The organism is Sorangium sp. So ce117 (assembly GCF_051524395.1).
Taxonomy (GTDB): Bacteria; Myxococcota_A; Polyangia; order Polyangiales; family Polyangiaceae; genus Sorangium; species Sorangium cellulosum_B.
Map to the genome: position 1 here is coordinate 6,843,069 of NZ_CP150309.1, position 55,692 is coordinate 6,898,760.

Here is a 55,692-nt window from a genome sequence, read left to right on the forward strand (position 1 = left end):
CGCTCTCGTGGGTCGACCGCAGCGCGCTCGCCGAGCTCCGGCCGCTGCTCCGGATCGGCGACGGGGCGCCACCGGCCGAGAGCGCATGGCATGAGGCGCCGGTGCTCGAGCTGATCGGCCGGGGCGAGCGCGTCGCAACGCTGACGCTGCATCACGGGCTCGCGGTCGGCTATCCCGGCTGGAACGCAGCCGCCCCGCTCGCGCGCCCGGAGAAACTCGCGCGCTGGCTGGCCGAGCGGGGGTGTCTCGCGCCGCCGGGTGGGACGCCGGGCGCCGGGCCCGAGAGCGCGGCGGAAGGGCCCCGCTGGCCGGAGGGCGCTCCGCCAGACCTCGCGCCGCTCCGCGGGGCGCTCGCAGCCCCGGCAGGGAGCCGCCTCGGGGGAGCGGTCGAGGCGTTGTCGGTGCTGGGGCAAGCGCGTCCGGCGCCTCTGGATCAGGCCACGGTACTGCTGGAATGGCTCGGTCATGACGCGGGCGCCTGGACGGCCGCCCCGCACAGCGATCCCGTACCGCTGGCGCTGCTCCGCGTGCTCGGGGATGCCGTGGTGGACGACGCCATCCGCGCCGGGCTGAGCTCGGTCGCAGCGCGGCGCGGAGCGGCTCGCTTCGTCGCAGGGACAATCGCGACCCGCGCGGATCAGAAGCGGCGACGCGAGCGGCTCGCGGGAACCCTGGTGGCCCTGCGGGAGGCCGCGCGGACTTCGGGGGTCGAGGGGAGCAGCCGCGCTCTCGAGGCAGCGCTCGCTCCCGCTCCGCTGGCCGCTCCCGAGGGCACCCGGCTCCTCGCGGCGGCGCAGCACGGTCGCCTCTCTCGGATTTGCCGAGACGGCGAACACGTCGATGCGCTGGACGGGCTCTCCATCACCCAGTTCAGCGCCGGCGCGCCCGAGGGGCAAATCCTGTTCGAGCTCCCGGGCGTGCACACTCCCCTCTTCGCACGCAACGGGCGGGCATTCTTCCTGCTAAACGGCCGCGTCTGCGAGGTATCGACTCCAGGGGGACCGCTCGTCGCAACCGAGCCCAGCCTCTGGTCCCGCATCGTGCGCTCGCCGCTTTCCTACGGCGTCGCGCGCGCGCGCTGGGAGCGCGCGCGGCGACGCTGCGCAGAGCGGGCGGAAGCGCAGGAGCCAATGCCCATCTTCCTCGAGATTGACGAAGAGGAGGAGGAAGCGTACGCGAAGCTCGGCGCGACCGGGGCGCCACTACCGCGCGCTGTAGCGACACGCGCGCTCGCGTGGTTCGCGCCGGGGCTCAACCTCGTCGCCTGGGAGGGTGCGCGCTCCGGATCCGCCAAGCTCGAAGGTCGACCCATCCACCTCGCAGCCGGCGATGACGGGCTCTACGTGCTCGTCGAGCACGCGCCGGGAGAGCACGCCGTCCTCCGGATCGATGGCGGGGCGATCACGACGTCGGCGCGCTTCCAGGTGGAGCCTCGCGCCATCGTACACTGGAGGCCGGCAGGAGATAGCGTGCACCTGCTCCTGGAAGCGCCGCTCGGCGACATGCTCGTCGACGTGGCGCTCGGCCAGAAGGCGTGAGCAGTGCTGGCCGTTCGGGAAGGCGAGCGCCGACGCCCCGCGCTCGCCGCGCACGGCCTCGTCGCGCGGCGTCGCTGAGGGGGCCGAGCCCCGCTGACGGGCGGCCCGGGGCTGGGTTACGCTGCGACGACCCCCATGAACGCCCGAGACCGCATCCCCCTCCTCCTCGAGCAGCTGCGCCAGGAGTACCCCGACGCGCGTTACGAGCTCGACTGGAAGACGCCGCTCGATCTGCTCGTCGCGACCATCCTGGCCGCGCAGTGCACGGACGAGCGCGTCAACCGGGTGACCGCCACGCTCTTCCCGAAGTACCCGACGGCGCAGGCGTACGCCGACGCGCCCACGGCGGAGCTCGAGGAAGAGCTCAAGCCGACCGGCTTCTACCGCCAGAAGACGAAGACGGTGCAGGCCGCGTGCAAGGAGCTCGTCGCGCGCTTCGGCGGCGAGGTGCCCACGACCATGGCCGGGCTCACCTCGCTGCCGGGCGTGGCCAGGAAGACGGCGAACGTCGTGCTCAACACGGCGTTCGACATCCCCTCGGGGATCATCGTCGACACCCACGTCGCCCGCCTCAGCGGGCGCATCGGCCTCTCGAAGCGCGAGAAGCCGGAGCAGATCGAGGAGGATCTGATGAAGATCGTGCCGAAGGACCAATGGACGTTCTTCGGCCCTGCGCTGGTGCTGCACGGCCGCTACACCTGCGTCGCCAGGAAGCCGAAGTGTGGGGAGTGCCGGATGAGCGAGTTCTGTCCGAAGGAAGGGGTCTGAACGAGAGATGAAGATCGATCTACCTGCCTCGTGGGAGCACGTGCTCGCCGGAGAGCTCGAGCAGCCGTACTTCAAGAAGCTGGCGCGCTTCGTCGAGGACGAGCGGAAGGCGCACCAGGTGTTTCCGGCGGAGGAGGACGTCTTCGCCGCGTTCAAGCTCACGCCGTACGAGAGCGTGCGCGTGCTGCTCCTCGGCCAGGATCCGTACCACGACGACGGGCAGGCCCACGGGCTGTGCTTCTCCGTGCGCCCGGGCATCACGCCGCCGCCGTCGCTGGCCAACATGTACAAGGAGGCGGTCTCGGATCTGCCGGGCTTCACGATCCCGAGGCACGGCTGCCTCACCACGTGGGCGACCCAGGGGGTGCTGCTGCTGAACACCGTGCTCACCGTCCGGGCGCACACGCCGAACTCCCACAAGAACCAGGGCTGGGAGTCGTTCACCGACGCGGTCATCAAGAAGGTCAACGACAGGCCCGACGGGGTGGTGTTCGTGCTCTGGGGCGGCTACGCGCAGAAGAAGGCGAAGCTCATCGACGCGAAGCGCCACACGGTCATCAAGACGGCGCATCCCTCGCCGCTGTCGGCGAGGAACGGCTTCTTCGGCAGCAAGCCGTTCTCGACCATCAACAGCGCCCTCCGCGCCCGCGGCACCGACGAGATCGACTGGCGGCTCCCGGAGACGGCGTAGCGCCGCGATGACGCGGCGGAAGCGCTCCCTGCCGCTCGCCCCCGGGACGCGGTACACCCCCGCCGTCCTCGAGGGGATCGCCGACGGGGAGCGCGCCGCGCTCGCGCTGTCGCTCGCCGCGCGCACCGAGGCCGGCGCGGTGTCGGCCGCGGCCTCGGCGCTCGCGCGGGCGGAGGCGCTGCAGGGGGCGTCGGTCGCCGCCGAGCCGCCCGATCGGCCCATCGCCTGCAGGGCCGGCTGCGCGACCTGCTGCGTCAGCAAGGTGCTCGTGCTGGCGCCGGAGGTGCTCCGCATCGCGGCCCACCTGCGCGCCACGCGGAGCCAGGCGGAGCTCGCCGCGCTGGAGGAGCGCGTCCGCGCCGCCGACGCGGCGACGCGCGGGCTCTCCCGCCTGGAACGCGCCGAGGCCGGCGTCCCCTGCCCGCTGCTCGACGAGCGCGGCGCCTGCTCGATCCACGCTGTCCGCCCGATCGTGTGCGCGGCCTGGGGCTCCCTCGACGCCGCCGCGTGCGAGCGCCACTTCGCCGCGCCCGCGTCCGTGCCCACGGCGCCGATGCACCGCCCGGGATACGAGGTCGCCAACGCCGTCCTCGCCGGCCTGGGCTGGGCTGCGAAGGAGCAGGGCCTCGACGCCGCGCCGCTCGAGCTGATCGCGGCCCTGCGCATCGCGCTCGAGCGCCCGAACGCCGGCGAGCGGTGGCTCGCGCGCCTCCCCGTCTTCGCCGCGGCCCGCGACGCCGAGTGGCAGGAGGATCGGCGGCGCGAGGGCTGATCGCGCGCCGCGGTCGGCCCGCGTCATCTGGGCGATCGCGGTCCGAGGAATCCGTTTAGGCTAGCGCGCCGTGGAGGCCGCCGCCGGTCGGCGCCTCGCGACGGAACACATGTCTAAGGAGACGCGATGAAGATCTACGGACATCCCATGAGCACGTGTACGCGCAAGGTCCTGACGGTGCTCGCCGAGAAGGGCCAGGAGGCGCAGTTCGTGCTCGTCGACCTGACGAAGGGCGCGCACAAGCAGCCCGAGCACCTCGCGCGCCACCCGTTCGGCGTGATCCCTGTACTCGAGGACGAGGACTTCACGCTCTACGAGTCGAGGGCGATCATGCGTTACCTCGATCACAAGCTTCCGGGAGCTTCGCTGACGCCGACCGAGCTCAGGGCCAGGGCGCTCATGGATCAGTGGCTGAGCGTGGAGCAATCGTACTTCGCCACCCCGGCGGTCAAGATCGTCTTCCAGCGGGTCTTCCTGCCGATGCAGGGCAAGCCGGGCGACGAGGCGATCGTCGATGCGTCCAAGGCCGAGGTCTCGAAGGCGCTCGACGTGGTCGAGAAGGCGCTGGCCGGCCACGAGTACCTCGCGGGCTCGAGCTACTCGCTGGCCGACATCTCGTGGATGCCGTACCTCCAGTGTCTCGTTGTGTCGAAGCTCGGGGAGCTCATCACCGATCGGCCGAACGTCGCGGCGTGGTGGAAGCGGATCAGCGAGCGGCCCGCTTGGGTGAAGGTGTCGTCCTGACGCCTGCCGGCCTGCCCTGAACGGGCGTCTTCTGCGCAGAAAGCGACGGGGTGCTCGGCGACGCCCGGAACGCCGGTGCATCGCTGCCGCCCCTGCGCGGCCGCGCTGCCGGACGGCCAGGCGCGGCGGGCCCTCCTGGGCCCTTCAGCTCGGGGCGCCGAGCACCTCGTCGAGCGTCCGCGCGGCGAGCACCCGCTCGCCCCACCGCTCGAGCTCGGCCACGTCGGCTGCATCGATGCGAGCGACGACGGCGGCTGGCAGCTCGCCGAAGCGGGCCCGGAGCTGCCGCAGCAGGAGGTTGCGCCCCCCTTCCTTCAGCCCCTCGTTGCGCAGCTTTTGCTGGTAATCCTCGAACCACGCCCGGATCTCTGCGCTCACGTCGTCCTCCTCGCTCGTCGCCTGCTCATCGAGCCCGAGCTGGAAATGTACCAGGAGAGGCGTGGCGACGCTCCTCTCCCAGGCGTCATCCGGCATCGCCGCCAGATCGGCGAGCGCCTCGCGCAGCACGCGCCCGGATCCGAGCAGGCGCAAGAGCAACGTCTCCTGCGTCCGGGGCAGCTCGGACAGCACGACGATGCGAAGCGCGAGCCCCGGCGCCGCGTGGGACACGCCGGGCTTCGCCTTGCGGCACTCGTACGCTGCAAGCGCGCTCTCCGGCCGGCCCGAGCTGATGACAACGAGCGCAGGGAAAGCCACGGCCGGTTGGGTCGATGCGTCGGGTTCCGCATCGTTCGACGAGGCGCCGACTGGAGACGCTTGCGCGCGGGCCCGGCGTTCGAGCTCGTGATACCAGGTGAGCTGCTTGCGCAGACACGAGCGGACCTGCCGCAGGCCGGGCGTGCGGTGAAATGGCTCGAACAGACTCGGCTCCGCGGAGAGCTCGCCCAGCAAGCCCATCTCGGCGCGCTCAGCGTCCCGCGCCGGATCGGGCACGCTGTAGACATCGATCTTCTGCGTCGCCGCGAGCACCTCCACCTCCGTCTCCGGAGACGAGGCTCGGCTCAGCGCCTCGCGCAGAATGTTCTTCGCGAACTGGTCAGCGCCGTTGTGCATCGGCGGCGCACCCTAACCGCATCACGGAGAACTGCCCACAAGATAGAGCAGAAGAGGAGCGACAAACATGCTTACGCGAGGAGCTCCGCGCTCATCACGAAAACGACTCTCCAAGCTGCGGCGCTCGTCAATGAAGGCTGCCAGCCATCTGAATTGGACGTCTTCAAGCCACCTCAGCGCTCGCTGCCCCCTGTGGTCTGAAGGATGCGGCCACAGACATCGATCGCCCGGCGCGTCTCTGGCTCCACCCCGTCGAGGAGCCCCACCAGGTTGAACAGATCGAACGCCGCGGCCCAGCGCTCGAACCCCTCGGGAAGCGGCGCGCTCTCGCGGTAAGCGCCCGCGAACGCCGCGACGAACTCGGGCCCCGGGCTCCAGCGCAGGATCTGGCCGACGTCCATCAGGCTCGGTCCCGCGTACGCGAACTCCCAGTCGAGCACGAGGAGCTCGCCCGACGACAGCCAGTGCAGGTTCGACGCCTTGAAATCGCCGTGGAGGAGCACGGGCGCCGACGCCAGCGCGCGAAGCGCCTCCGTGTTCGCGTCGAGGAACGCGCGCACGCGCTCGCCCAGCTCGCCGCGCAGAGCAGGAGCCAGCCTGTCGAGGACCGCGTCCACATGGCCTCGCAGCGCACCGATGCAGTCGGCGAACGGCACGGAGACGGCGAGCTCCGGCCCCAGGAAACCCGCGCTGTCGTAGCCGACACCGTGAATCTCCGCGAGCGCGCGCCCGACCGCAGCGCCGCACGTCGCGGTGTCCTGGAGCGGAACGTGCGGGACGTGCTCGAGGACGAGGAAATCCTCACCCGCCGACAGGACCGCCGGGACGCGGAACGACCTCCAGCCCCGCGCGAGCAGGCTGGCCTCCTTCGGCGCCGCCGCCGCGTCTCGGCGGTACACCCGCAGCACGCGCTCGGCGCCGAGGCGCACGTTCACGTTGGCGTGCCCGCCGGAGAGCACCTCCGCTTCGCCCGTGAACGGCGGGATCCGCCGCTCGATCTCGGCGCGCGCGAGGGTCTGGACGTGCGCGGCGCGCTCCCACGCGCGCTCGGGGTCGGGAAGCAGCCTCATGCGGTCTCTCTTCATTTCAGGCACGAGGCGCGCTGCGCGTCGAGCGCCCTCCCTCGGGCAGCGCCCCCGCGGTACGATGCGCGCATGCCCGTGTACCGCAAGTCCCCCGTCGAACACGCCGCGGCGATCGCCGTGGCGGTCCGGACCGACGTGGGCCTCAGCCGCGAGCACAACGAGGATACCTTCCTGATCAGCGATCTCGCGCGCGGGCTCGCCCATGGGCCCGCGGCCGCCCAGGCGTCCGCCGCCCAGGCGTCCGTCGCGCCGCCGCTCGCCCTGTCGCTCGGCGTCTACGACGGCTCCGGCGGCGCGTCGTCCCCCGACGCGGCGAGCCGGCTCGCGGCGCGCATGGTCCACGCCATCCTCACCCGCTCCGCGCCCCGATCGAGCGACGCCCTCGAGCGGAGCCTCCTCGAGGCGATCGGCGAGGCCGGGCGCGCCGTCCGCGACAACGCCCGCCGGAGCTCACCGCACCGGAACAGCGGCACCACGGCGACCGTGGCCGCGCTCTGCGATGAGCGCCTCCTGCTCGCGCAGGTCGGCGACAGCCGCGCCTACCTCCTCCGCAGCGGCGTCCTCACCCAGCTCACCCGCGACCAGACCCTCCTCCAGTCGCTGCTCGACAGGGGCACGCTGCGGCCCGAAGAGGCCGCCACCTTCCAGCACGGGGGCGCGATGCTCCAGGCGCTCGGGCTCCGCGAACACCTCAGGATCGCGCTCTCCGCCGTCGAGCTCCGCCGCGAGGACACCCTGCTGCTCTGCACCGACGGGCTGAGCGACCTCGTCGACGATCGGCACATCGCCGCCGCGCTCGACGCCCATCCCGACCCCGCGGCAGCCGCCAGCGCCCTGATCGACGCCGCCCTCGCCGCCGGAGGCCGCGACAACGTGACCGCGCTGGTCACGCGGTTCGACGGCCCCTGGTTCGCCCCGCCGGCCAGCGACCGCGCCGCGGAGATCATCGAGATCGCCAGGTTCTCCGAAGGGCCGACGCGCCGCTCCTGACGGCGCGCCGGCCCCGCGATCACGAGCGCCGCGACCCGCGACCGGCAGCGTCCTGCCGCGGCGCCAGCCGGCCTCGCCTCCGCCCGCGCGCCGCGAGCGCGAGGGCGGCGAGCGCGCCGAGCCCCGCCGAGATCGGAGCCCCGCCCGCCGCGCCGCCGAAGCTGCACCCGCCGTCGTCCTCCGCCGCGCCAGAGCCCTCGTCAACGCCAGCGCCCGTCGTTGCGCCCCCGCCCGTGCCCGCGCCCGCCCCTGTCGTCGCGCCCCCGCCCGTGCCCGCGCCCGTCGTCGCGTCTCCGCCTGCGCCCGCCGCGGCGCTGCTGCTCGCGCTCGTCGCCGCGTCCCCGCCCGCGCCCGTCGCGCCGCCGCCCGTGCCGGCGCCGGAGCTCGCGGCGCTCGTCGCGGCGCCAGGGTCGGAGGACTTGAGCACCAGATCCGCACAACGGTAGTACAGGGTGGCTGGCCTCCTGTCCGTCATGACCTGGATGAGCTGAAGCGTGCAGTTGTCACACTCCACGTCCGGGAGCGTGACCTCCGCCGAATACGACCCTCCTTTCTTGTCGGCGATGCCGTCGAGCAGGCAGCCCTTGTCCACCCCCGGCTCGCAGAGATCGTTCTCATTGGCCGGCTCCGGGAAATCGTCGAAGCCGTCGTCGTCGAACATGATCCGGAAATGCCCGGGGTGATCGATCGTCTCGTTCCACGTCACCGCGATGGTCTCCCCCGGCTCGAACACGGTGACCGTCTCGCCCCGCGCGTCGCCGCGAGCACCGCAAGGCGCCACCTTCTGCTGGTCGTCCGCGTGCCTCGGCGCAGGGGACGTGAGGTCGATGTGCGCGCGGCTCACGCCAGCGAACGACATCACGGCGGCCAGCACGAACGATCCCATCAGCATGCAACGCATCGATCCACCTCCTCGGAGCCCGCGGGCAGCGCAATCTACACAGCGGCGCATCGTCTGTCTGCGACGTCCTCAAGCAAGGAATTTTCCACGGATATAGCGCCAGCGACCGACGTCGCGAACCGCCGGGCTCAGCCCGGTAAAGGAGCTCGGGGTTGCTTTTCGTGGTAATTCAGCGATCCCACCCGGGGCGGAGGGGCGCCTCTGGAACGCCGATCAGGTAGAAAACGCTGTGTCCATGCGGCTCTCCGTGAAGGGAGGCCAGCACGGACCGCGTGGGGGCGGGGCCCCGCCGGCTCTGCCGGCGGGCGGGGGGGCGGCGCGTGCCGCCCCCGGTGACAAAAGCGGAGGTTCATCATCATGGAGCAACGCGCACTCGGTTCTACCGGCGTCGAGATCCCGGTCGTCGGACAGGGCACCTGGCAGATGGAGATGGACGATGAGGCGGCCTGCATCGACGCCATCCGGCGGGGGATCGACGCGGGCATGACGCACATCGACACGGCGGAGATGTACGGCTCGGGCGCGGTCGAGGCGCTCGTCGGCAAGGCGATCACCGGCCGCCGCGACGAGGTGTTCCTTGTCTCCAAGGTGCTGCCCAGCAACGCGAGCTACGCCGGCACGATCGCGGCGTGCGAGCGCAGCCTGGAGCAGCTCCGCACCGACCGGCTCGACCTCTACCTCCTCCACTGGCCCGGGTCGCACCCCCTCGAGGAGACGTTCCGCGCCTTCAAGGACCTGAGGGACCGGGGCAAGATCCGGTATTTCGGCGTCAGCAACTTCGACCAGGCGGAGCTGTCGAAGGCGATCGCCATCGCCGGAGCGCGCGAGATCGCCTGCAACCAGGTGCTCTATCACCTGCTCGAGCGGTCGATCGAGCACCGGGTGCTGCCGCTCTGCGAGCGGCACGGCATCGCGGTCGTCGCCTACAGCCCGTTCGGCTCGGGCCGGTTCCCGGCGCCGGAGAGCGCGGCGGGCAGGGTGCTCGCGTCCGTCGCCGCCGCCCACCGCGCGACGCCGTGGCAGGTCGCGCTGCGCTTCCTGCTCCGCCGCCAGCCGGTCTTCGTGATCCCCAAGGCCGCGAGCGCCGCGCACGCGCTCGACAACGCGGCCGCGGGCGATCTGCGCCTCAGCAGCGAGGACATCGCCCGCCTCGAGACGGCCTTCCCGCTCGGCCGGGATCGCGGCGTGCTGCCAACGCTGTAAAGCGGACGGTACGTCGATGGAACCGTGAGAACGCCAGAAGACACCAAGGTTGGAATTCCACCTTGGCGTCTTCTGGAACCTGGGCCGTTTCTCCTTCAGGAGCTTCGCGGGCCACGCTCGGCTTTGCCGAACGGCATGGCTGCTCTTGGCGGGCCGGCGCGCATGCCATACTGCGCGTATGAGTCACGCGCGCCTATCCTCACTTCTCTTCGGGCTTCTTCTCGCCGCCTGCGACGGCGCGGTCGAGATACCCTCCATCAGCGGCAGCACCGGTGACAGCGGCAGCACCGGCGACAGCGGCAGCACCGGCAACGGCGGCAGCACCGGCAACGGAGGCAGCACCGGTGACAGCGGCAGCACCGGCAAGGGCGGCAGCACCGGTGACAGCGGCAGCACCGGCAACGGCGGTAGCACCGGCAACGGCGGTAGCACCGGCAGTGCTGGGGGCTCCGTCAGCTCGACCTCGAGCGGCGCGACACCGCTCGCATGCGGCGGGCGAAGCGGCGGGATCTGCGGCAAGGAGGACTTCTGCGACTTCCCCGACGACTCGTGCGGAACGTTCGACACCACAGGCCGGTGCACCCCCCGGCCCGGGGGGTGCCCGGAGGACTGCCCGGGCGTCTGCGGGTGCGACAACCAGTTCTACTGCAATGCGTGCGCTGCGCAGCAGGCCGGGGTGGATGTCTCGGCGAATGCCTCCTGCATCGAGCCCGAGGTCGGCCGCTACACCGCCTCTTACTGGCCTGGCGGGCTCGATCACCTCACCGTCTACAGGGCCCGGCCAGAGGCGGACCTCTGCGTGGTGCTCTACGCCGAGGCGCCGAGCAGGCAGTCACCTGTGGGGTTCGACATCGTCACGGTCCCGGAGGAGTGGCGTGTGTCGCGCATCCTGATGCGCAAGGGGGCGGCCAACTGCGCGCCGGACGCCCAGGGCTCAGCTGACGCCGCCGTGAGCGCGACCAGCGCGACCGGGAGCCTGACGGTGCAAACCTTGGGGAGCACCTCCATGCCCTCCACCATCGACATGGACATCACCGTGATCTTCCCGGAGGAGCACGCGAGCGACCGCCTCCGCGTGACGGGCCTGGTCGTAGGCACCGAGGGGACGTAGCGGGCGCCGGAAGCCACGGGCGGCGCTCCTCCGCGCCGCGCTGGACCTTCTCCGCCTCGGCGCGCCGCCGTCAGCGCTTCTTCACACCGCCGCCGCGCTGGGCCTTCTCCGCCTCGGCGAGCCGCCGCCGCGCGTCGTCCAGGGCCGCCTGGCTGGCGTGGCCCTTCGGCAGCGCCTCGTAGCCGGCCACCTCCTCGCGCAGCGTGGCGATCTGCTCCGCGCCCCGCCCGAGCCGCTGCTGGATCTCCGCGCGGAGCTTCAGGTAGCGCAGCCGGCGCGGGCCATAGGCGCGGCCGATGGCGCGCTCCACCGCGGCGAGCGCCTCCGCCTCGCGGCCCATCGCGTGGAGCACCTGCGCGAGCCGCGCGGGCGGCTCGTACGAGGCGGGCATCTGCGCCTCGCGCTCCGAGAGCATCGCGACCGCCTCCTCGCCGCGGCCGAGCGCGATATACGCCATGGCGCGCCCGTAGTCGTACGCGGCGGCCGCCTCGGGCGTCTTCGCCTCCTTCGCGGCCCGCTCCAGCACGGCCAGCTTCGACTCGCTCGCAGCGCGCGCCCCGCCCGCGTCGCCAAGCGCCTCGAGCCCCTCGGCGAGCAGGCCCCACGCGTCGGCCCTGTCGTCCGCGCTCGCGTCCGCGGGCGGGCTCGCGACGATCGACCGCAGCCGGGCGACCGCCGCCTCGCGCGCGGCCCGCTGGGCCTTGCCGCCGGGGAGCGCCGCCGCGCAGGAGAGCAGGACGCTCGCGAAATCGGCGGGCAGCGCCGCGCCCTTCACCTCGCCGACGTGCGCGCTGCCGAGCTCCGCGCACGCCGCGGCGTCCTTCTTGCGGTAGAGCGCCGCCAGGAGGCCGAGCAGCGCCTCGCTGCGCCGCGGCCAGGCCTCTCCACCCCGGGCCAGGGCGCGCCGGTAGGCGGACACCGCCGCGGCGTGGTCCCCGGCGCTGTGGGCCCGCTTCGCCTCGACAAGCAGGCGGTTCGGATCGTCCGCGGGCAGCGCCGACGCAGCCTTGGAATCCATCGCGAGCAGCGCCTCGCGGATCAGCTCGCGCAGCTCCTCGACCGAGGCGGCGCCCCGCCAGAGCCCAATCACCTCGCCGCCCGCCGGCTCGAGGACGAAGAACGTCGGCCACACAGTCACCTCGTGCCGCTCCAGGAACGGCGCGCTCTCCGGTCGATCCGTGTCGACGTCCGCGAACACCACCCGATCGGCGAACGGGCGCAGCGACGGATCGGTCAGCACGTAGTGCTTCATGCTCAGGCAGGTGTGGCACCACGGCGCCCACGCATCGACGAACAGCGCCTTGCCCTCGGTCCGGGCCTCCTCGCGCGCCCGCGGCACGTCGTCGTGGATGAACTCGAGCGGCGGCTGCGCGGCCGCCGGCTCCGGCCCGGCAGCGGGCGAGGGCGAGGGCGCCACAGCGGGCGGCGACGGCGCGGCGGACGGAGGCGCCGGCGCGCGTGGCGGCGGCTCGGCGGCGCAGGCAGCGAGGGCGGCGGCGGAGACGAGGACGGGGAGCAGGGCCGGGGCACGCACGGCCAGACATGGTAGCCGAACCGCGGCGGGCTCGCCCTCGCTGCGACAGGCGAGCGCGGCATCGAACCGAGCGCGGCACCGGGACCGGATCGCGGCGTCGCAGGCGCCTCGGTGCGTCGATAAGGCGCTCCCCGACAGCCGCAAAGCTGATACAGTCCCGCCGCAGTGAACGATTACGCGGGTCGGTGCGGCAGTTGCGCGGCATTCACCCGGGCGCACGACGATCCAGCGCGCGGCCGCATCGGCGAGTGCGCCCTCGAGGTGTACCCGCCGCCGATCAAGGCGACAGCGACGTGCGCCCGTTACCGTGCCAAGGGCGCGCCTCCGCCGCCACCGCCACCCCGGGCGGCGGGCCAGCCGCGCGGCACTGGCGTCAGGCCGCGGGCGCCCGAGCGCGCCCCGTTGCCGGAGCGCCGGCCGAGCGCGGCGCCGCAGCCCTTCCGTTCGCCGCTGCCAAGGGAGATCGACATCGACATGGATATCGACGAGTTCCGCCGTGTGCTGCGCGAGGTGCTGTCCGAGGAGCTGGGCGTCGGCCGCGCGGAGATCGGCGGCCGCTGGGAAGGCGGGGAGATCGTGCTCCGGCCCGGGAAGGAGGGCACGGCCGAGAAGCGCATCCCGCTCGACGCGTTCTTCCACAAGATCGTGATGCTCCGCGACAAGCTGCGCGTGCTGGAGCAGAAGATCAACGGGCACGAGGGGCTGAGCGACGCGGAGAAGGTCCAGCTCCAGGCGTACATCACGGGCTGTTACGGGACGCTCACGACGTTCAACGTCCTCTTCGCGCGCCGGGAAGACGGGTTCACAGGCAGCGGCCGAGACGGCGACTGATACCCCATCTGACCTGCGCCGGGAGCGCCACGGCTCTCCATCTCGTGCGCGCCACGGGGGCGTGAACGCTCGCTCGGCCCTCCGCTTCGGCCTGCTGGGCCCGGGCGCGGCGCTATACTTGCCCCGTGTTCCGTTCCGATCGAGACGCGCTCGCGGGCAAGCTCGACGACGTTCAGGCCGAGAACGAGCGCCTGCGCCGACAGAACGAGGCCATGCGTCACGCCCTGCTGGCGCAGCGCGTCGGCGGGCAGCCTGTTGCCTCCAACAGCTATCGGGGCGGCGTGGCCGGGCTGGGCGCGGGCGAGCGGGTCGCGCTCGCGCGGCATCAGCTCGAGGCGTTTCCGGTCTGGGCCACGGCGCTGCTGCACGTCGTGACGTTCGGAATCGTGTCGTTCATCCGCTTCAACGCGATGCACGCCCAGCTGCCCCGGGCCGAGCGCGACGATCCCTCCGTGGGGAAGGCCATCGTCCTGCACTTCGCCCCGTACTTCAACTACTACTGGATCTTCTGGAACGGCCTCCGGCTCTGTGATCGCGTCAACCTGCAGTGCCGCCTGCGGGGCATGCCCGACGGCGTGCCGCGGGGCCTGGTCATCGCGGCGTGTGTGGCGAGCGTCATCCCGTACCTCCAGCTCCTGACCGGCCCGATCACCTGGCTGTTCGTCGCCATCGCCATGCAGCGCGCGGTGAACCGGATCGTCGAGTTCGACGCGCGGACCACGAGCGAGCGCGTGGAGCCGGTCGCCGCGGGCGCCGGCGTGTTCGGCGTGCGGTTCCCTGCGGTTCAGGCGCTGCCGGACGACGTCGCCGTCCAGGCGGAGGCCGAGGCGGAGGCCGCCGCGGCGATCGCCGAGCAGCGCCAACGCCGTTAGAGCGCCGCTCTGCGCTATCGGCAGTCGGCCGCATCCTCTGGCTTCGTCGTATCCATCCAGCGAAGCGCCATCGTCGTTGCCATCACGGCGAAGCTCCAGACCAGGGTGAGCAACGCTTCGGGGTTCTCGATCTGCGGGAGGTGGCCAGTGTCGGCGAGGAGCTCGAAGCGGGCGCCGGGGATGGCCGCCGCGTAAGCGCGGCCATAGTCGGGCGTGCTGATGCGGTCACTGTCGCCCCAGACGATGAGGGTGGGAAGGGTGATGGCGGACAGCCGGGAGCGCAGGGTCGGGTCGGTCATGCTGCCGCCGTAGACGCGCAGCGCGGCGAAGTTGCTGGCGATCGAAGCCTCCATTGCGGCGCGCTGCGCCTCGCTCAGGCGGGACACGTCGATGCGGAAGCGCGCCGGGTCGTGGTAGCTACGCTCGGCGAGCTGGCCCTTGGGCAAGCCGAACACGTCGGCGACGGGCTGGTCGGCGACGTGGATGCCGACGGCATCGACGAGGACGATGCCGTGGATTCGGGGGCTGCCAAGCAGCGCGAGCTCGGCGGCGATCCAGCCGCCGATGGAGTTGCCGACGACGGTGACCTCGGTGAGGTCGAGCTGATCGAGCAGGGCGCGGTAGAGCCGGGCGAGGGCGGGGACGCTGTCCAGCCATTCCGGTCGGGGGGTGCCGCGGAAGCCTGGGTGGGTGGGCGCGATCACCCGGGCGTGTTCGCGCTTTGCGAGGGTCTGGGCGAAGCGGTCCACCGACTGAGGCCCGGCGCCGCCGTGGAGCAGCAGGATCGGCCGCCCCTCGCCGTGGGCAGCGACGGTCACATCGGCAGGCCCGCAGTCGGGGACGGTGACGGCATGCGTCGTGGTGGTCACGAAGAGGTCCTCCCGGATCGGATGACAGGCGCCGGCTCGAGCCGAGGTTAACACAGCCCGATCCCGCTTGGCGCGGGCGGCTCGACTCGGGTTGGCATAGGCGATGGTGAAGCAGCGAGCCGCGCTCGTGCCCTCACTTCACGCGCGCCGCCTCGCGTTCGATGACGAACGCCTTGAGCGCGCGGGCGGCGGGCGACAGGACGGTGCCTTTCGGGTGGATCAGCGAGAACGGCCGGCTCGCGCCGCGGAACGGCACGAGCACTTGCACCAGCGTGCCGCGCGCGACGTCGTCCTCGACAAGGAAGTCGTACGTCTGCACGAGCCCGACGCCGGCGCGCGCGAGGCCGATGATGCCGAGCACGTCCTCCGAGCACCGGTAGTGGGCGTCGGGGACGAGCGTGGTCGGGCCGGGGTGGAAGACCCACGGGAGCGCCCGACCCGAGCGCGGCATCTGGAACGCGATGCACGTGTGCTTCGCGAGATCGGGGGGCGAGCGCGGCGCGCCGTGGCGGGCCAGGTAGCCGCTGCTCGCGTAAACGCCGAGCGCGAAGTCGCCGAGCTTGCGGGCGACGAGCGTCCTGTCGGCGATCGCTCCCATGCGGATCGCGAGGTGGTGCCCCTCTCGAACGAAGTCGACGTTCTGGTTCGACACGTGGATGTCGACGCGTATGCCGGGGTAGCGCTCGCGAAACACGCCGAGCGCCGGGAGCAAACGGTGGTGCCCATACGTCGTCGGGACGCTGATGCGCACGAGCCCTTCGGGCGAGGCGCGCTCGCTCGCGAGCTCGCGCTCCCCCGCGGACAGGAGCGCGAGCGCCTGGGTGCACAGCTCGTAATAGCGGCGCGCCTCGTCGGTCGGCGCGAGGCTCCGGGTGGTGCGCCGGAAGAGCGTCACGCCGAGCCTGCGCTCGAGCCGCGCGACGCTCCGGCTCGTCGCCTGCGGCGTGACGGCGAGCCTACGCGCCGCGCGGGTGAAGCTCCCCGTCTCGTAGGTGCGGCAGAACGCCTCGACGTTCGGGAGCGTGCCGGCGAGCGAAGGCGCGACCATTCTCAACACCCTAGTACAAATGCTTCGCCCTGTCGTCGTCTACCGGGCTCGCGCCGGAGAGCCTAGGTGTTGGGTATGACCGTTCCGGATCGTCACAGCGGGCGCCGCGCGGCGTTGACCACGCTGCTCGCCGCCCTGTTCGCCGTCTCATCCGGGTGCGCGGGCGGCACAACGCCCGACAGCGCTCACCCGACCCAAACGCAAGCCGAGGAGAACGAGATGAATCAGCGAGTGCTCATCGCCATGACCAGCCATGACAAGAAGGGCGCCACCGGGGAGAGCACCGGCGCCTACCTGCCCGAGATCGCGCACCCGTACGCGGAGTTCACGAAGGCGGGGATCGCCGTCGATTTCGCCTCGACGCGCGGCGGCCGCGTGCCGCTCGACGGCATCGACAAGCCCGAACCGGCCAGCGCTCCGTTCCTCGACGGCGGCGCGCTCGCGGGGCGCCTCCACGACAGCATGCCGGCGGCCAGCGTCGACCCGTCTCGCTACGCCGCGATCTTCTTCGCTGGCGGGCACGGCACGATGTGGGACTTCCCCGACAACGAGGCGTTCGCGCGTATCGCCGCGAGCATTTACGAGCGCGGCGGCGTCGTCGGCGCCGTGTGCCACGGGCCCGCGGCGCTCGTGAACGTGCGCCTCTCGTCGGGACAGTACCTCGTCGCCGGCAAGCCGGTGAGCGCGTTCACGAACGAAGAGGAACGGGCGGTGAAGCTCGACGCCGTGGTGCCGTTCCTGCTCCAGGATCGGCTCGTCGAGCGCGGCGCGCTCTTCCAACCTGCAGCGCCGTGGCAGGAGCAGGTCGTCGTCGCCGAGCGCCTGGTGACGGGGCAAAACCCCGCGTCGGCCGCGGGCGTCGCCGAGGCGATGGTCCGCCTGCTCCGCCCCGAGGCGCGTTGAGGGGTCGTGCCCCCGATGCGCTCACTGCGCGGCGAGGTCCGAGAGCGGGTATCGGAGCCGGTGCGACGTTGAGGAAGACAGGCGCGCTCCGCGGAGGCGAGGCAGCCTCCGGCCGCGCCCGCGAACGGCGCCGACAGGCGCGAGCCTCGTGACACGGGGCCAGCAATTCCGTCGCAGCATGGGTTCGCCGGGATCGGCGGCGGGGCGCGGGGGCGATGGCGCGAACGGGAAATCGGCGAGATCTGCGCCGTAGGCGCTCGCCGAAGAGATGCGCGGCGCGTCGCCCACCATGGTACAAGGTGCGAGGAGGTCGCCGCGCAATGGCCATCAAACAGCTCACGCCAGAGCAGGTTCACACCATGTCGCTCGAAGAGAAGGACGCATGGTGGCTGAAGAACGTCTACCGCGGCGACATGCCCCAGCTGACGTGGCGCTCGGCGATCACAGGCATGCTCCTCGGCGCGTTCCTGTCGCTCACGAACCTGTACATCGGCGCGCGCACCGGCTGGTCGCTCGGCGTCGGGATCACGAGCGTGATCCTGGCCTTCGGGCTCTTCAAGGTGCTCTCCAGGGTCGGCCTCGGCAGCGACATGACCGTGCTCGAGAACAACGCGATGCAGTCCATCGCGACGTCGGCCGGATACATGAACGCGCCGCTCTTCACGAGCCTCGCGGCCTACTCGATGGTCACGACGACGATCATCCCCATGGGCCAGGCGATGATCTGGATGTTCGTCCTCGCCATCCTGGGCGTGCTCTTCGCCTTCCCGATGAAGAAGCGCTTCATCAACGACGAGCAGCAGCCCTTCCCCGAGGGGATGGCCGCCGGCGTCGTGATGGACGCGCTGCACGAGAGCGACGAGAAGGAGGGCCTCTTCAAGGCGAAGCTCCTCCTCGGCGGCGGCCTCCTGAGCGCCGCGCTCGAGCTCCTCCGCGACGACAAGGTGATGCGCGCGCTCTTCGCGCTCAAGAACATCCCGCATTACTACGACGAGTTCCTCTATGGCGGAGGCTTCGCCGATCTGCTCAAGCGCTGGGGCCTCTCGCCGGCCATCCGCGGCACCCCCCTGAACGAGCTCACCATCCGGTTCGACACGAGCATCATCTTCGTCGCCACGGGCGGCCTGATGGGCATCCGGACCGGCGTGTCGCTCCTCCTCGGCGGGGTCCTCAACTACTGGATCCTCGCCCCGCTGCTGATCGAGCGCGGGATCATCCTGCCGAAGAACGGGCATTTCGGGTTCGGGGCGATCACCCTCTGGGCGCTGTGGGGCGGCGTCGCGTGCATGACGACGTCCTCTCTCTACGCCTTCTTCTCCAAGCCCAAGGTGATCATCGACGCGTTCAAGGGCCTCACCAAGAAGGGCGGAGCCACCGACGTGCTCGCGGACATCGAGCTTCCGGTGAAGCTGTCGATCATCGGCATACCCGTCGTCGGCGCGGTGATCGTGGTGCTCGGACAGCTCTGGTTCGGGATCTCCTGGTGGCTCGGGGCGCTCGCGATCCCGCTCGTCTTCATCTTCTCGCTCATCGCGGTCAACTCGACGGGCATCACGGCGATCACCCCGACCGGGGCGCTCGGCAAGCTGACGCAGCTCACCTACGGCGCGCTCGCGCCGAAGAACATCACGACGAACCTGATGACGGCCGGGATCACCGCCGAGGTCGCGAGCAACACGGCGAACCTGCTGATGGATATCAAGCCGGGCTACATGCTCGGCGGCAAGCCGCGCCACCAGGCGATGGGGCACGTGCTCGGGACGGTCGCGGGGCTCGTGCTCTCGGTGCCCGTCTGGTACTTCGTGCTCATCCAGGGCGACATCGGCCGCTACGGGACGGAGCGGCTGCCGGTCCCGAGCGCGCTCACGTGGAAGGCCGTCGCCGAGGTGCTGATGAAGGGGCTCGATTTCCTCCACCCGACGGCCAAGTCCGCGGTGGTGGTCGGGGCGATCGTCGGGATCCTCGTCGAGATCACGAGGCAGGTCACGAAGAACCGATTCCCCCTCTCCGCGGTCGCCCTGGGGCTCGCGTTCATCCTGAACTTCACCGATATCTGGTCGATGTTCCTCGGCTCGTTCCTCTTCTGGCTGCTCGAGCGGCGCGCCGCGCTCTGGCGCAAGAAGCGCGAGCAGGAGACACGGCTCAGCGAGACGGCGCCGGGCGGACGCTCGGACGCGCCGCCCGCGCGGCCCTGGTACGCGCTCGCCGCGGAGAACACCGAGGCCATCTGCGCGGGCGTGATCGCCGGAGGCTCGCTGATGGGCATCGGCCTCAGCGTGCTCGGCGTGCTTGTGCTGCCCGACGTGCTGGAAGCCGAGAGCCTCACCAAGGCGCTCGGACAGATCCTTCAGTTCCTCCCGAAGTGAAGCGCTGGCGGTCGACGGGCGGGCCCATCCGGCTCGCTCGCGGCCGCCTGCTGAGCCCGATCCGGCGCGCGGGCGTGCTGGGGGCGGCGCCTCGCCGTGCGAGCGCACGCGGAGGTGGAGATGCGTGGGCGGCTCGCCGCGCCGGCCCCAGCCATGCAGCCGCGCCTCACTGTGACAGGAATGCGCGCCGTGGAGGGCCGCGGCGAGCGCGTACCAGGACCGCTCGGGCACAGCACGTCGCGCTGTCGAGCCGCTCCGCTCGGAGGCGCTCGTGGCGCGGTTCATGCAGCCTTGTTTGCACCGCGTCAACACGAGGTCAGCCAAGGACGCGCGAGGAAAGAACCGTCCATGCCGGTGAATGCGCCCCCCTCCCGAGGAACGCCCAACCCCGAGCCCGTCGGCGATCCCGGACGGGGTCCGCCGGTGCAGGATCCGGCGCCGCGCGAGCCCCCGCGGCGCGATCCCGATCCTGGCGAGCCGGCGCGTCGGGACCCCCCCGCCCCCTCCACCAGCGCCCGGAGAACCCTCTCCGGAGATCGAAGACCCGCCGGCGCCGGGACAGCCACCCAAGGAGCCCGGGGTGATCGCGAGGGCCGGCCGCGCTCGGCGCGCGGCGCAACGTCGTCCCCTAACCGTCGAGAGGTTTGCATGAACACGTGTGACTGCTGCGGCAACAGCTACGACAAGGCATTTCAAATCATGGTGAGCGGCACGAGCTACACCTTCGATTGCTTCGAGTGCGCGATTCACAAGCTCGCGCCCGTGTGCGCCCACTGCGCCTGCCGCATCGTGGGGCACGGCATCGAGGCCGGCGGGGCGTTCTACTGCTGTGCGCACTGCTCCAAGCAGGAGGGCGTGGAGGGGGCGATCGATCGGGTGGCCTGAGCCGCCGGGACGCCGGGGGCGCGCGGCCCGTCGTTCGCGCGCCCCCGCGGCTCGATCTGCGCGAGGTCGTACCGCGCGCCCGGCGGGGTCGACCCGCCCTGCGCCGGGGGCGTCGCCGCGAGCCGATCTGCGACCAGGGTGGCGGCCAGGATGAAGAGCAGCAGCGCGACGCCCGTGTGCCCGCGAGCCTGCGTGAGCATGAATGCCTCCTTCGCGGCGAGGCGATCGCCTCGCGCTCCAGGAAACTAGATCTTGGACGCGCGTATGATAATGCTGGCCCGCCGACGAGGATTGCGTCGCGGAAGGAACGAATGGGATGGAGCCGGCGGGCGGTCACCTCGGTGAAATGAGGGCGTTCCTCGAGGTGGCGCGGCGGCAGAGCTTCTCGGCGGCGGCGAGGGCGCTCGGGCTCACGTCGTCGTCGGTCAGCAAGCAGATCGCGCGGCTGGAGGAGCGCCTCGGCGCGCAGCTCCTCCGGCGCACCACGCGCCGCGTGAGCCTCACGGAGGCGGGGAACCTGTACGCCGAGCGCGCGGACCGGATCCTCTCGGACATCGAGGAGGCGCAGCGGGCGGTCGCGGATCTCGACGGCACGCCGCGCGGGACGCTGCGCATCTCGGCGCCCACCGTCCTCGGCTCGATCCGCGTCGCGCCCGCGGTGCTGGCCTGTCGCGCGAGGTACCCGGAGCTCCGCATCGATCTCGACCTCACCGACCGCATCGTCGATCTGGTGGCCGAGCGCATCGACGTGGCGGTGCGCCTGGCCGCCGAGATCTCCCCTGCTTCCCTCGTCGCGCGGCGGCTCGCCGACGACCTGCGCGTGCTCTGCGCGAGCCCGCGGTACCTGCGGCGCCACGGGACGCCGCGCTGCCTCGAGGATCTGGCCGACCACGACTGCATCACGCTCAACCTCGATCCTGTCGCCCGGTGGACGCTCGTGGGCCCCGAGGGCGAGCGCGTCGTCCCGGTGAGCGGCACGTTCCGCTCCAGCGACACGATCACGCTGCGCGACGCCGCGGTCGCCGGCGTCGGCCTGGCGAACCTCCCCGACTACGTCGTCCAGGATCAGCTCGAGAGCGGCGAGCTGCGGCGCGTGCTGCCGGAGTACGGCGCCTCGAAGCGCGCCAGCTTCGCGGTCTACGCCGCGCCCGCGCGCGCCGCGGTCCGCGTCGTCGTCGACGCGCTGGCCAGGGCGATGGGGGCCGCGGAGACGGCGAAGCCGACGCCGCGGAAGCCGTGAGCCAGCGCGGCGGTCGTGAGGGATCGCAGGGGAGCCGAGGGAGCGCCGCGCCGGAGCGGTCGTCCGCGCGGCGCTGTCACAGGGGCCGCGGAGCAGCGCCCTGGAGCGAAGGGTGCGCCGCGCCGGCCGCGCGCTCCTTGCCCATCTGACGGATGCAGTACTGGAGCGCCGCCCGGAGGTTCCCGAGGGTGGTGATGTTGGCCAGATCGAGCCCGAGGCTGACGATGGTCTGGGCGACGGTCGAGCGGATGCCCGCGACGATGCCCTCGGCGCCGAGCAGCCTGATCGCGGCGACGAGATCGAGGAGGTAGCTCGCGGTCTTCGTGTCGACAAGCTCGACGCCGGTGAGATCGAGGATGGCGAAGCGCGAGCCCGTGCGGACGATCGCGTCGAGCAGGGTGTCCATCACCTCCGCTGTCCTGGCGCTGTCGAGCACGCCGATCATCGGCAGGGTGAGCACGCCGTCCCACACCTGGATGATGGGAGTCGACAGGTCGCGGATGACCCGCTGTTGCCGCTCGATGAGCTCCAGCCTGGCCCGGAGCTCCTGCTCTGTGTTCTTTGGCTTGCTGATATCGAGGGTGAAGCCGACGACCGAGGACACCTCGCCCTGCTCGTCGCGCATGGGGACCTCCCAGTTGTCCCAGAACACCCCGTGCGTCAGGGACTCCGAATGGCTCGCTTCGCCCGCGAGCGCCCGCCGCAGCACCTCGCACCCGTGCGGGTTGCTCGCGTAGAGGTCGAACACGTTCTTGCCGATGTGCGCGCCCTGCTGGAGCCCGATGCCCTCGAGCGCCTTGCCCTCGTGGCACGTGAAGATCCCCTCGCGGTCGATGGCCCAGACGATGATCGGGAGCGACTGCGTGATGGCCTGCAGGATCACCTCTCTCTGATGGTGGCGGCGAGCCTGCTCGGTCCGCTCCGTCACGTCCTGCCCGAACACGCCGACGCCGATGCTCTCTCCATGCTCGTCGAGGATGCGCTCGTGGCGCCACTCGACGCTCACCACGGCGCCGTCCTTCCTGACGTGGCTCCACACCCGGGGGGCCGCCCCGTCCTCCGCGAGGAGCTGCCGCCACGCATCGGGGCTGCCGGACGCCGGCAGGAGCTCGTCCACGCGCTGGCCGAGCGCTTCCTTCGGCGCGTGGCCGAGCAGGCGCTCGGCCGCGCCGTTCCAGTCCTCGATCGTGAGCTCCTTGCCGTACTGGACGATCGCGACCGGCGCTCGCTCGAAGAGGCGTGCGCGCTTTCCCGCGAGTTTCTCGGCGTCGACTTCTGCCCATGACGTGGTGGCGGCGGTCATGGGGTGAAATTTACCCGGGGCGTTCGCGCACGTCGAAATAACTGCCATTCGTCTTCGTCGGACAGTCTGCAGAGCGCCCCAGGTTCGTAAGGACGGATCCACTGTTGCTGTAGCAACACTCCGTGAGCAAGCGCCTGCTGCTCCAGCAGCAGGACGCCATCTGTTATAGCGGATTTGCGTCCAGGAAGCCGGCTCACGCTTGGTACGGGGCGTGCTCAACGGCGGTTCGTGAGGGGCTCCCTCGTCAAGGTTCGGGAGCAGGAGGAGCCATGAGCAACAAGATCCAGTTCCACAATGTGAGCAAGACATTCGCCGTCAAGGGGCCGGCGGGCGCCAAGGAGAGCGCGCGGTTCACGGCCATCGAGGACCTCAACCTCGACGTGAGGGCCGGCGAGCTGATGGTCCTCGTCGGGCCGAGCGGGTGCGGCAAGTCGACGCTCATCGATCTGCTCGGCGGCCTGTCGAAGCCGAGCAGCGGCAAGCTCCTGCTCGACGGCAAGCCGATCACGGGCCCGGCCCTCGATCGAGGGATCGTGTTCCAGCAGTACGCGCTGTTCCCGTGGCGGACGGCGCGCGAGAACGTCGAGTTCGGGCTCGAGGCCAAGGGCATCCCGGAGAGCCGGCGCAAGGAGATCGCCCAGGATTACCTGGATCTGGTCAGCCTCTCCGGCTTCGAGGATCGGTATCCGCACGAGCTGTCGGGCGGCATGAAGCAGCGGGTGGCCATCGCGAGGAGCCTCGCCTACGACCCGGAGGTGCTGATGATGGACGAGCCGTTCGCGGCGCTGGACGCGCAGACGCGCGAGTCGCTGCAGGCGGAGCTGCTCCGGATCTGGGAGAAGTCGCGCAAGACGATCCTGTTCATCACGCACAGCATCGACGAGGCGGTGTTCCTCGGGCAGCGGGTCGCGATCATGACGTCCCGGCCCGGCCGGGTGAAGCGGGTCATCGATGTCCCGGAGGAGATCCGGGGCTATGAGGACGCGCGGTCGACGCCGGAGTTCGGCAGGCTGCGGCACGAGATCTGGACGCTGCTGCGCGAGGAGGTGCTGAAGGCCGAGGAGCACGAGCGGAGCAAGCGGCAGAAGCGCGCGGCGGAGAGCCGCCCCGTGGCGGGCGTGGTGGCGGTCAATGGCTAGCCTGGAGCAATCGATTTCGCTGCCCGAGGAGTCGCAGCAAGGGCAGCTCGTGGGCGACGCGGCGCGGTGGCTCGGCCGCGCCATTGCGCGGTCGGGGATCCTCCTCGCGGTCGCCGCACTGTGGGAGACGGCGCCGCGGGTGGGCCTCGTGGAGGGGGCGTTCCTTCCGCCGCTCTCCGAGGTGCTGGGGACAGGGTGGCAGCTGCTCCAGAACGGGCAGCTCCTGAGCCACATCAAGGCGAGCCTGTCGCGCTCTCTCGTCGGCTTCACGCTGGCGATCTCGGTGGGCGTGCCGCTCGGGCTCGCGATCGGGTGGTACAAGGGCGTGGCGGACGCGCTGAACCCGCTGCTCGAGGTGCTGCGCAACACGGCGGCGCTCGCGCTCCTGCCCGTGTTCCTGCTGCTGCTCGGGATCGGGGAGTCCTCGAAGATCGCGCTCGTCATCTACTCGTGCACCTGGCCGATCCTGCTCAACACGATCAGCGGGGTGCGCGGGGTCGATCCGCTGCTCATCAAGTCGGCGCGCACGATGGGGCTGTCGCCGCTCCAGCTGTTCCGCAAGGTCATCCTGCCGGCCGCGGTCCCGACGATCTTCGTGGGTATCCGCCTGGCGGGCGCGTACTCGCTGCTCGTCCTCGTCGCGGCGGAGATGATCGGGGCCAAGGCGGGGCTCGGATACCTGATCATCTACGCGCAATACAATTTCCAGATCCCGAGCATGTATGTCGGCATCTTGACCATCACGGCGCTCGGGCTGACGTTCAATCACCTGCTCATGCGCGTCGAGCGGCGGTTCACGTCGTGGAAGGTCGCCCCGAAGGAGTGAGCCCAGGCCCCGCGTGGGCGCCGTGACGATCACCGTTCATCGAGGGAGAGGACCATCGTGAATCGAATCATCCTGGGCCGGACCGGCCTCGAGGTCAGCGTGCTCGGCCTGGGTGCGGGCGGCGACAGCCGGCTCGGGTCCGGGCGCATCGCGGAGGCCGAGTCGCTCCGGCTCGTCCGTGCGGCCATCGAGCGCGGCGTGAACTTCATCGACACGGCGGAGGCGTACGGGACCGAGGGGCTCATCGGCAAGGCGCTCCGCGAGGTGCCGCGCGACCGCGTGGTGCTCTCGACGAAGAAGACGACGCGCCTCGAGGCGCCGCTGCGGCCGGAAGACGTTGTGTCGTCGCTGCATGCGAGCCTCGAGCGGCTCGGCACGGATCACGTCGACATCTACCATCTGCACGGCGTGCTGCCGGATCAGTACGCCGATCTGCGCGAGCGGATCGTCCCCGTGCTGCTGCGCCTGCGCGAGCAGGGCAAGATCCGCTTCCTCGGCATCACGGAGGCGTTCGCCGCCGATCCGACGCACGCGACGCTCGAGCAGGCGCTCCGCGACGATGTGTGGGACGTCGTGATGGTCGGGTTCAACCTCCTGAACCAGTCGGCGCGGGCGCGGGTGTTCCCGCTGACGCGGGCGAAGGACATCGGGACGCTGATCATGTTCGCGGTCCGGCGGGCGCTGAGCCGGCCCGATCGGCTGCGGGAGCTGCTCGCGGACCTGGCGGCGCGGGGCAAGGTGTCGCCCGAGCTCGGCGAGGAGGGGCTGGACCGGCTGCTGGAAGGAGAGGGCGCCTCGTCGCTCCCGGACGCGGCTTACCGCTTCTGCAGGGACGAGCCCGGGGCGCACGTGATCCTGTCGGGGACGAGCAGCGTGGAGCACCTCCTGGAGAACGTGCGCTCGATCGAGGCGCCGCCGCTGTCGGCGCGGGCGCGCGAGCGCCTCATCCAGGCGTTCGCGCAGGTCGACGACGTGTCGGGGCACTGAGGGGCGCTCGCAGGCGGGAGCGCGGCGCGGTCACGCGACCGGCGCGGCGAGCCCGGGCGGCGCGGGGGGCGGCGCGACGTCGGCGTCGGCGGCGTCACGAGCGGCGTCGCTCCCGAGGAAGCGCGAGATCCGCTCGCAGAGCCGCGCGCGGAAGGCGTCGTCGGTGGGGGGCGAGTGGCGGCACCCCTCGAGCAGCTCGGTTTGGGCGTGCGGCAGGAGCTCCTTCGCGCGCGCGAGCAGCTTCGCGCCGGGGAAGCTCACGTCGTCGTCGGCGCCGAACACGAGCGCGGGCCGCGTGAACCCGGCGAGGGACGCGGGCGTGGCGAGCGGCGGCGGGCGGAAATCGAGCCGGTAGCTGCGCACGGCGTCGCCGAAGTAGGAGCACCACATGTCGTCGTGCGTGGAGAAGAGCCCGGAGACGAGGCGGGCGAGGCGCTCCTCCGAGGGGAAGGCGCGGTAGAGGGCCATCGGGATCGCGATGCGTGTGAGGCCTTGCCACGCCGAGCCCGACACCAGGGCCGCCGGCACGATCAGGACGAGCCGGTCGACGCGGGCGGGCGCGACCTGGGCCATGCGCAGAGCCGCGAAGCCGCCCCAGCTCACGCCGAGGAGGTGGACGCGCGCGAGGCCGAGCGCGTCGAGGACGTCGGTGAGCCACTCGGCGTAGGCGGGCCCGTCGATCGGCAGGCGGACATCGGCGCTCTTGACGGACTGGCCGATGACGTCGACGACGTGGACGCGGTAGCGCGCGAGGAGCGGGCCGAGCTCGGGCATGAGGTGCGCGGAGCTGGCGAGCGCGCCGTGCAGGCAGACGAGCGGCGGGGCGTTCTCGGGGCCGGCGATGAGGACATGCGTGGCGCCGAAGCGGGTGGAGATCTCGCGCGATCGGGTCGGGACCGGGAGCTTCTCGTGGAACCTGTCGAACCACGCCGCGATGCGCGCGCGCGCCTCTGGACTGCGGAACATGATGGATGACGTCATCGAGCCCTCCTGACGTTGGCTGCGGGGCGGAGGCCGCAGAGGTGCTGAGCGACGAGCCGATCGAGCAGGGCGATGGGCGACGGATGCGCGCCCTGGGCCCAGGCGATCAGCGCGAAGTAGTAGAAGGAGAAGAAGGCGACGCCGAAGAGCGCGGGGTCGGCGTCGTCGGCGACCTCCCCCTGCGCGCGGGCGGCGTTGAAGAGCTCGACGACGCGGCCGTGCACGGCGGCGACCTGCTCGGTGAAGCGGGCCTGCCAGGGCGGGTCGGCAAACAGGGCGTCGCGGAGCAGCGTCTTCGAGAGAGCGGGCCGGCGGGCGTAGTACGCGAAGAAGGCGGCCCCGAGCCGGTGGAGCCGCTGCTCGAGGGAGCCGGGCTCCTCGTCGCTGACGGCCTCGGCCGCGGTGGCGGCGAGGTCGTCGAACAGCGCGGCGTGGAGCAGGTCGCGCTTGTCGGCGAAGTGGAGGAGGACCGTGCCGGCGGCCACGCCCGCGTCCGCGGCGATGGCACGGACGTTGGCGGCCTCGAAGCCGTGGCGCTCGAAGTGGTCGCGCGCGGCCTCGAGGATCCGGGCGCGCGTCGCGTCTTTCTGGGCGTCGCGCCGGCCGGGTCTTTGAATGAACTCGTTCACTGAACGAGTTCATTACATGGGAAAGAGCGGCGTACAAGGAGAATTAAGCTCGGCGCGCAACAGCCCGGCGCGCACCGGGGTTAAGGGCGTCCCGTCCAACCGACCGAGGTTGGGCATCCGACCCAGGTTGAGGACCGCTGGGCATCCGACCCAGGTTGAGGACGCTCGCTGGGCATCCGACCCAGGTTGAGGACCGCTGGGCATCCGACCCAGGTTGAGGACCGCTGGGCATCCGACCCAGGTTGAGGGTGTCCGTCTGGGCATCCGACCCAGGTTGAGGGCGAGCGAGAGGCAACGAGGGGCGAGGGCGAGCGAGAGTGCGTCCGACCCAGGTTAAGAGCATCCGCCTAAGTCAAGAGCGTCCGCCCCTACGACGTTCGAGCGGCGCCGCGCCGGACATCTTTTTGCGTCCCCCGCGCAGGCGACGATCGCCGGTAGGGCTCAGCCCGCCGCGGGCGCCTGCTGCGCCTGGGCGCGCGCCCGGAGGCGCTGCTTGGCGGAAGGGCCGCCGGCGTGGCGCACCGAGGCGACGGCGCGATCCATCGCGTCCTGCCAGTAGCGCGCGACGTCCTCGCGCTCGGTGAGGAGGGCGTCGATGGGCCCGTGGTCGGTCTCGATCTCGACAGCGAACCGGTCGTCGCGCGGGAGCACGCGGATATCGCGGACCTCCCCGGCGGAGATGGCCGCCCCCAGCCGGCCCTCGGGGCGCAGGTCGATCGCGCCGGTGCGGCTCACCCAGGGGGCCACCACGAAGCGGCCCGGGCCGAACGACACGACCGGTGCGGAGCGCGCCGCATAACGGGACGAGAACCTGGCGACGCCCAGGAAGGCGTAGCCCGCGAGCGAGAGCAGCGCGGCGGCGCTGCCGACGCCGATGGCGATGCCGCTGTCGCCCGCGGAGACGCTCCGCATGACCTGGATCCAGAGCGCGAGCGCGCCGAGCAGCAGCGCGGCCCCGATGAGCGCGTTGCGGGCCGCCGAGCCGCGTGGGCCGTGGCTCGCGTGGTCCCGCAAGACGAGGATCTCGCCCTCGCTCCGGATCGCGAACCGCGACAGCGCGGCGGCCGGCAGCGCTGGCGGCGGAGTCGGGGCAGGCTCCGGGAGGGGCCGCGGCGCGATGGCGCCGGGCGGCTCGGTCCCCCGCGCCGTTTCCAGCGGGACGCCCAGCGCGGCCGCGAGCGGCGCCGCCACCGCCTCGACGAGCGCCTCCGCCGGCGCGGCCTCGAGATCCTGCGCCTCGGCGACGAGCAGGCGCCGCGCCGCCGTGGCGCGCGCCGCCGTGGCGCGCGCAGGCACGGGCGCGGCGAGCACGAGCCAGGCGGCGACGTAGGTCCGCTCGCGCGTGCACGTGGGGGCGCCGCAGCATGGGCGCCGCTCCGAGATCACCTGAACGCCCACCGCGTCGCGAGGCTCGGCCGTGCCCTCCCCGGCCCCGCCCGCGAGCCTCAGCGGCGCCAGCCGGAGGACGCTCGCGCCGCGCTCGATCCGGAGCCATACGGGGTCCCGCGGCGCCGGGCCGAAGCCTGTACCCTGCTCCCGCCGCAGCGCGCCAAGCTCGGGCGCCACCCGGAGGATCAGCGGCGCGCCGCCGCCCTCCGCCGAGAGGGCGCGCGCCGCGCCGGCCGGATCGCCGAGCGGATCGAGGGCGGAAACGGAGCTGTCGGCCTCAAGGGAGCGGAGGGCACGCGCGACCTCCGCCTCGAACGCTGCGGTGCTCGGCTCGGGCATGGCGGGACGTTTGCCCCGGCTGCGCTGGGTTGTAAAGCGCACCCGTCCGCGCGACAACGCGGGGGGCGCGCTCTCCCACCCCGCCCGATCGCTGCCGCTCGCGCAGGGTCCGGCGCGGCCGCCGGCGCCAGAAGGCCAGCAGCGCGCCGAGCGCCGTCATCGGCAAGCCGGGAGCGATCGGCGGCTGACCAGCGCCCGAGCAGGAGCAGCCGGCGTCGCCCTCGGCCTCGTCCACATTGCCGCTCTTCGGCCTGTCCTCGCCCCCCGACGCCGCGCCGCCCGCTCCGCCCGAGGCCGCCGTCGCGCCCGCGCCGGAGCCGCCGCCGCCCGAGCTCGCGGCGCTCGTCCCGGCGATCGGGTAGAGGGCGCAGACCCCTTCGATGTCGTCGTCCTCGAGCGTGCGCGCCGACGTGCCGCCCGGGTAGAACCCCAGCATCGTCGCGCCGCGCACGTTCGTGTGACCCAGGCCGAGGAAGTGCCCTTCTTCGTGCGTGGCGATCGATCGCACATCGATGCAGTCTCCATCGCCCGTGTCGTTCCAGCAGAAGCCGACGTCGTTGAAGATCATGTCGGCCTCGCCGATGACACCGTCGGCATCCCATACCGGCATCGTGACGGCGATCACCGAGTCGGCTTGCCCGAGCTCGCCAGGCCAGCTGTCGCTGATCCAGAGGAACACGCTCTTGCCGTCGTCGAAGTCGTAGCCGTCGCCCGTGTCGCCGAGGAGCTCGACCTCCCACGCCGTGCATCCGGGGCTCGACCAGGCCGCGAAGCCGGCCTCGATGCTGGCGGCGGCGAAGCTGGAGAGCGGCCCCGGGATCGTCCCCCCGTTGATGTGGTAGCGGGCCGGCAGCGCGCGCCAGCGGGGGACGACATCGAGATCGAGCGGCGCCCACGCGGCGGCATCGCGGGCCCCCGCGAGCTGCGCCAGCGCGGCGGCGAGCGGGGCGACAAGGGGGAGCGCGGCCCTGAAGCCTCTCTTCATCCCTCCATCATCGGCTCATCGGTCCTGCGAGACCACCTCGAGCTCCTCGGGCGCCGCGCTCCCCTCGAGGGGCAGCGTCACCTCCACCCCCTCGTGCACCGGCAGGGTCGCCGCGACGGGCCAGGAGCGCGGCGCGCTGCCCTCGCCCGCCGCGACCTCGCGCAGCGTCACGCCGCGCACGGGATTCACGCCGCCGTTGAAGAGGCACGCGCGCAGCCGCCCCTCGACGACCGCAGCCGAGCACGGGATGACATCGGCCGTCGCGCGCCGGATCCGGCCGAGCATCGCCTCCTCCGCGGGCGCGGCGGGCATGAGCGCCACGAGCGCGTCGCGGGCGCGCGGGTCGCGGAGCCAGGCGAGCATCATCGCCGCGTGGATGCGCACCACGCGGTAGCGCGCGCGCGTCAGCTGGAAGAAGGCGTCGGGCGACGCCACCCCGGTCTCGCCGTCGAGCATGCCCGTCACGCCCGGCTCGATCTTCACCTCCGTCCCGGGCGCCTCGACGTGCCACTTCACCGCGCGCCCCGGCCCGAGCGCGCCTTCCCAGAACAGCCCGCGCTCGGTGATGCCGGCGCGCTCGCCGCGGCGATCGCGCCGCGCGAACGTGAGCAGCACGCGGAAGTCGCTGACGGGCGCGCCGCTGTTGTTCACGACCGCGAGCTCGAAGTCGTAGCGGCCGCGCGCCGGCCGCGTCGCGCCGCCGTCCCGGCCCGCGTCGCCCGGCTCCGCCCCGGCGTCGCCCGGCTCCCCGGCGGCGCCGCCCTGCCCCGCGCCGGCCTCGCTCTCCGCGTCGTCGTCCGCACGGTCCCTCCGCAGAATCGGCGCGATCACGCCGGCGCCGTCGTCCGGCCCGGTCGATCCGAGCAGGCTGAGGATCGGCACCCCCGCCCGCCAGAGCGGCGAGTCGGCGCGATCGCAGAGGCAGTGCGGGAACGACGGCTCGACGCGCTCCCGGACCTCACCCGCGCGGAGCGCGGCGGTGGCTCCGCGGGTCGCCTGCCCGACGCCGCGCGCCGCCTGCCGCTCGGCCGGCCGCTGATCGCGGGGCGCCGCGAACCGCTGCACGAACGCCATCGTCGCCACGATGCCGATCACCGCGAGCGCCGCGGGCACGAGCACGCGGGCCCGGAGCGGGAGCGCGTCGATCCCCTCCTCGACGCCGCGCCTTGGTTCGCGCCCCGGCCGCTCGCCGAGCGGCGTCGGGCGGGGCGCGAACACGGGCGCAGCCGGCGAGCCGGGGGACAGGGCGGCCGCGAGCCGCTCCGACGCGAAGCCCATGCGGCTCGACATCTCCGCCACGAGCGCGTCGCGCAGGCGGTCCGAGGGCGGCCCTCCCCAGGTCGCGAGCCGCGCGACGAAGCGCAGCGCGAGCCAGGTCGCGAGCGCGACCAGGCACGCGAGCGACGCGGTCCCGAGCGGGCCGCTCGCGAGATAGTCGGGGGACAGGGCGGCCGCGAGCACGCCGAGCGGCGCCGGCGCGATCCAGCTCGCCATGCGGGCGTTGAGGCGCGCGCGGTAGGCGCTCTCCATCGCCTCCATCGCCGCCGGCGAGGTCACGCCGGGCACGCCGGGCAGATCGCCCTCGAAGCGCGCGAGGACGAAGCAGTTGTGCGGCGAGCACGCGGACGGATCGAGCGCCACGCAGAGCGCCTTGCCGCGCCGGAAAAGGCCGCGGATCGCGGTGTAGGGCACCCCGAAGCGGACCGGCGCCGCCACGGCGCCCAGGGCGAACCCCTCGGCGTAGCCGGCGACCCGGACCAGCTCGACCTCGAGCTCCGCCTCGGCGCAGGTGAAGCGCACCGCGCCAACGGCATTGGCGCCCCCCTCGGCGATCGCCAGGGCAGCGACGGAGAACGCGCGAGGCAAGGTGGCCGCACCCTAACCGCGCGGGCCGGAGCGCTGCAACGGAAACCCGGACGGCCGGGAAGCCCCCGGGCGCGTCGGGTGACCGTTGATCGCCCAGCGCCGGGTGCGTAAGACGTGGCGCCATGAAGCCCCTCCACATCGTCATCGCCATCTCCTGCGCTGTCCTCCTCGGCCCGGTCGCGGGCTGCGAGGAGAAGGTCCCCGAGCCGGATCTGCCGCCGGGCAGCGCCGTGCCGGTGGTGAAGCCCGCCGAGCCGGAGCCCGCCGATCTCATCAAGGAAGACACCGTCGTGGGCACCGGCCCGGAGGCGAAGGACGGCGATAAAGTCCGCGTCCACTACACGGGGCGCCTGCTGAAGAACAACGCCGAGTTCGACTCCTCCGTCGGCCGCGAGCCGTTCGAGTTCACGCTCGGCGCGTCGGAGGTCATCAAGGGCTGGGACCAGGGCGTTGCCGGGATGAAGGTGGGCGGCAAGCGCAAGCTCACGATCCCCTCCCGCCTCGGCTACGGCGACGCGGGCAGCCCGCCGAAGATCCCGGCCAAGGCGACGCTGGTCTTCGACATCGAGCTGCTCGGCGTCGGCGACGCGGCGAAGGACGCGGCCGGGGACGACAAGGCCGGGAAGACCACGGCCGACAAGGCGGCCAAGCCCGCGGGCGACAAGGCGGCCAAGGGCGACAAGCCCGCCGCGCCGGCCGAGAAGAAGGAGGCGCCCAAGGAGGCGAAGTGAGCCGCAGGCGGCCGCGCCAAGAGAGCCGCGGGCCCCGCGCGAAGTGAGCCGCGCGCCCCGCGCTCAGACGACGCGCGCGAGCGCCTTGAGGAAGATCTCGTAGGCCTCGAGCGGGTACTCGCCCATGTGGAAGATCCGGAACAGCCGGTCCGAGAGCTTCCCCTGGGCGGCGTAGATCTCGAACACGTGCCCATCGACCGGCTCGCTGGCGAGCCGGCTCGCCATCTCGTCGTAGGTCCGCCCGGCCGGGATGTGCAGCGCCGTCCCGATCGACTGGAGCGGCATGTTCTCCCAGCGCGCGATCGTCAGCCCGAGGCGCTCGTAGCCGGGGCGCAGGATCGCGCAGCGCGCCTGGTACACGGCGTGACGCCCGGCGACGCCGCCGGTGGCGGCGAGGTGATCGAGCGCCGCGATCACCTGGCAGAGGCTCATCGGATCGATCGTGTAGGGGTGCGCGCCGCCCTGCTGGGCGCGCCAGATCTTGTGGAGCTCCAGGCTCGGGACGCGCGCGGGGATCCGCTCCATCTCGGCGAGCAGGTCCTTCCGGACCAGCGCCACCGTCAGGTTCGGGTGGCTGTGCAGGCCCTTGTTGCACGAGCCCATGACGGCGGCGATGCCTGAGCCCTCGAGGGCCAGCGGCTCGACGAAGAGCGCGCTGATGCCGTCGACGAGGAGCTTCTTGCCGTACTTCCGGGCGAGCGCGCCCACCTCGGGCAAGGGGTTCAACGTGCACGTCGACGTGCCCCCGTACACCATGGCCACCGCGTCGACCTCGTCCGCCGCCAGGATGGCCTCGATCTTCGCGAGGTCCGGCCGCTCGCCGTAGGGCAGGCACATGTCGACGACCGGCTGGCCGAGCGTGGCGGCGTACTCGAAGATCCGGTCGCCGTAGGCGCCGTTCCGGACGACGAGGAGCCGCTCGTCGCGCCGCAAGCAGGAGCCGAGCACGGCGGCCATGGAGGTCGATCCCGAGCCCGTGAGGAGGATGGCCTCGTAGCTGGGCGCGCCGAGGGCCTCGACGATGCCGTGCCGTGCCCGGTCGAGCAGCGGCCGGAGCCGGGGACCACGCGGGACGATCGGGCTCTCCCCGTAGGTGCGGGAGACCTGGTTCACCGCGTCCGGCAGGTGGAAGACCGCGGGCGTGAGCGAGACGACGCGTGGCGTTTCGGCGGCGATCATGCCGCGACATCTAGCCCGGAACGCGCGCGGGACGCAGCGGAGATTGCGCTACGCCCAGCGGAGCTGGCGCAGATCGTCCCAGACATCGCGCGCGCAGTGGTAGCGGTAGGCGTCGCGGCGGCGCAGCAGCTTGGCGATCACCTGGCTCAGCGGCGTGCCGAGCGCCTCGGCCTTCTGCCGGGGGGTGCCCTCGGCGATCTGCCGCGTGATCTCCTCGTAGGCGACGTTCACGTCGATGGCCGGCTGCCCGGTGTGCATCTGGTACATGAGCAGGCCGAGCTGGTAGAGGTCGCTCTGCGTCGTCGTGTAGCCCGCCGTCACGAGCTCCGGCACGAGGATCTTCGGGTTCGCGACCTGCGGGCGGAACCAGCGGGTGACGCCGTCGAGCTGGTGCGCCACGCCGAAGTCGGTGAGCTTGACGAGCGGCCTGTGGTCGAGCTGGGAGATGAGCACGTTGCCCGCGTGCAGGTCGGCGTGCACGACGCCGTTGTCGTGCAGGTACTGCAGCGTCATCAGCAGCTGACGCGCGAGCTCCAGGAGCAGCGGCGGCTGGAACGGGGCGCCGAGCAGCGCCCGGAGGCTCGTGTCGCACCGCTCGAGCGCCAGGTAGAACAGGTAGTTCACCTCGAACGCGTCGTGGATGTAGACGATGTTGGGGTGGCGGAAGCTCTCCAGGCGGAGCATCTCGCGCGACCACTCTTCCTTGACGACCTGGTAGGGCTTGTTCGCCGGCCGCAGCATCTTCAGGGCGTACACCTGATCGAACGGGCCGCTGCACTCGTACACCGAGCCATACTGCCCGTCGCCGATGAGCGCCCCGATCACGTACGTCCCCCGGGTGGAGGTCAGCGCTGAGCCCGGCACCGGAAACGGGATCAGGAAACTGCCAGTGGAGGACCAGGTCACGGCGAGCCCATCGTAACCGAAAACGCTGGCGCCCGTTCACCCCGCCGCGCGCGGCCCGCGTTCGCGACGCAGGGGGCGCCCCTGTCCCCCCGCACGCGGCGCGCCGAGGGCGGCCGGCCGCTCATGAAGCGGCGAGCTTCCGCACGATCTCCGCGGCCTCGGCCTGATCGAGCTCGAGCGCCGCGGCGACGTCGAGCAAGAGCTCACGCTCGCTGCTCCTGACGATCCCGTCGGCGACCACGACCTGAGCGGCCAGGAAGAAGGCGACCTTCCGGGCCTGCGGGCTGGCGAGCCGCTCCTTGAGCGACGCGAGCCGGGCCGCGCGGCCCTCCTTGTGGAGCTGCTCCACCACGGTCTGGAGGAGCGTGTCCATCGTGCTCTGCGGGATCCGTCGATCCGTGAGCGACTCTACGCTCCGGGCGAAATGGATCTTCTCCTCCGGGCTGAACTCGCCGTCGGCGAACGCCGCAAGGAACATCAGCTCGACGAGCGCCTCGAGGTTCGGCTCATCAAGCGTTTGCAGCGGAGGAGGGCTCATCTGGGGCATCGTCTCCGTGTACACCGAGGCCCGGCGCGGGACCAGCCCTGGAGCGTCCCCTGCACCCCGCGCGCCCGGGGCAAACGCGCGCGCCCGGGGCAAACGCGCCGGGGTTGAATGCGCCCGAGGGGGCGGCATTGGGAGAGCGCTCCCTGTGTGTCATGAGTTCGAGCATGCACGTGCGCGAACTCGCCCAGTCGCTCCTCGGCGCGCTCTTCCTCTGCGGCTGCAGCAGCGCGACCGCGGCGCGGCGCCCTGCCGATCCGGGCCGACCTGCGCCCGAGGGGCGCGCGGCGACGCCGCGAGCCACGGCGAGCGCCGAGGCGGCCCCGCCGCCGCTGCGGCTGCCCTGCGAGGCGGACGATCTCGTCGGCTGTACGAACGGCTGCGCCGACCACCAGATCGAGGACTGCGTGACGCTGGGATCGATGTACCTGGGCGGAGCGATCGTCTCGATCGACGCGGAGCGAGCGATGACGCTGTTCGAGAAGGCGTGCGCGGAGGGGAGCGCGCGCGGCTGCTTGCGGCTCGGCGACGCCTACCACGATCGGCTCGCGCGCGCGGACGGCGCCGCCGGGGCGAGCGAGGCGGACGAGGCGGCGCTCTACTGGCACGCGCGCGCATGCCACGCGGGCGCGAACCTCGGATGCCTCGCGGCAGGCAGGGCCTACCTCCACGGCCAGGGCGCGAGCGCCGATCCCGGGCGCGCGGCCGCGCTGTTCCAGCGCGTCTGCGAGCGCGGGAACGCCCCCGCCTGCGTCGAGCTCGGACATCTCCACGCGGAGGGCGAGGGCGTGAAGCGCGACGACCGGAAGGCGGTCGAGCTGTTCACGAAGGCGTGCAAGCTGGGCCTCGACGAGGGGTGCCTGCGGGCGAGCCGGTCCGGCGACGTCCTCCCGCCGCGCGACTGACGCGCCCTCGACCGCCGCTCTTCGCCGTCAGTCGGTCCGGCGGCGCTGGGCGATGTCCAGCGCCGCCGTGATCATCGCGGTGAGCTGTGTGTCCGACACGTTCTCGGAGGGGAGCACAACGAGCTCGGCGCCGATGCGCCGCGACAGCTCGATGAACCCTTCCGGATCGAACGCCCGCACGTCCTGGGTCATCACGATGGCCAGCGGGTTCAGCCATGCCGCGCTGCCCCGCAGCGACACGAGATCGCACGCGAGCAGGTCGGCGCCTTCGACGAAGACCAGCCGCCGGCAACGCTCCGCGAGCTGCTCGCTGGCGCTCACGATGAGCACCACCGAGGCCGATGCCGTCCGCTTGCTGCGCCCCGCTGGTCGTGTCGGTAGCTCTCGCGTGCTCATGAAGCCCAGGTCAGCGAGCGAGCAGCGGGCGCCCGTACGGGACGGGCCCGGCGCCCGGCGCCCGCGCCTCGTCGGCGAGGGCGAGATCCATGACGAAGGAGCCGAACGGCAACCGGAAATCCCGGTCGTTCGGCTGGGTCGCGTAGAGGGCGAGCAGCGAGAGCACGCTCCCGATCTGCGCCGCGGCCGGATCGTCCTCGCACGCGTTGAAGCGGTCGGCGAGCGTGCACAGCTGCCGGAACAGCGGACCGCCCGGGTGCGGGCCGGCGCTGCACATGGCGAAGGTGCCGCTGCCTCGATATCCGAGCTTCCGGCGCTTCCTGGCGGGGGTACGGGACGGAGGTACCATCGTCATGATTGCTGCCCAAGTCGCCTGTGAGGGGTGAATCGCCCCACGCCGGGGCTGACCTGCCGCGGGACGCTCTCCAACCAGTAATAGAGCAGCCCGAAGAGAGTCAATCGGAGAGGACGCCGCGGGCCGGGCGAGGGTGAAATTCTGCGGAATGGTCACCCCTCCGGGCAGCGCGTGGGTATACGTCATCGCATGAAGGCAGTCGTGCTTGCCGGCGGCAAAGGCTCCCGGCTCCGCCCCTACACCGCCCTTATCCCGAAGCCGCTCATGCCGATCGGGGATCACACGATCGTCGAGATCCTCCTCCGGCAGCTGGCGCGGGCGGGGGTCACCGACGTCGTGATGTGCGTCGGCCACCAGGCCGCGCTCATCGAGGCGGTCGTCGGCGAGGGGAGCCGATACGGCCTGCGCATCGCCTACCAGCGCGAGGACACGCCGCTCGGGACCGTGGGTCCGCTCCGGGTCATCGAGCGGGACCTGCCGGAGCGCTTCCTCGTGATGAACGGCGACATCCTCAGCGATCTCGACTTCACGGCGCTCCACCGGACGGCCGAGTCGACCGGATCGCCGCTCACCGTCGCCGTCTGCGAGCGCGCCTCGAAGATCGACCTGGGGGTGCTCGACCTCGGCCCCGAGGGGCGCGTCGTCAGCTTCCGCGAGAAGCCGACCTACACGTTCTGGGTCAGCATGGGCATCTACGCGATGAGCCGCGGCGTGCTGCGCTTCATCCCCGAGGGCCGGCCGTTCGGGTTCGACGACCTGATGCACGCGCTGCTCGGCGCCGGCGAGCCGGTGGCCACCTTCCCCTTCCGGGGCCACTGGCTCGACATCGGAAGGAGCGACGACTTCGCCGAAGCGCAGGACGAGTTCGAGAAGAACCGGCAGCGGTACCTACCGGACTGACGCGGCGAGCGCCTCGCACACGGCGTCGACGTCGGCGTCGGCCATGCGCGGGTGGAGCGGCAGCGTGAGCTGGCGGCCCGCGATCGCGTCCGTCCGCGCGAGCCCGTCCTTGCGCACCCGGTCGGAGGCGCCGTGGTGCGAGAAGCGGTGGATCGGCGTGTAGTGCACGCTCGTCTGGACCCCGCGCGCCTTCATGGCCTCCATCACGGCCTCGCGCGAGGTGCCCTCGGGCAGGAGCACCGGCATGAGGTGGTGCGCGCTCTCCCCCAGCCCGCGCGCGTAGAAGTCGCTGTACGGCAGCCCGAGGCCCCGCACCCCGGCGAGGCGCTCGTGGTAGCGCGCCACGAGCGCGCGCCGACGCGCGTTGCCCGCCGCGAGCCGGCCGAGCTGCACGAGGCCGATGGCGCTGCGGATCTCGTCGATGCGGTAGTTCATGCCCGCGTCCACGACGTCATAGGTGAACGCGTGCCCCTTGTGCCGATCGAGGGTGAGCGTCGTCATCCCGTGCGCGCGGAGGAGCCGCATGCGCGCGTGGAGCGCGTCGTCCTTCGCGATCACGGCGCCCCCCTCGCCGACCGCGAGGTTCTTGTTCGAGAAGAAGCTCAGGCAGCCGACGTCCCCCAGCGTCCCGAGCGCCCTGCCCCGGTAGCTCGCGAGCGGCGCGTGCGCCGCGTCCTCGACCACCGCGAGCCCACGCTCGGCCGCGATCGCGCAGATCGCGTCCATGTCGCAAGGGTAGCCGGCGTAATGGACGACCGTGATCGCCCGCGTCCTCGGGGTGATCTTGCGGACGATGTCGGCGGGATCGATGCCGAGGTCGTCGTCGCCGACGATGTCGGCGAGCACCACGTTGGCCCCGCACAGGAGCGCGGCGTTGGCGGTCGCCACGAACGTGAGGCTCGGGCAGATCACCTCGTCGCCGGGGCCCACGGAGAGCGCGGTGTACGCGAGGTGCAGCGCGGCGGTGCAGTTCGTCACGGCGAGCACCCTCGGGGTGCCGAGCGCCTCGCCGAGCTCCCGCTCGAACTGCGCCGTCCGCTCCCCCATCGTCAACCAGCCCGACGCGACGACCTGCCGCGCGGCCTCGGCTTCTTCAGGCCCGAACGAGAGATCGCTGAGAGGTATCTTCCACATGGTCTTCCATCCATCCAGCGGGCGCCTCGCGGAGAGGGCGCGCGAGGCGCTGGCCCCCGGCCGCGCGGCGGCGTGCGTCAGATCGCGTACTCGCGCGGCCGGTAATCGGTGAGGTGACGCTCGACGTAGGCGTATGTCCGCGCGAGCCCCTCCTCGAGCGTCACGCGGGGCGCGTAGCCGACGAGCTCCGCGGCGCGGCGGAAGTCCGCGAGCAGCACCATGACCTCGCTCGCGTCGGGGCGCACCCGGGCCTCGTCCGTCACGAGCTCCGCGCGCTTGCCCGTCACCTCGAAGATGAGGCGGACCAGATCGCCGATGGAGATGGCGCGCCCGCTCCCGACGTTGAGCGTCTGCCCCACGGCCCGCGCGCTCGATCCGACGAGGAGGAAGCCGGCGACGGTGTCGGTCACGAAGTTGAGGTCCCGCACCGGCGCGGTGCTGCCGATGCGGAGCGCGGCGCTGCCCGCGGCGAGCTGCTGCATCACGCTCGGGATGATCGCGCGCGACGACTGCCGCGGGCCGTAGGTGTTGAACGGCCGGATGGTCGCCACCTCGAGGCCGAACGAGAGGTAGTAGCTCTCGGCGAGCTTGTCGGCGCCGATCTTCGTGGCCGAGTACGGGGACTGGCCGGTCAGCGGGTGCGCCTCGTCGATCGGCGTGTAGCGCGCGGTGCCGTAGGTCTCGCTCGTCGACGTGTGGACCACGCGCGCGCCGTGCTCGCGCGCCGCCTCGAGGACGTTCAGCGTGCCCTGCACGTTGGTCGCCACGTACTGCTGCGGGGCCACGTACGAGTACGGGATCCCGATCAGGGCCGCGAGGTGGAACACGACGTCGGCGCCGCGCACGAGCGACCGGACCGCGCCCGCGTCCTCCACGTTGCCGGGGACGACCTCGACCTGCGCGAGGACGTCCTCGGGGAGCCGGTCGAGGTGCCCGCGCCGCGAGCCCGAGGTGTACCGGACGAGCGCCCTCACGCGCGCGCCCTCCCGGACCAGCGCCTCGACGAGGTGGCTGCCGATGAACCCGCCGGCGCCGGTCACCACGACGCGCTTGCCGCGATAGAAGCCTTCGCTCACGGCCGCGTCCGTGGCCCCTGCGGGTTCGCGCGTCAAGCGCGTACCGAGGCGGCGCGCCCGTTTGCGCCCGGCAGCGCACTCCCGAGCGCGGCGCTGGCCGGCGGGCGCCGCGCGCGGCCAGCGCCGCCGCGCAGCGGCCCGCGGGGCTCGCTGGCGGACGGCGTGGCGGGGATCACTGGATCTGGATCTGGTCGGTGGGCGTGTTGCCCGCCCCCTCCGGCGTGCCGATCTCGCGGTGCACGCAGAGCCCCTGCTTGCAGTAGGAGTCCGGCGGGGCCTTGCAGTCCACCTTGGGCTCCTCGCACTTGCCCGTCTTGTAGCTCTCCGAGAGGGGCTTGATCTTGTCGAAGGTCGCGTTGCTGATGGGCTTCGCACAGCCCGGCCACTCGCTCTGACGGCAGTCGGGGTCCGTGTTGCAGTGCTGCGCCTTGTTCACCATCTCGAAGGCGTCGCCGCGGACTTTGTCGCACTCCTTGGGATCCATCTTGCTCTCGCAACCGGCGACCAGCGCGAGCAGGAGGAAGCTGGCGGTCATGCGGAGCGAGGTCCGAGGTCGGAAGGCGGCCGATCCAGGCCGCCCGCGTCGACGAGCACACGTGATCATTCAGGTTCTCCCGGTCAAGGCCGCCCTTCCGCGCCGGAGGGGCAGCGGCCTGCGCCGGGCCCTTCGTATCACGGCTGGATCCGGGCGCGCAGCTGGCGTAGCCCGTCGACATGGAACGTCCTCGAGAAGGCTCCGGGATCAGCGGCTCCCCGCACGGCGGATCCGGCATCCGTGTTCGCAGCTCCCTCCGGGTGCTCAGCCTGAACATCTGGAACCGCCACGACCCGTGGGAGGCGCGCCTCGAGGTCATCCGGGAGGGCCTCCGCGAGCTCGATCCCGACGTGGTCGGCCTCCAGGAGGTGCTGTCGTACGAGGGCCGCTCGCTGGCCGACGGCATCGCGGACGGGCTCGGCTACGAGGTCGCGTTCGGCGCCGCGCACGACCTCGGCGGCGGCGTGCTCTTCGGCAACGCCGTGCTGTCGCGCTGGCCGATCGCGCGGAGCCAGGCGTTCCCCCTGCCCACGGGTGAGACCGACGAGAAGCGCTCGCTCCTGCTCGCCGAGCTCGGGTCGCCCCACGGCGCGATCCCGTTCTTCGTCACCCACCTCAACTGGAAGTTCCACCACGGCGCCGTGCGCGAGGCGCAGGTCGCGGCCGTGGCCGACATCGTCATGCGCGAGGCGCCCATGGAGGGCCTGCCGCCCATCGTCGTCGGCGACTTCAACGCGCAGCCCGAGGCCACGGAGATCCGGTTCATGAAGGGGCTGCACGCCCTGAACCAGAAGAGCGTGTACTTCGCCGACACCTTCGACCAGACGGGCAAGGGCCCCGGATTCACCTTCGATCCCGTGCGGAACCCGTTCGCGGCCATCACGAACGAGTACCCGCGCCGCATCGATTACGTCTTCGTCCGCGGTCCGGACGCGCAGGGGCGAGGCAAGCCGCTCTCGTCGAGGGTCGTCTTCGAGGAGATCCGCAACGGCGTCGCCGCTTCGGATCATTACGGGGTTCTCTCGGAGATCTCGATGTAAAGCGGTGGCCGGCGCCCCTCACGGGGCGTGCGCTCCGGCACGTTGCCCGGGGATGCCCTGTTCACGTGTACACTGGCGGCATGTCGTCCCCTCGAGCACCGGGCGACGGACCGCCGAGTCCGCCCGACGCGCCTGGTGAGAGCTCGGCTCCTCCGCCTGCTGGCGCGGTCCGCGTCGGTCCGGTCGTGCCGGACGCCCTGTCGCTCATCGGCGGCACGCCGCTCGTCCGCCTTGCCCGGGTCTCGCCCGAGGGCGGAGGCGTCGTCTACGCCAAGCTCGAGTCGATGAACCCGGGCGGCAGCGTCAAGGACAGGGCGGCGCTCGGCATGGTGCTCTGCGCCGAGCGCGAAGGGATCCTCAGGAGAGGGTCGACAATCGTCGAGGCGACGAGCGGCAACACGGGGATCAGCCTCGCGATGATCGCCGCCGTGCGCGGCTACCGCTGCGTGGTGGTCATGCCCGAGGACATGAGCGTCGAGCGCCGGCACGTCCTCCGCGCGTACGGCGCCGAGATCGTCCTCACGCCCGAAGGCCAGGGCATGGCCGGCGCGGTCGCCCGCGCGATCGAGATCTGCGAGGCGACCCCCGGCGGCTGGATGAGCCAGCAGTTCCAGAACCCGGCGAACCCCGGCGCCCACGCGCGCGCCACCGGCCTCGAGATCCTCGCGCAGACCGGCGGCGACATCGCGGCCTTCGTCGTCGGCGTGGGCACCGGCGGCACGCTGACCGGCTGCGGGCGCGTGCTCCGGGATCAGCTCGGCGGCGCGGTCCGCATCTGCGCCGTCGAGCCGACGAAGAGCGCCGTGCTCTCCGGGCGAGGCCCCGGCCCCCACGGCATCCAGGGCCTCGGCCCCGGCTTCGTCCCGGCGATCCTCGAGCGATCGCTCATCGACGAGATCCTGACGGTGACCGAGGCGGGCGCCTCGCGCATGGCGCGGCGGCTCGCCCGCGAGGAGGGGCTCCTCGTCGGGCCGAGCTCCGGCGCCAACGTCCACGCCGCCGTGGAGATCGCGCGCAGGGTGCGCGGGACGATCGTGACCGTGCTGCCCGACTCGGGAGAGCGCTACCTGCTCTGAGCCACATCCGGCGGCGGCGAGCGCGGCGCGCGCCATCCGCCGGACGCGGCTCAGGGCGACGGTCGTCCGTCACGCCGGGGCGCTCGGCCGTCCGCGTCGATGGAGCGGCGGTTCGCCGCTGCCGCGAGGCGCGCCTGCGCGCCGTGCGCCACGTCGTGGAGTACCCGCTCGACCACCGGCGCATGGATCGCGATCAGCCGCGCCGGGGCCACCCCGAGGACCACGGTGAGCGCGACCAGCGCGAGCAGGAACGCTCGCTCGCGGAGCACGAGCGCCTCCACCGCGGCGCCCTTCAGGTGGCGCCGGAGCGGCCCCAGGAAGGTCCGCTGGAACGCCCGGAACAGCGTGATCCCGTTGAGCGCCGCCGCCGTCAGCGCCAGCACCGCGAGCACGGGATGGGCGTGCAAGATCCCATGCAGGAGCAGGTCCTCGCTCACGAACGAGAGCGCCCCCGGCATCCCGATCATGGCGCACGCGAGCAGGAAGAAGAAGGCGGCCATGCGGGGCGTCCGGGCGACGAGGCCGCCGAGCTCCCGCGTGTCCGCCGTACCGGCGCGCGCCTCGATCGCGCCGACGACCATCGCGAGCCCCGTGATCGCGATCGACAGGGCGACGCTCTGCAGGAGCGCGCCGCTCACGCTCTGCGGGCTCAGCGAGGCGACCCCCAGGAGCACGAGCCCCTTCTGGCTCGCCACGAGGTAGCCGAGCAGCCGGCGCAGATCGGTCTGGACCAGCGCGAGCACCGCGCCGTGCAGCGCGCTGATCAGGCCGAGCACGGCGAGGATCGGCATGCCGTCGGCGCAGCCCACGGGCAGGAGCGTCACCCCCACGCGAACGAGCACGCAGACGCCGACCTGCATCTGGGCGAGCAGGATGGTCACGCCGAGCGGCCCCCGCTCCAGCAGCACCGGCAGCCAGCCGTGGAACGGCACGGCGGCCATGCGCATCAGCACGGCGATGCCGACGAGCGCGAACAGCGGCGACTGCCATGCTTCGGGGACGCCGACGCGGGCGATCTCCTCGACGTCGAACGGCAGGGCGGCCCCCCGGCGCGCGGCGAGCACGGCGATGGCGCCGATCGCCACGACGAGCGGCGCCGTGCCCCCCAGCAGGAAGATGCGGCAGGTGCGCCGGAGGAGCGGGTCGTGGGCGCCCTTCCTGGCGACCAGGCGATCCACCGGCACGAGGGCGGCGACCCACGCGGCCGCGAGCACCGCGAGATCGACCGCGCAGAACACGCCGAGGATGGCGCTGCCGGTGACGAGCAGCGCGGCGGCGCCGGGCGGATCGATCGCTGCGCGCGGGCTCGCGGCGATCAGGGCGAGCAGGACGAGGCCGAGCAGCGGGAGCAACGTGATGGTGAAGCCGTCGAGGCCGAGGCGGAGGCGCGCTCCGAGGAGCGGCAAGGCGGGCCCCCCGGCGGTGAGCGCGACGCCGGCGTACGAGAGCGCGAGCGGCAGCAGCGAGAGGAGCAGGGTGAGCGCCGCGCCGATGAGGGCGACGCGGCGGGCGCGCTCGTCGCTGCGCGCCCGGGCGGCGAGCAGCGCCGCGATCGCGGGCGTGAGGATGAGCGTCCCGAGGAGCGGAAAGGCGTTCACGTGCGAGCCCTCTTCGTATCGCGCGCGCGGGGCTGGAAGGCCGCCGCGATCTCTGTCTCTTCGCGCGCGCGCTCGTCGCCGGGCGCCGCGGGGGCGCGCTCGGGCCAGCCGCTCAGCGCCGCCACCCAGCGGCGCTCGCTCCGGTCGAGCAGGCGCCCGAGGCGCATCAGCGGCGCGGCGACGAGCCGCTCCTGCAGCCCCTCGAGGTGGAAGCGGTCGAGCGACAGCCAGTACGCGCGCCGCACGAGCGCCGCCGGCAGCAGCCGGCCCGCGAGCCCGAGGTGCGGCAGCGGCTCGCCGGCGTGCGCGGCCCGGATGTCCTGCGCGTCGCGGAGCGCCGAGGGGGCGCGCAGCAGCTGGAGGCAGCGCAGGCAGGCGTGGGCGAACATGTGGACGAGCGCGAGCCAGTAGAGCCCGAGCCCGATCTCCACGAACATGAGCCCCACCTGCGTCATCGTCGCGTGCGCGAGCGCGCCCTTCACGTCCGCCTGCACGCGCCCCACCATCGTGCCGTAGACGGCCGTCGCCGCCCCGACGCAGGTGATCACCACGCTCGCGGCGAGCGAGCGCTGGAGCAGCGGGGCCGCGCGGAGCATGAGGTACACCCCGGCGTGCACCGAGATGGCGCCATAGAAGAGCGCGCTCGATGGCGTCGGCCCCTCCATGGCCCGCGGCAGCCAGCTGCCCAGAGGAAACTGCGCGCTCTTGCCCATCGCGGCGAGGAACAGGCACAGCGCGAGCGCCGTGGCCGCGCCGGGCCCGAGCGACGCGGCGGTCCCGGGCCAGGGCGAGCCGCCGAACACCTCGCCCCACTGCGAGGAGCGGGCGACGTCGTGCATGAGCACCGCGCCCCCGAGCAGCCCGATGTCGCAGAGCCGGTAGGTGATGTACACCCGCACCGCGGCCCGCGGCGGCGCCTCGCGCTCGTGGAAGAAGGCCACGAGCAGCACGCTCGTCGCGCCGACGAGCTCCCAGCCGGCGAAGAGGAGGTCGACGGTGCCCGCCGACACGAGCCCCAGCATCCCCGTCGAGAACAGCGCGAGGAGCAGGAAGAAGCGCGCGAAGCCCGGCTCGCGGTGCAGGTACGCCACCGAGAACCTGCCGACCAGGAGCGCGATCAGCGAGACGAGGAGCATCATCGTCGCCGACAGCCGATCGACGAGCAGGACGACCTCGAACGCATAGTCGCCGAGCTCGAACCAGTGGCCGAGCGCCACCGGGACGAACGCGTAGGGCGCCGAGACGGCCGAGAGCCATATCGCCAGCGAGGCCGCGAGCGAGAGCGCGAGCGTGGAGAGCACGACGCGCGACACGACGCGCTCGCTCGGCGTGCGAAGGAGCAGCAGGTAGGCGCCGAGCGCGGCGAACGCCGCCGCCGGAGAGAGCACGGCGAGCGCGGCGAGCCTTCCGAGGAGCACATCAGACAGCATGGTCGACGACCTCACGTGGCCGCGTGGACGCGGCTCGAATGAGCGCAGGCGGAACGAACCCGGACCTCCCGGCGTACCAGTCGGCGGAGCGCTGGACCGCGGGCAAGGGTTGATCCGGCGGAGAGAACGGCGCGAAGCCGTCGCCCGTGAAGCACGCGATCCGGCGCGTCGCCGGATCGACGCAGGCGAGCTGGATCCAGCCGTTGCCGATGAGCTCGCGGAGGGCCGGCTGCCGCGCGTACAGCGCGGCGGCCGTGTCCGTGCTCGCCTCGACGATGACGAGCAGGCGCACCGGCTCGTGGATCTCGATCATCTGCTTCGGCAGCCCGGTGCGCAGGTCGCTCAGCGAACCCTCCATGACCCCGAGCAGCGAGGCGAGGTTGTGAGGGAGCTTGGTGCCGGCGCCGTAACGGCGGTTGTCGACGCAGGAGAAGTAGTACTCGAGGTTGATCCCTGCCCCGACCGGGCCGACCGCGAGCAGGATGCGCTCGAGGATCGCTCCGCCCTGGTCCTGGGTCGGGTCGTACGAGACGAGGAACGCCCTGCGGTCGAGGAACAGCCCGCGGGTGAGCGAGCGGCGGCCGACGACGCAGACCGCGTTGGTCACGTGCCCCAGCTCGGGCCGCGCCTCGCTGAGATCCGCGGCGCGCGCCTCCACGTGCGCGAGCGCCCGCGCGGCGTCGCCCTCGCGCGGCGCCGACGCGAACCTCCGGCAGCGCTCGTGCGCGTGCTGCTGGCGCGCGGCGTCGAGCGCTCCGATCAGCGCCGAGAGCTCGCCGCGGTGGGACGCCGGCACGAGGTGCTGGTCGTAGAGGACGATCTCGTCCGTCGTCGTGTTGTTCATGCCGCCGAGGAAGAAGGTCCCGTCCGGGATGTCGATCCCGCGCGCGGCGAGCAGCGCGCGGACCTCGGGATCGTTCGCCATGACCGCGAACAGCCGCGCGTTCGGGCCGCCGTGGCGGCCGCCGCACGCGCCGCAGTCGTACGCCGACTGGTGCGGGTTGTTCACGCTGGTCGCCCCGTGGCCGAGCACGACCACGAGGGGCGCGAAGCCGCGCGTGAGGCCCATGTTCTCCAGCGTGGCGGCCACGCGGGCCGCCTTGGCCGCGGCGGTGAACGGCTGCCCCTCGCCGCCCGCGGCGGAGCCCTCGTCCTGTGGGCTGTGGAGCCGCGTCGGCACCGGCGGGAGCAGGCGCCGCTCGAGGGCGCGGCGCAGCCTCGCCACCGCCCGCGGAAAGAGGGTGCGTCCCACGAGCGGGACGGTGGACAGGAGGCCCAGGGTCGGGGTGAGCAGCACGCCGCGCGCCATGGTGCGGGTACCGCGCCCCAGCGCGTGCAGGAGCCGCGCCCAGCGCTTGCGGCGAGCCTTTCGCCGCCAGCCCGCCTCCTCCTCGTGCGGCCGCTCGACGATCTCGTGCGCCGGCTCCACGCCGACCGGGCAGAGGCTCACGTGGCCGGCGTCGTCGAGCCCGCGGTAGCGGATCGGCACGCCGAAGAACCCGGCCACGCCGAAGGTATCGTGCCGCGGCGAGAGCTCCTCGAAATGCCTCCGGAGGCCCTCGCAGCGGTCGTCGATGCAGAACGCGACCTGGAAGCGGGGCGCCTCCACGGAGCGCTCCTCCTCGGGGCGCCGGAGGTTCGCGGCGATCCCGTGCAGGACCTCGGTCCGGTGGTGGTGCTCGTAGGCCTCGTGCAGGACGCGGCGCCGCGTTATCTCGTCGAACGCCTCGAGCGCCTCGAGCGCCCAGACGCGCTCCGCCTTGGACAGCGGTTCGATCTCGGCGGCCGAGAGGCCGGCGAGCTGAGCGAGCTGGAACAGACGGAACGGCCGCGCATGGTCAGGCGAGCTCGACGGCGGCGCGGGCGGCCGCGCGGCGCGCCGGGCATGCTCGACGAGGCCGGCGAGCGGTCCTCGGTACCCCAGCCGCCGGCGCGCGACGTCGCGCAGCGCGTACCGGGCGAGCGTCAGGCGCACGGCGAGGTACTCGACCAGCGACACGGGCGGCGATCCCGGAGGCCGATCGCTCGGCGTGTGCTCGAGGCGGTGGATCATGCCGGCCCAGCCCGGCAGCTCGAGCAGCACGCGTGTCACGTACACGTCCCAGTGATCCTCGGCGACGGAGAGCTCCTCGAGGGCGCGGACGGCGATGGCGGGCGGCGACAGCGCCTCCGCGTCGAACCGGCGGAGCTCCGCGTCGAGCCCGACGAAGGCCGGGGCGGCCAGCCGGGAGCCCTCGAGCGCCATGTCGCGAAAGCAGCGCCAGAGCCCCTCCGCTCGATCGGGCATCGTCCAGTGTGCAATGCCCTCGTCGAGGTAGGCGCCGAGGAACCGGATCATGAGCGGATCGACGAGCTCGGCCGGATCCTCGCCGGCCAGCTCGACCAGCAGATCGCGGTGCGACCGGTCGGCGCCCACGCGCTCGACGAGCGGCGGCTCCAGGGGCGGGGCGGGCGGCAGCGGCACGGCGCGGCACGCGTCCCAGAGCGCGAGGGCGGCGCGCGACTCCGGATCACGGCCCCCCCGGTCGACGAGGCGCGCCGCGATCTCCGGGCGCGCCGCGAGCCAGCGCTCCGTGCTCTGGACGATGCGCCGGCGTCGCTCGTCGGGGACGTCGGCCCGGAGCCTGCGCGTCTCCCCGGCCTCGGAGATACGCCACAGGAGGCCCGCCGCCGTCTCGGCGTCGATCGGATGACGGAGCGCGAGCCGCTCGATCTCGTGCCGTGACAGCGGGCCTCGCCGCTCGTCCGGTTGCGCGGCGAACCGCCCGGCGAGCGCGGCCTCGAGGTCCTCGTCGCCGATCCGACCCGACGCGATGTGCGCGCGGTAGTCCGCCTCGGAGAGATACGGCTCGGCCTCGAAGACGGCGCTCGCCGCGGCGAGCGCGTCATGGAACGGCAGGTGCTGGAACGCGTGCAACGTGTTGTGGTGGACGAACACGCCGATAGGCCCCTGCGCCGGCAGGAGGTGTCCGGCGTGCTCGACCACGTCGCGCAGGTGCTTCTGCCGGGCGGCGCTCGCGCGAAGATCTTGAGAGAGCTCGCTGTTCATGGGGTTCCCGAGTGGCGGTTGTACCTGGAGAGCCCCACGCGCGCTCCCCTCTTTCGCGCCATGGTGTCTCGACTCGATTCAGCGCTCGGCGACGGGGCTGATGACAGGCCGCTTCCTCGCCGAGAGCGGGTGGGATGACATCTGGAAATGATCGCCGAGGCCGGCGAGGGTCAATGTCCGCCCATTTCGTTCCATCACGCCCTGGAGCTCATGCAGGTTGGACATGACCGTGTGATCGACCAGGCGAGCATTCGCGAAGTCGATCTCGATGTTCGAGACGTGCGCGTGGCTCTCGATCTTCCGCTGGATGCTGAGGTAATTGCTGAAGATGGCGGCGTGCTTGACGCGCAGCACGACCCGCCCCTCCTCGACGCGCTCGTCCACCTCGGAGCGGAAGAGGACGCGCAGCGGCGCGCCGTTCGTCAGGTGGATGAGCAGCTTCACGGCGATGCCGGCCGCGACGCCGACGAGCAGATCGGAGACGATGCACATCGCAGCCGTGGTGGCGAAGATGACGAGCTGCTCCCTGCCGATGCGGAGCGTCTTCGCGAACTCCTTGGGCGACGCGAGGCGGGTGCCCGTGAAGGTGAGCATGGCGGCGAGCGCGGCGAGGGGGATCCGGTGGATGAGGCCCGGCGCGAAGGCCACGAAGAGGAGGAGGAAGGTCCCGTGAAAGAAGTTGGACAACCGGCTCTTCGCGCCGTAGCCGATGTTCGCGGAGCTGCGAACGATCTCGGAGATCATCGGCAGCCCGCCGAGCAGGCCCGCGATGAGGTTGCCCACGCCCGTGGCGAGCAGATCCTTGTCGAGGTCGGAGCGGCGCTTCGCTGGATCGAGCGCGTCGACGGCCTTCGCGGACAGGAGCGACTCGATGCTGCCCACCAGCGAGAACATGACGATATATTTGATGGACCCGGGCGTGCCAACGTGGCTGAAGTCCGGGAAGACGATCGCCTGGACGAGGTTGCCTGGCAGGTTGACGAGGAAGCTCGGCCCGATGGCGTACGTCGTGTGGGTCGCCGCGAGCGTGTACGTGTGCTCGTGCTCGAGATCGAAGAGATAGGCGAGCGGCACGGACAGCGCCAGCACCAGCATCGGCGCGGGGATCTTCTGCATCCAGCGAGCTCTCTTGGCGATCACTGGATAGCCGAAGAGGAGGATCATCGAGAGGATGCCGATCGAGGCGATCTCGGGGTTCAGGCGCAACAGGCTGCGCGGGATCTCCAGGATCAGGTGGAGCGGGTCCTTCGCCGCAGGCGTGACGCCGACAAGCGTGTGGACCTGTTTCGAGCAGATGATGATCCCGATGGCCGCCAGCATGCCGTGGACCACCGAGGAGGGGAAAAAGTCGCCGAGCGTGCCCGCGCGCGCCAGGGCGAAGACGATCTGTGTCACCGCTGCGACGGCGATGCAGGCGAGCGCGCGGCGGTAGCCCACCGCGTTGTCCCCGCCGCCGAGCTCCTGAACGGCGCCCAGCGCAATGACGATGAGGCCCGCGGCGGGCCCCTTGATGGTCAGCGGCGCGCTGCCGAGCCAGGTGGCGACCATGCCACCGACGACGGCGGTGAGCACGCCGGCGATGGGGGGGAACCCGCTCGCCATGGCGATGCCCAGGCAGAGCGGCAGGGCGATCAAGAAAACGAGGAACCCTGAAACCAGGTCGTTCCTCCATGTGGACGCCGAGGACGTCGACGCCCTCGAAATGTTCGGATTGGACATGCGGTGCTCGCCTTGGAGTTCGGGCACCATGTGGGCCCGCTGTTCGTCAGAACACGGCCCAGGACGGGACCAGTCGGCCGGAGGTTCCCGCTCGGGGTGACGATTTCGTACGGCGCCCAGGAACCTCGGCGCGGATCCGTTCCGTCCCAGGGCGGCCGATGGACATTTCTTCCTCCTTCGGGGTGACGTCGCTCGCCCCCTCGTGGCGCGAGCGGCGGGCGCTACCCCTCCGTCCATTCCACGCTAGAGTTCCGGCCTTCGACGCTCTAGATGCTCGAGCGGCCCTCATGACCGAATCGCGACCCCCCCTCGGCGAATCGCGCGCGGAGTTCGAGTCGGCGGTGCGCCCGGTGCTCCCTCGGCTCTATCGATTCTGCGCCTCGCTCTGCGGCGCGCGAGACCAGGCGGACGATCTGTTCCAGAACGCGTTGCTCAAGGCCTACCTGCACGCGGCGTCCTTCGAGGGGCGCTCCGACCTCGGCGTCTGGCTCTGCGGGATCGCTCGGCACGAGTACTTGGAGGCTTACCGGACCGAGGCGCGGCGCCGCAGCCTGCTCGATCGGCTCGTCGAGGCGTGCACCGACGCGCTCGGCATCCTCCCTCGCGCCGAGGTCTCGAGCCCGGAGGCGGCCGCGATCTTGAGCCAGGATACTGGAGTGCTCCTTGCGTGCCTCCAGGAGCTGCCGGAGGAATTCCGCACCGTTGTGGTGCTATGCGATATCGAGGAAGTCGGGTATGACAGCGTTGCCGAGCTCCTCGGGATCCCCAAGGGGACGGTGAAGAGCCGCCACGCCCGAGGGCGCGCGCGGCTGCGCGACGCCTACGAGCGTCTGGCGGCGCCGCGCGCCGTCGCGGAGCGGGAGGGTTCGACGTGAGCGAGCGCGACGACGATCTGCCTCCCGTTCCGCCGGATCTCGCGGCGAGCATGCGGGCGCTGCGCTCGATGAGCCCCTCCGATGCGCTCGTCGAGCGCGCGCTGAGCAAGCTCCCCGAGCGACCGGAGCGCCCGGCGGCGGCCGGCGGCGCGCGCTCTCAGCGGGCGAGCGACCGCAGCGGGTGGAGGGTGTTCATCGCGGCCCCGGCGCTCGCCGCGCTGGCGGTCGCCGTCTTCGTGGCGGGCGACAGGGGCGCGTGCTCTCCGGCGATCGAGCGATCCGAGGAGCGCGCCGTCGCCTTGCCTGACGAAGGGCACGCGTGGACGCACCTCGATCTGTGGACCCACCGCCACGCGGACGAGCCGGCGGTGGTCCAGCTCGAGGTGCCGGAGCACGTGCGCGTGCGGTTGCCCGACGGCGCAGGTGGATCGCTGGAGCAGCACTGCCGGCAGGAGCGCTGCTCGCACAGGCTGACGCGCTACCGCGGCGACGCGCCGCTCGGCGTGGCCGTGGCTCAGCCGGGCCGGTATGAGATCCACGTCCGTCACGAGTCGAACGAGGCGCGCGTTCGCGAGCGCTTCGTTCTGATAGCTGAACGCGAGTGAGCCCAGCGAGACGTGTTACCGCAACCTGGGTGGTTCCGGTCGTCACCGCGACCTGCGGGCAGCCCCAACCCAGGTGGTAGTCGGGCCGACGCGGCTCACTTCTTCGCCGCCCTCTGCTCTCCACGGACAGGCCTGCTTGGCACCCGCACGCGCCCCGCTGCGACGTAGCGTTGCACCGTCCTCAGGCTGATCCGAAGTCGCGCCGCCGCCTTGACCTTGTCGCCCCCGTCGCGCTCCAGCGCCGCTTGGACGATCTGCTGGATGAGCGACTCCAATCCGTCGTCGAGGTCGAGCGCGGGCGAGGTGCTGGCGCAGGACACGCCCGCGGCGGCTTCTTCGGGCACGACCAGCGAACGGACGCTCTCGGGCAGATCGGCCACGCGCACCTGCCGGCCATCCCGGAGCAAGCAGAGCGTCTCCACGACGTTCCGGAGCTCGCGCACGTTGCCAGGCCAGTCGTAACGGAGCAGCAGCGCCTTGGCCTGCCGGCTGAACCTCGGCGGGCGAACCCCGTGTCGCGCCGAGTGCTGCGCGGTGAACTGATTCAGCAGGGGCGCGATGTCAGCGCGTCGCTCACGCAAAGCGGGGACATTGAGCGTGATGCCCTGGATTCGATAGAACAGGTCGGCGCGAAAACGGCCCGCGCGCACCTCCTGATCGAGGGGTCGTAGCGTGGCAAACATCAACCGGACATCCGCCTCGATCTTCGTCGAGCCGCCGACGCGCATGTACCGGCGGTTTTCGAGGAATCGCAGGAGCTTCGCCTGCATCGGCATCGGCATATCACCGATCTCATCGAGCAAGAGCGTGCCTCGCTCGGCCGCTTCGACTTTGCCCTTCGCTCGCTCGCTCGCCCCGGTGAACGCGCCGCGCTCGTGACCGAAGAGCTCGCTTTCAAAGAGCGCGTCGGGGATGGCCGCGCAATTGATGGGCACGAACGGCCCCCGCCGGCGCTCCGAAAGCTCGTGCGCGCGCCTCGCCAGCACCTCCTTGCCGGAGCCGCTCTCGCCGATCAGCGTCAGGGTGACGTCCTTCGCGGCGACGGCGCGAAGGATCTGGTCCGCCTTCTTCATGGCGTGGGAGCGCATGATCGGCTCAAACACCACGTCAGGTCGTCGTTTTCGCTCTCCCACGCGAGAAATACTGAGCGATCTTGTCGTAGCCTGCAAGCCCGACCACGAGATCGGCTCCAGCGATCCACGTCGCCCCTCGACTGGCGAAATTCGTCGGCTGTTCGCCTTGAAAATGCCGAGAAAGCGCGCCGCTTCGAGCGCTCCTGGCGCGGTTCACGGCCAGCCCCTGCTCCGGCACGGATTCTGCTGTGACCAAGACCAAGACCATGAACGAAGCTCCCACGACGAACCGCGCGCTCCGCGCCTGGGTCCAGGCGATCGCCGAACACACGCGACCCGCACGTATCCGCTGGTGCGACGGCAGCGAGGCGGAGCGGACCACCCTCGAGCGCGACATGGCGCTCTCCGGTTCGTTCATCGAGCTGGATCCACGGACCCACCCTCGTTCATTCCTGCATCGATCGGATCCAACGGACGTCGCGAGGACGGAGCACCTCACCTTCATCTCGACGCCACGACAGGAGGACGCGGGGCCCACGAACCACTGGATGAGCCGAGAGGAGGCGCAGACGCGCGTATGGTCGCTCTTCGCAGGCGCGATGAAGGACCGGACGATGTACGTGGTGCCGTACCTGATGGGCCCCGCGGGGTCGCCCTTCAGCCGCGTCGGGGTCGAGCTTACCGACAGCCCGTACGTCGCTCTCAACCTCCGGATCATGACGCGCATGGGCCGCGCGGCGCTCGGTCACCTCGGCGCAGCGGAGAGCTTCGTTCGTGGCATCCACAGCCTCGGGGACCTCTCGCCGGACAGGCGCTTCGTCGTCCATTTTCCCGAGACCCTCGAGATCTGGAGCATCGGCTCGGGGTATGGCGGCAACGCATTGCTCAGCAAGAAGTGCCATGCGCTGCGCATCGCGAGCGCGCAAGCGCGCGCGGAAGGCTGGCTCGCCGAGCACATGCTCATCCTCGGCTTGACGAGCCCCGAGGGGCGCACGCACTACGTCACGGCTGCCTTCCCGAGCGCGTGCGGCAAGACCAACCTGGCGATGCTCGTCCCCTCGCTCCCCGGGTGGAAGGTCGAGACGGTCGGTGACGATATTTGCTGGATGCACCCTGGCAGCGACGGACGGCTCTGGGCCATCAACCCGGAGAACGGCATGTTCGGCGTCGCGCCAGGGACCAGCCTCAGGACCAACCCGAACGCGATGCAGTCGCTCACGCACGATGTGATCTTCACGAACGTCGCGCTGCGCGCGGGCCGTCGCGTATGGTGGGAGGGGATGTCCCAGCTCGACGAGCATGAGGTCATCGAAGACTGGCGCGGCGCGAAGTGGACGAAAGGCGCCGCGGCGTCACCTGCCGCGCATCCGAACTCGCGCTTCACCGTCCCGCTGCGGCAGTGTCCCAGCGCGGCAGGCGCCTTCGATCTCGCCACGGGGGTGCCGATCTCGGCCATCCTCTTCGGGGGGCGCCGTTCGAAGCTCGCCCCTCTCGTCTACGAAGCGCGGAGCTTTCGTCACGGCGTCTACGTCGGTGCGACCATGGCGAGCGAGACGACCGCCGCGGCGACCGGCGCTGTCGGCGTCCTCAGAAACGATCCCATGGCGATGCTCCCCTTCTGCGGGTACAATATGGGCGATTACTTTGCGCACTGGATGGCCGTTGGGAAAGGGCTCAGTCGTCCGCCGAAGATCTTTCATGTCAACTGGTTCCGGACGGGGGACGACGGGCGCGTCCTGTGGCCCGGGTTCGGCGACAATATCCGCGTCCTCAAGTGGATCCTCGAGCGTGTCGAGGGCACGGCGTCCGCGCGCGAGTCCGCAATTGGCCTCCTTCCGCATGAACGGGGAATCGATCTGACCGGGATGGACCTCTCGAAAGACGCGCTCTTCCAGCTGCTCGCGGTCGACAGCGGCGCGTGGTTGAGGGAGGCCGACGGTGTCCTCGAGTTCCTTCGCAAGTTCGCGGATCGACTCCCCGCGGCGCTGCTGGCCGAGCACCGATCGCTCGTCAAGCGGCTGCACGATTCGCTGCATTGAGCTGAGCAGGGAGGACTCGTGGAAAACCATATAAAATCTTCGGCGGCGGACGTCTGTCGTGACAGAAACCATTCCTCCGTAGATGGCCGCGCGGCCGGACCGCTGGCAGGTGCCGTCGCGGCGGCGCTGCGAGCGGGGCGCAGCCCCAGAAATCACGACTTCGACCGCTTCCTTCCTGACGAGCTACGCCGCGTCTCCGCTCAGTTCTGGACGCCGATCGAGGTCGCTGTTCGCGCGGCCCGGTGGCTGGACGAGCTCGACGTTCGCACCGTCGTCGATGTCGGGTCGGGCGCCGGCAAGTTCTGCGTGGCGGCGGCGCTGGCGGGACGCAGCCACTTCACGGGGATCGAACAGCGACCTCGGCTCGTCATGGCGGCGCGCAGCCTCGCGCGGGTCTACGAGATCGAGGACCGCGTTCGTTTCGTCGAAGCCGCCCTGGGGAGCGCGGAAGTTCCTCGCGCGGACGCCTACTACTTCTTCAACCCGTTCGGCGAGAATCTCTTCGGACGGGAAGACCACCTCGATGAAGACGTCGAGCTGGGCGTCGATCGATACCAGCGCGACACTGCGGCCGCCGAAGAGCTCCTCAACGAGGCGCCGCTCGGGACCTATCTCCTGACGTACAACGGATTCGGCGGGCGGGTACCTGACAGCTATGACGAAGTCCGCGTCGATCGGG

Annotated in this window: 53 protein-coding genes (2 of these 53 running past the window's edge); 26 read left to right on the plus strand and 27 right to left on the minus strand. The window is 71.8% G+C overall.

Annotation, left to right across the window (positions count from 1 at the left end; translation table 11 throughout):
• From WMF46_RS25580 to WMF46_RS25600, 5 genes are all read left to right on the plus strand, one after another.
• A protein-coding gene (locus WMF46_RS25580) for a hypothetical protein (protein WP_437979590.1) crosses the window boundary here: on the plus strand, positions 1–1,538 show its 3' portion. Its footprint begins 139 nt before the window's first position; the window shows 1,538 of its 1,677 coding nt (coding positions 140–1,677); the start codon falls outside the window, past its left edge; its stop codon occupies positions 1,536–1,538.
• A gap of 135 nt (positions 1,539–1,673) precedes the next feature.
• Complete coding sequence (gene nth, locus WMF46_RS25585) at positions 1,674–2,306, plus strand: endonuclease III (RefSeq protein WP_437979591.1); 633 nt, start codon at positions 1,674–1,676, stop codon at positions 2,304–2,306.
• Between the two features lie 7 nt (positions 2,307–2,313).
• Entirely contained in the window at positions 2,314–2,997 is a 684-nt protein-coding gene (gene ung, locus WMF46_RS25590; protein WP_437979592.1) for a uracil-DNA glycosylase, read from the plus strand.
• A gap of 7 nt (positions 2,998–3,004) precedes the next feature.
• Positions 3,005–3,769, plus strand: coding sequence for a YkgJ family cysteine cluster protein (locus WMF46_RS25595; RefSeq protein ID WP_437979593.1), 765 nt, complete (start codon positions 3,005–3,007; stop codon positions 3,767–3,769).
• A 126-nt stretch (positions 3,770–3,895) separates the two neighbouring features.
• Entirely contained in the window at positions 3,896–4,513 is a 618-nt protein-coding gene (locus WMF46_RS25600; RefSeq protein ID WP_437979594.1) for a glutathione S-transferase family protein, read from the plus strand.
• Between the two features lie 144 nt (positions 4,514–4,657).
• Here the strand turns inward: WMF46_RS25600 and WMF46_RS25605 are convergent, their stop codons facing one another.
• Together WMF46_RS25605 and WMF46_RS25610 are read right to left on the minus strand one after the other, a co-directional pair.
• Entirely contained in the window at positions 4,658–5,566 is a 909-nt protein-coding gene (locus tag WMF46_RS25605; RefSeq protein WP_437979595.1) for a DUF4351 domain-containing protein, read from the minus strand.
• 173 nt (positions 5,567–5,739) lie between these two features.
• The gene (locus WMF46_RS25610; protein WP_437979596.1) at positions 5,740–6,636 is read right to left on the minus strand and encodes a phosphotransferase family protein; all 897 of its coding nucleotides are present in this window, start codon (positions 6,634–6,636) and stop codon (positions 5,740–5,742) included.
• 84 nt (positions 6,637–6,720) lie between these two features.
• Between WMF46_RS25610 and WMF46_RS25615 the strand changes: the two genes are divergently transcribed.
• Complete coding sequence (locus WMF46_RS25615) at positions 6,721–7,641, plus strand: PP2C family protein-serine/threonine phosphatase (protein WP_437979597.1); 921 nt, start codon at positions 6,721–6,723, stop codon at positions 7,639–7,641.
• Positions 7,642–7,660: 19 nt separating this feature from the next.
• Here the strand turns inward: WMF46_RS25615 and WMF46_RS25620 are convergent, their stop codons facing one another.
• Positions 7,661–8,542: an SCE4755 family polysaccharide monooxygenase-like protein gene (locus WMF46_RS25620; protein ID WP_437979598.1), complete on the minus strand. Its 882-nt coding sequence runs from the start codon at positions 8,540–8,542 to the stop codon at positions 7,661–7,663.
• Between the two features lie 357 nt (positions 8,543–8,899).
• Here WMF46_RS25620 and WMF46_RS25625 point away from each other — a divergent pair, with 357 nt between their 5' ends.
• Together WMF46_RS25625 and WMF46_RS25630 are read left to right on the plus strand one after the other, a co-directional pair.
• Positions 8,900–9,745, plus strand: a complete 846-nt coding sequence (locus tag WMF46_RS25625; protein ID WP_437979599.1) for an aldo/keto reductase — start codon at positions 8,900–8,902, stop codon at positions 9,743–9,745.
• 178 nt (positions 9,746–9,923) lie between these two features.
• Positions 9,924–10,856 (plus strand): hypothetical protein, encoded by a 933-nt coding sequence (locus tag WMF46_RS25630; RefSeq protein ID WP_437979600.1) that lies wholly within the window; start codon positions 9,924–9,926, stop codon positions 10,854–10,856.
• Positions 10,857–10,926: 70 nt separating this feature from the next.
• Here WMF46_RS25630 and WMF46_RS25635 read toward each other — a convergent pair whose 3' ends face one another.
• On the minus strand, positions 10,927–12,390 hold the full coding sequence (locus WMF46_RS25635; protein WP_437979601.1) for a thioredoxin family protein: 1,464 nt from the start codon (positions 12,388–12,390) through the stop codon (positions 10,927–10,929).
• 165 nt (positions 12,391–12,555) lie between these two features.
• Here WMF46_RS25635 and WMF46_RS25640 point away from each other — a divergent pair, with 165 nt between their 5' ends.
• Positions 12,556–13,221 carry a hypothetical protein gene (locus WMF46_RS25640; protein ID WP_437979602.1) on the plus strand — a complete coding sequence of 222 codons (666 nt, stop codon included), beginning with the start codon at positions 12,556–12,558 and terminating at the stop codon, positions 13,219–13,221.
• A gap of 125 nt (positions 13,222–13,346) precedes the next feature.
• Positions 13,347–14,093: a hypothetical protein gene (locus WMF46_RS25645; RefSeq protein WP_437979603.1), complete on the plus strand. Its 747-nt coding sequence runs from the start codon at positions 13,347–13,349 to the stop codon at positions 14,091–14,093.
• A gap of 14 nt (positions 14,094–14,107) precedes the next feature.
• Here WMF46_RS25645 and WMF46_RS25650 read toward each other — a convergent pair whose 3' ends face one another.
• Together WMF46_RS25650 and WMF46_RS25655 are read right to left on the minus strand one after the other, a co-directional pair.
• On the minus strand, positions 14,108–14,962 hold the full coding sequence (locus WMF46_RS25650) for an alpha/beta fold hydrolase (protein WP_437979604.1): 855 nt from the start codon (positions 14,960–14,962) through the stop codon (positions 14,108–14,110).
• Between the two features lie 133 nt (positions 14,963–15,095).
• Positions 15,096–16,010: a LysR substrate-binding domain-containing protein gene (locus tag WMF46_RS25655; protein ID WP_437979605.1), complete on the minus strand. Its 915-nt coding sequence runs from the start codon at positions 16,008–16,010 to the stop codon at positions 15,096–15,098.
• A gap of 219 nt (positions 16,011–16,229) precedes the next feature.
• On the opposite strand from WMF46_RS25655, the gene WMF46_RS25660 reads away from it, so the two are divergent.
• The 3 genes from WMF46_RS25660 to WMF46_RS25670 all read left to right on the plus strand — a co-directional run bounded on the left by WMF46_RS25660 (position 16,230) and on the right by WMF46_RS25670 (position 20,164).
• Positions 16,230–16,913: a type 1 glutamine amidotransferase domain-containing protein gene (locus WMF46_RS25660; RefSeq protein ID WP_437979606.1), complete on the plus strand. Its 684-nt coding sequence runs from the start codon at positions 16,230–16,232 to the stop codon at positions 16,911–16,913.
• Positions 16,914–17,233: 320 nt separating this feature from the next.
• On the plus strand, positions 17,234–19,279 hold the full coding sequence (locus WMF46_RS25665; protein WP_437979607.1) for an OPT family oligopeptide transporter: 2,046 nt from the start codon (positions 17,234–17,236) through the stop codon (positions 19,277–19,279).
• Between the two features lie 648 nt (positions 19,280–19,927).
• A complete protein-coding gene (locus tag WMF46_RS25670; protein WP_437292665.1) occupies positions 19,928–20,164 on the plus strand; it encodes a hypothetical protein in 237 nt (78 codons plus the stop codon).
• On the opposite strand, the gene WMF46_RS25675 is transcribed toward WMF46_RS25670, so the two are convergent.
• Positions 20,101–20,364 carry a hypothetical protein gene (locus WMF46_RS25675; protein WP_437979608.1) on the minus strand — a complete coding sequence of 88 codons (264 nt, stop codon included), beginning with the start codon at positions 20,362–20,364 and terminating at the stop codon, positions 20,101–20,103. The two genes, WMF46_RS25670 and WMF46_RS25675, sit on opposite strands and share 64 nt — an antisense overlap.
• 116 nt (positions 20,365–20,480) lie before the next feature.
• Between WMF46_RS25675 and WMF46_RS25680 the strand changes: the two genes are divergently transcribed.
• Complete coding sequence (locus tag WMF46_RS25680) at positions 20,481–21,404, plus strand: LysR substrate-binding domain-containing protein (RefSeq protein WP_437979609.1); 924 nt, start codon at positions 20,481–20,483, stop codon at positions 21,402–21,404.
• A gap of 76 nt (positions 21,405–21,480) precedes the next feature.
• Here the strand turns inward: WMF46_RS25680 and WMF46_RS25685 are convergent, their stop codons facing one another.
• The gene (locus WMF46_RS25685) at positions 21,481–22,707 is read right to left on the minus strand and encodes a PAS domain S-box protein (protein WP_437979610.1); all 1,227 of its coding nucleotides are present in this window, start codon (positions 22,705–22,707) and stop codon (positions 21,481–21,483) included.
• A 269-nt stretch (positions 22,708–22,976) separates the two neighbouring features.
• Between WMF46_RS25685 and WMF46_RS25690 the strand changes: the two genes are divergently transcribed.
• The 3 genes from WMF46_RS25690 to WMF46_RS25700 are packed head-to-tail and all read left to right on the plus strand — an operon-like array spanning position 22,977 to position 25,659.
• Positions 22,977–23,846 carry an ABC transporter ATP-binding protein gene (locus tag WMF46_RS25690; RefSeq protein ID WP_437979611.1) on the plus strand — a complete coding sequence of 290 codons (870 nt, stop codon included), beginning with the start codon at positions 22,977–22,979 and terminating at the stop codon, positions 23,844–23,846.
• Entirely contained in the window at positions 23,839–24,672 is an 834-nt protein-coding gene (locus WMF46_RS25695) for an ABC transporter permease (protein WP_437979612.1), read from the plus strand. The genes WMF46_RS25690 and WMF46_RS25695 overlap by 8 nt, the downstream gene beginning before the upstream one ends.
• A 57-nt stretch (positions 24,673–24,729) precedes the next feature.
• The gene (locus WMF46_RS25700; protein WP_437979613.1) at positions 24,730–25,659 is read left to right on the plus strand and encodes an aldo/keto reductase; all 930 of its coding nucleotides are present in this window, start codon (positions 24,730–24,732) and stop codon (positions 25,657–25,659) included.
• 30 nt (positions 25,660–25,689) lie between these two features.
• Here the strand turns inward: WMF46_RS25700 and WMF46_RS25705 are convergent, their stop codons facing one another.
• From WMF46_RS25705 to WMF46_RS25725, 5 genes are all read right to left on the minus strand, one after another.
• Complete coding sequence (locus WMF46_RS25705) at positions 25,690–26,640, minus strand: alpha/beta fold hydrolase (protein ID WP_437979614.1); 951 nt, start codon at positions 26,638–26,640, stop codon at positions 25,690–25,692.
• Positions 26,637–27,269 (minus strand): TetR/AcrR family transcriptional regulator, encoded by a 633-nt coding sequence (locus WMF46_RS25710; RefSeq protein ID WP_437979615.1) that lies wholly within the window; start codon positions 27,267–27,269, stop codon positions 26,637–26,639. The genes WMF46_RS25705 and WMF46_RS25710 overlap by 4 nt, the downstream gene beginning before the upstream one ends.
• A 441-nt stretch (positions 27,270–27,710) precedes the next feature.
• Entirely contained in the window at positions 27,711–28,997 is a 1,287-nt protein-coding gene (locus WMF46_RS25715) for a hypothetical protein (protein ID WP_437979616.1), read from the minus strand.
• Positions 28,936–29,982, minus strand: a complete 1,047-nt coding sequence (locus WMF46_RS25720; RefSeq protein ID WP_437979617.1) for a matrixin family metalloprotease — start codon at positions 29,980–29,982, stop codon at positions 28,936–28,938. The genes WMF46_RS25715 and WMF46_RS25720 overlap by 62 nt, the downstream gene beginning before the upstream one ends.
• 15 nt (positions 29,983–29,997) lie before the next feature.
• Complete coding sequence (locus tag WMF46_RS25725) at positions 29,998–31,848, minus strand: hypothetical protein (RefSeq protein ID WP_437979618.1); 1,851 nt, start codon at positions 31,846–31,848, stop codon at positions 29,998–30,000.
• Between the two features lie 122 nt (positions 31,849–31,970).
• On the opposite strand from WMF46_RS25725, the gene WMF46_RS25730 reads away from it, so the two are divergent.
• Entirely contained in the window at positions 31,971–32,579 is a 609-nt protein-coding gene (locus tag WMF46_RS25730) for an FKBP-type peptidyl-prolyl cis-trans isomerase (RefSeq protein WP_437540975.1), read from the plus strand.
• A 63-nt stretch (positions 32,580–32,642) separates the two neighbouring features.
• Here the strand turns inward: WMF46_RS25730 and WMF46_RS25735 are convergent, their stop codons facing one another.
• The 3 genes from WMF46_RS25735 to WMF46_RS25745 form a co-directional block, all read right to left on the minus strand.
• Positions 32,643–33,758, minus strand: a complete 1,116-nt coding sequence (locus WMF46_RS25735; RefSeq protein WP_437979619.1) for a pyridoxal-phosphate-dependent aminotransferase family protein — start codon at positions 33,756–33,758, stop codon at positions 32,643–32,645.
• Positions 33,759–33,806: 48 nt separating this feature from the next.
• A complete protein-coding gene (locus WMF46_RS25740; RefSeq protein WP_437540980.1) occupies positions 33,807–34,664 on the minus strand; it encodes a serine/threonine protein kinase in 858 nt (285 codons plus the stop codon).
• 121 nt (positions 34,665–34,785) lie between these two features.
• Complete coding sequence (locus tag WMF46_RS25745; RefSeq protein ID WP_437292677.1) at positions 34,786–35,202, minus strand: tellurite resistance TerB family protein; 417 nt, start codon at positions 35,200–35,202, stop codon at positions 34,786–34,788.
• 173 nt (positions 35,203–35,375) lie between these two features.
• On the opposite strand from WMF46_RS25745, the gene WMF46_RS25750 reads away from it, so the two are divergent.
• A complete protein-coding gene (locus WMF46_RS25750) occupies positions 35,376–36,113 on the plus strand; it encodes a tetratricopeptide repeat protein (RefSeq protein WP_437979620.1) in 738 nt (245 codons plus the stop codon).
• Between the two features lie 27 nt (positions 36,114–36,140).
• Here WMF46_RS25750 and WMF46_RS25755 read toward each other — a convergent pair whose 3' ends face one another.
• On the minus strand, positions 36,141–36,509 hold the full coding sequence (locus tag WMF46_RS25755) for a hypothetical protein (protein WP_437540984.1): 369 nt from the start codon (positions 36,507–36,509) through the stop codon (positions 36,141–36,143).
• Between the two features lie 10 nt (positions 36,510–36,519).
• Positions 36,520–36,864 (minus strand): hypothetical protein, encoded by a 345-nt coding sequence (locus WMF46_RS25760; protein WP_437979621.1) that lies wholly within the window; start codon positions 36,862–36,864, stop codon positions 36,520–36,522.
• Positions 36,865–37,053: 189 nt separating this feature from the next.
• Between WMF46_RS25760 and WMF46_RS25765 the strand changes: the two genes are divergently transcribed.
• Positions 37,054–37,764, plus strand: a complete 711-nt coding sequence (locus WMF46_RS25765; protein ID WP_437979622.1) for a nucleotidyltransferase family protein — start codon at positions 37,054–37,056, stop codon at positions 37,762–37,764.
• Here WMF46_RS25765 and WMF46_RS25770 read toward each other — a convergent pair.
• The 3 genes from WMF46_RS25770 to WMF46_RS25780 all read right to left on the minus strand — a co-directional run bounded on the left by WMF46_RS25770 (position 37,753) and on the right by WMF46_RS25780 (position 40,509).
• Entirely contained in the window at positions 37,753–38,898 is a 1,146-nt protein-coding gene (locus tag WMF46_RS25770) for a DegT/DnrJ/EryC1/StrS family aminotransferase (RefSeq protein ID WP_437979623.1), read from the minus strand. The two genes, WMF46_RS25765 and WMF46_RS25770, sit on opposite strands and share 12 nt — an antisense overlap.
• 77 nt (positions 38,899–38,975) lie before the next feature.
• Positions 38,976–39,974, minus strand: coding sequence for an SDR family NAD(P)-dependent oxidoreductase (locus WMF46_RS25775; protein ID WP_437979624.1), 999 nt, complete (start codon positions 39,972–39,974; stop codon positions 38,976–38,978).
• 172 nt (positions 39,975–40,146) lie between these two features.
• The gene (locus WMF46_RS25780; RefSeq protein WP_437540993.1) at positions 40,147–40,509 is read right to left on the minus strand and encodes a hypothetical protein; all 363 of its coding nucleotides are present in this window, start codon (positions 40,507–40,509) and stop codon (positions 40,147–40,149) included.
• 179 nt (positions 40,510–40,688) lie between these two features.
• Between WMF46_RS25780 and WMF46_RS25785 the strand changes: the two genes are divergently transcribed.
• Together WMF46_RS25785 and cysK are read left to right on the plus strand one after the other, a co-directional pair.
• On the plus strand, positions 40,689–41,549 hold the full coding sequence (locus WMF46_RS25785; RefSeq protein ID WP_437979625.1) for an endonuclease/exonuclease/phosphatase family protein: 861 nt from the start codon (positions 40,689–40,691) through the stop codon (positions 41,547–41,549).
• 185 nt (positions 41,550–41,734) lie between these two features.
• Positions 41,735–42,625, plus strand: coding sequence for a cysteine synthase A (gene cysK, locus WMF46_RS25790; RefSeq protein ID WP_437911032.1), 891 nt, complete (start codon positions 41,735–41,737; stop codon positions 42,623–42,625).
• A gap of 50 nt (positions 42,626–42,675) precedes the next feature.
• Here cysK and WMF46_RS25795 read toward each other — a convergent pair whose 3' ends face one another.
• From WMF46_RS25795 to WMF46_RS25810, 4 genes are all read right to left on the minus strand, one after another.
• Positions 42,676–44,223: a complex I subunit 4 family protein gene (locus WMF46_RS25795; protein WP_437979626.1), complete on the minus strand. Its 1,548-nt coding sequence runs from the start codon at positions 44,221–44,223 to the stop codon at positions 42,676–42,678.
• Entirely contained in the window at positions 44,220–45,653 is a 1,434-nt protein-coding gene (locus tag WMF46_RS25800) for a proton-conducting transporter transmembrane domain-containing protein (RefSeq protein WP_437979627.1), read from the minus strand. Before WMF46_RS25800 ends, WMF46_RS25795 begins: the two co-directional genes overlap by 4 nt.
• The gene (locus WMF46_RS25805; RefSeq protein ID WP_437979628.1) at positions 45,643–48,702 is read right to left on the minus strand and encodes a YbcC family protein; all 3,060 of its coding nucleotides are present in this window, start codon (positions 48,700–48,702) and stop codon (positions 45,643–45,645) included. The genes WMF46_RS25800 and WMF46_RS25805 overlap by 11 nt, the downstream gene beginning before the upstream one ends.
• A gap of 78 nt (positions 48,703–48,780) precedes the next feature.
• Positions 48,781–50,421: a SulP family inorganic anion transporter gene (locus tag WMF46_RS25810; RefSeq protein ID WP_437979629.1), complete on the minus strand. Its 1,641-nt coding sequence runs from the start codon at positions 50,419–50,421 to the stop codon at positions 48,781–48,783.
• Positions 50,422–50,708: 287 nt separating this feature from the next.
• Between WMF46_RS25810 and WMF46_RS25815 the strand changes: the two genes are divergently transcribed.
• Both WMF46_RS25815 and WMF46_RS25820 read left to right on the plus strand, forming a co-directional pair.
• Complete coding sequence (locus tag WMF46_RS25815; RefSeq protein ID WP_437979630.1) at positions 50,709–51,296, plus strand: RNA polymerase sigma factor; 588 nt, start codon at positions 50,709–50,711, stop codon at positions 51,294–51,296.
• Entirely contained in the window at positions 51,293–51,901 is a 609-nt protein-coding gene (locus WMF46_RS25820) for a hypothetical protein (protein ID WP_437979631.1), read from the plus strand. The genes WMF46_RS25815 and WMF46_RS25820 overlap by 4 nt, the downstream gene beginning before the upstream one ends.
• Positions 51,902–51,996: 95 nt before the next feature.
• Here WMF46_RS25820 and WMF46_RS25825 read toward each other — a convergent pair whose 3' ends face one another.
• Both WMF46_RS25825 and WMF46_RS25830 read right to left on the minus strand, forming a co-directional pair.
• Positions 51,997–52,989, minus strand: coding sequence for a sigma-54 interaction domain-containing protein (locus WMF46_RS25825; RefSeq protein WP_437979632.1), 993 nt, complete (start codon positions 52,987–52,989; stop codon positions 51,997–51,999).
• 19 nt (positions 52,990–53,008) lie between these two features.
• Positions 53,009–53,242, minus strand: coding sequence for a hypothetical protein (locus WMF46_RS25830; RefSeq protein ID WP_437979633.1), 234 nt, complete (start codon positions 53,240–53,242; stop codon positions 53,009–53,011).
• Here WMF46_RS25830 and WMF46_RS25835 point away from each other — a divergent pair.
• Complete coding sequence (locus WMF46_RS25835) at positions 53,241–55,013, plus strand: phosphoenolpyruvate carboxykinase (GTP) (RefSeq protein WP_437979634.1); 1,773 nt, start codon at positions 53,241–53,243, stop codon at positions 55,011–55,013. The genes WMF46_RS25830 and WMF46_RS25835 overlap by 2 nt on opposite strands.
• 306 nt (positions 55,014–55,319) lie before the next feature.
• Positions 55,320–55,692, plus strand: the 5' portion of a protein-coding gene (locus tag WMF46_RS25840) for a hypothetical protein (protein WP_437979635.1). The gene runs 80 nt beyond the window's last position; the window shows 373 of its 453 coding nt (coding positions 1–373); it begins with the start codon at positions 55,320–55,322; its stop codon lies beyond the right edge, outside the window.

Bases quoted from the DNA above. Each gene is read 5' to 3' on its own strand.
- nth (WP_437979591.1), top strand. From the start codon at position 1,674: ATGAACGCCCGAGACCGCATCCCCCTCCTCCTCGAGCAGCTGCGCCAG.
- ung (WP_437979592.1), top strand. From the start codon at position 2,314: ATGAAGATCGATCTACCTGCCTCGTGGGAGCACGTGCTCGCCGGAGAG.
- WMF46_RS25595 (WP_437979593.1), top strand. From the start codon at position 3,005: ATGACGCGGCGGAAGCGCTCCCTGCCGCTCGCCCCCGGGACGCGGTAC.
- WMF46_RS25600 (WP_437979594.1), top strand. From the start codon at position 3,896: ATGAAGATCTACGGACATCCCATGAGCACGTGTACGCGCAAGGTCCTG.
- WMF46_RS25605 (WP_437979595.1), bottom strand. From the start codon at position 5,566: ATGCACAACGGCGCTGACCAGTTCGCGAAGAACATTCTGCGCGAGGCG.
- WMF46_RS25610 (WP_437979596.1), bottom strand. From the start codon at position 6,636: ATGAGGCTGCTTCCCGACCCCGAGCGCGCGTGGGAGCGCGCCGCGCAC.
- WMF46_RS25615 (WP_437979597.1), top strand. From the start codon at position 6,721: ATGCCCGTGTACCGCAAGTCCCCCGTCGAACACGCCGCGGCGATCGCC.
- WMF46_RS25620 (WP_437979598.1), bottom strand. From the start codon at position 8,542: ATGCGTTGCATGCTGATGGGATCGTTCGTGCTGGCCGCCGTGATGTCG.
- WMF46_RS25625 (WP_437979599.1), top strand. From the start codon at position 8,900: ATGGAGCAACGCGCACTCGGTTCTACCGGCGTCGAGATCCCGGTCGTC.
- WMF46_RS25630 (WP_437979600.1), top strand. From the start codon at position 9,924: ATGAGTCACGCGCGCCTATCCTCACTTCTCTTCGGGCTTCTTCTCGCC.
- WMF46_RS25655 (WP_437979605.1), bottom strand. From the start codon at position 16,010: ATGGTCGCGCCTTCGCTCGCCGGCACGCTCCCGAACGTCGAGGCGTTC.
- WMF46_RS25660 (WP_437979606.1), top strand. From the start codon at position 16,230: ATGAATCAGCGAGTGCTCATCGCCATGACCAGCCATGACAAGAAGGGC.
- WMF46_RS25665 (WP_437979607.1), top strand. From the start codon at position 17,234: ATGGCCATCAAACAGCTCACGCCAGAGCAGGTTCACACCATGTCGCTC.
- WMF46_RS25670 (WP_437292665.1), top strand. From the start codon at position 19,928: ATGAACACGTGTGACTGCTGCGGCAACAGCTACGACAAGGCATTTCAA.
- WMF46_RS25675 (WP_437979608.1), bottom strand. From the start codon at position 20,364: ATGCTCACGCAGGCTCGCGGGCACACGGGCGTCGCGCTGCTGCTCTTC.
- WMF46_RS25680 (WP_437979609.1), top strand. From the start codon at position 20,481: ATGGAGCCGGCGGGCGGTCACCTCGGTGAAATGAGGGCGTTCCTCGAG.
- WMF46_RS25685 (WP_437979610.1), bottom strand. From the start codon at position 22,707: ATGACCGCCGCCACCACGTCATGGGCAGAAGTCGACGCCGAGAAACTC.
- WMF46_RS25690 (WP_437979611.1), top strand. From the start codon at position 22,977: ATGAGCAACAAGATCCAGTTCCACAATGTGAGCAAGACATTCGCCGTC.
- WMF46_RS25695 (WP_437979612.1), top strand. From the start codon at position 23,839: ATGGCTAGCCTGGAGCAATCGATTTCGCTGCCCGAGGAGTCGCAGCAA.
- WMF46_RS25705 (WP_437979614.1), bottom strand. From the start codon at position 26,640: ATGACGTCATCCATCATGTTCCGCAGTCCAGAGGCGCGCGCGCGCATC.
- WMF46_RS25715 (WP_437979616.1), bottom strand. From the start codon at position 28,997: ATGCCCGAGCCGAGCACCGCAGCGTTCGAGGCGGAGGTCGCGCGTGCC.
- WMF46_RS25720 (WP_437979617.1), bottom strand. From the start codon at position 29,982: ATGAAGAGAGGCTTCAGGGCCGCGCTCCCCCTTGTCGCCCCGCTCGCC.
- WMF46_RS25730 (WP_437540975.1), top strand. From the start codon at position 31,971: ATGAAGCCCCTCCACATCGTCATCGCCATCTCCTGCGCTGTCCTCCTC.
- WMF46_RS25735 (WP_437979619.1), bottom strand. From the start codon at position 33,758: ATGATCGCCGCCGAAACGCCACGCGTCGTCTCGCTCACGCCCGCGGTC.
- WMF46_RS25745 (WP_437292677.1), bottom strand. From the start codon at position 35,202: ATGAGCCCTCCTCCGCTGCAAACGCTTGATGAGCCGAACCTCGAGGCG.
- WMF46_RS25750 (WP_437979620.1), top strand. From the start codon at position 35,376: ATGCACGTGCGCGAACTCGCCCAGTCGCTCCTCGGCGCGCTCTTCCTC.
- WMF46_RS25755 (WP_437540984.1), bottom strand. From the start codon at position 36,509: ATGAGCACGCGAGAGCTACCGACACGACCAGCGGGGCGCAGCAAGCGG.
- WMF46_RS25760 (WP_437979621.1), bottom strand. From the start codon at position 36,864: ATGACGATGGTACCTCCGTCCCGTACCCCCGCCAGGAAGCGCCGGAAG.
- WMF46_RS25765 (WP_437979622.1), top strand. From the start codon at position 37,054: ATGAAGGCAGTCGTGCTTGCCGGCGGCAAAGGCTCCCGGCTCCGCCCC.
- WMF46_RS25770 (WP_437979623.1), bottom strand. From the start codon at position 38,898: ATGTGGAAGATACCTCTCAGCGATCTCTCGTTCGGGCCTGAAGAAGCC.
- WMF46_RS25780 (WP_437540993.1), bottom strand. From the start codon at position 40,509: ATGACCGCCAGCTTCCTCCTGCTCGCGCTGGTCGCCGGTTGCGAGAGC.
- WMF46_RS25785 (WP_437979625.1), top strand. From the start codon at position 40,689: ATGGAACGTCCTCGAGAAGGCTCCGGGATCAGCGGCTCCCCGCACGGC.
- WMF46_RS25800 (WP_437979627.1), bottom strand. From the start codon at position 45,653: ATGCTGTCTGATGTGCTCCTCGGAAGGCTCGCCGCGCTCGCCGTGCTC.
- WMF46_RS25805 (WP_437979628.1), bottom strand. From the start codon at position 48,702: ATGAACAGCGAGCTCTCTCAAGATCTTCGCGCGAGCGCCGCCCGGCAG.
- WMF46_RS25810 (WP_437979629.1), bottom strand. From the start codon at position 50,421: ATGTCCAATCCGAACATTTCGAGGGCGTCGACGTCCTCGGCGTCCACA.
- WMF46_RS25815 (WP_437979630.1), top strand. From the start codon at position 50,709: ATGACCGAATCGCGACCCCCCCTCGGCGAATCGCGCGCGGAGTTCGAG.
- WMF46_RS25825 (WP_437979632.1), bottom strand. From the start codon at position 52,989: ATGCGCTCCCACGCCATGAAGAAGGCGGACCAGATCCTTCGCGCCGTC.
- WMF46_RS25835 (WP_437979634.1), top strand. From the start codon at position 53,241: ATGAACGAAGCTCCCACGACGAACCGCGCGCTCCGCGCCTGGGTCCAG.
- WMF46_RS25830 (WP_437979633.1), bottom strand. From the start codon at position 53,242: ATGGTCTTGGTCTTGGTCACAGCAGAATCCGTGCCGGAGCAGGGGCTG.